This is a genomic window from Ruegeria sp. AH7 (assembly GCF_056541325.1).
Genome location: NZ_JBQFYF010000002.1, coordinates 619683 through 677353, shown reverse-complemented (window position 1 = coordinate 677353; position 57671 = coordinate 619683). Strand labels below are relative to the sequence as shown.

Annotated in this window: 49 protein-coding genes and 2 tRNA genes (2 of these 51 cut by a window edge); 30 read left to right on the top strand and 21 right to left on the bottom strand. The window is 57.8% G+C overall.

Features of this window, described 5'->3' with window-relative positions; all coding sequences use genetic code 11:
- Window positions 1-1215, top strand: partial view of a sensor histidine kinase gene (locus ACR0JX_RS07895; RefSeq protein WP_480542871.1) — the 3' portion only. The gene continues 150 nt to the left of window position 1, outside the view; the window shows 1215 of its 1365 coding nt (coding positions 151-1365); its start codon lies beyond the left edge, outside the window; the stop codon is at window positions 1213-1215.
- 2 nt (window positions 1216-1217) lie between these two features.
- Here the strand turns inward: ACR0JX_RS07895 and ACR0JX_RS07890 are convergent, their stop codons facing one another.
- The 3 genes from ACR0JX_RS07890 to ACR0JX_RS07880 are packed head-to-tail and all read right to left on the bottom strand — an operon-like array spanning window position 1218 to window position 3949.
- Window positions 1218-1685: a CYTH domain-containing protein gene (locus ACR0JX_RS07890; RefSeq protein WP_480542869.1), complete on the bottom strand. Its 468-nt coding sequence runs from the start codon at window positions 1683-1685 to the stop codon at window positions 1218-1220.
- Window positions 1682-2437 carry a ParA family protein gene (locus tag ACR0JX_RS07885; RefSeq protein WP_480542867.1) on the bottom strand — a complete coding sequence of 252 codons (756 nt, stop codon included), beginning with the start codon at window positions 2435-2437 and terminating at the stop codon, window positions 1682-1684. The genes ACR0JX_RS07890 and ACR0JX_RS07885 overlap by 4 nt, the downstream gene beginning before the upstream one ends.
- A gap of 3 nt (window positions 2438-2440) precedes the next feature.
- Complete coding sequence (locus ACR0JX_RS07880; RefSeq protein WP_480542865.1) at window positions 2441-3949, bottom strand: CHAD domain-containing protein; 1509 nt, start codon at window positions 3947-3949, stop codon at window positions 2441-2443.
- Between the two features lie 97 nt (window positions 3950-4046).
- On the opposite strand from ACR0JX_RS07880, the gene ACR0JX_RS07875 reads away from it, so the two are divergent.
- The gene (locus ACR0JX_RS07875; protein ID WP_480542863.1) at window positions 4047-4394 is read left to right on the top strand and encodes a TfoX/Sxy family protein; all 348 of its coding nucleotides are present in this window, start codon (window positions 4047-4049) and stop codon (window positions 4392-4394) included.
- A 53-nt stretch (window positions 4395-4447) separates the two neighbouring features.
- On the opposite strand, the gene ndk is transcribed toward ACR0JX_RS07875, so the two are convergent.
- Window positions 4448-4870, bottom strand: coding sequence for a nucleoside-diphosphate kinase (gene ndk, locus ACR0JX_RS07870; RefSeq protein WP_008757405.1), 423 nt, complete (start codon window positions 4868-4870; stop codon window positions 4448-4450).
- A 103-nt stretch (window positions 4871-4973) separates the two neighbouring features.
- Window positions 4974-6176 carry a multidrug effflux MFS transporter gene (locus ACR0JX_RS07865; RefSeq protein WP_480542861.1) on the bottom strand — a complete coding sequence of 401 codons (1203 nt, stop codon included), beginning with the start codon at window positions 6174-6176 and terminating at the stop codon, window positions 4974-4976.
- 109 nt (window positions 6177-6285) lie between these two features.
- Between ACR0JX_RS07865 and ACR0JX_RS07860 the strand changes: the two genes are divergently transcribed.
- The 6 genes from ACR0JX_RS07860 to ACR0JX_RS07835 all read left to right on the top strand — a co-directional run bounded on the left by ACR0JX_RS07860 (window position 6286) and on the right by ACR0JX_RS07835 (window position 12190).
- The gene (locus ACR0JX_RS07860) at window positions 6286-8139 is read left to right on the top strand and encodes an ABC-F family ATP-binding cassette domain-containing protein (protein ID WP_480542859.1); all 1854 of its coding nucleotides are present in this window, start codon (window positions 6286-6288) and stop codon (window positions 8137-8139) included.
- Window positions 8136-8756, top strand: coding sequence for a MarC family protein (locus ACR0JX_RS07855; RefSeq protein WP_170530189.1), 621 nt, complete (start codon window positions 8136-8138; stop codon window positions 8754-8756). The genes ACR0JX_RS07860 and ACR0JX_RS07855 overlap by 4 nt, the downstream gene beginning before the upstream one ends.
- Before the next feature lie 41 nt (window positions 8757-8797).
- The gene (locus tag ACR0JX_RS07850; protein ID WP_480542857.1) at window positions 8798-9379 is read left to right on the top strand and encodes a retropepsin-like aspartic protease family protein; all 582 of its coding nucleotides are present in this window, start codon (window positions 8798-8800) and stop codon (window positions 9377-9379) included.
- 48 nt (window positions 9380-9427) lie between these two features.
- Window positions 9428-10054, top strand: coding sequence for an ImuA family protein (locus ACR0JX_RS07845; protein ID WP_480542855.1), 627 nt, complete (start codon window positions 9428-9430; stop codon window positions 10052-10054).
- A gap of 230 nt (window positions 10055-10284) precedes the next feature.
- Window positions 10285-10881, top strand: coding sequence for a YceI family protein (locus tag ACR0JX_RS07840; RefSeq protein WP_480542853.1), 597 nt, complete (start codon window positions 10285-10287; stop codon window positions 10879-10881).
- Between the two features lie 82 nt (window positions 10882-10963).
- The gene (locus tag ACR0JX_RS07835; protein WP_170530197.1) at window positions 10964-12190 is read left to right on the top strand and encodes an MFS transporter; all 1227 of its coding nucleotides are present in this window, start codon (window positions 10964-10966) and stop codon (window positions 12188-12190) included.
- Window positions 12191-12204: 14 nt separating this feature from the next.
- On the opposite strand, the gene ACR0JX_RS07830 is transcribed toward ACR0JX_RS07835, so the two are convergent.
- On the bottom strand, window positions 12205-12648 hold the full coding sequence (locus ACR0JX_RS07830) for a MarR family winged helix-turn-helix transcriptional regulator (RefSeq protein WP_480542851.1): 444 nt from the start codon (window positions 12646-12648) through the stop codon (window positions 12205-12207).
- Between the two features lie 102 nt (window positions 12649-12750).
- Between ACR0JX_RS07830 and ACR0JX_RS07825 the strand changes: the two genes are divergently transcribed.
- Window positions 12751-12972 (top strand): hexameric tyrosine-coordinated heme protein, encoded by a 222-nt coding sequence (locus ACR0JX_RS07825; protein ID WP_480542849.1) that lies wholly within the window; start codon window positions 12751-12753, stop codon window positions 12970-12972.
- 45 nt (window positions 12973-13017) lie between these two features.
- On the opposite strand, the gene ACR0JX_RS07820 is transcribed toward ACR0JX_RS07825, so the two are convergent.
- Both ACR0JX_RS07820 and ACR0JX_RS07815 read right to left on the bottom strand, forming a co-directional pair.
- Window positions 13018-14700: a flotillin family protein gene (locus tag ACR0JX_RS07820; protein WP_480542847.1), complete on the bottom strand. Its 1683-nt coding sequence runs from the start codon at window positions 14698-14700 to the stop codon at window positions 13018-13020.
- Window positions 14701-14732: 32 nt separating this feature from the next.
- Window positions 14733-15449: an OB-fold-containig protein gene (locus ACR0JX_RS07815; protein ID WP_170530204.1), complete on the bottom strand. Its 717-nt coding sequence runs from the start codon at window positions 15447-15449 to the stop codon at window positions 14733-14735.
- A 256-nt stretch (window positions 15450-15705) separates the two neighbouring features.
- On the opposite strand from ACR0JX_RS07815, the gene metG reads away from it, so the two are divergent.
- From metG to ACR0JX_RS07800, 3 genes are all read left to right on the top strand, one after another.
- Window positions 15706-17424 (top strand): methionine--tRNA ligase, encoded by a 1719-nt coding sequence (gene metG / locus ACR0JX_RS07810; RefSeq protein ID WP_480542845.1) that lies wholly within the window; start codon window positions 15706-15708, stop codon window positions 17422-17424.
- 284 nt (window positions 17425-17708) lie between these two features.
- Window positions 17709-18875 carry an efflux RND transporter periplasmic adaptor subunit gene (locus ACR0JX_RS07805; protein ID WP_480542843.1) on the top strand — a complete coding sequence of 389 codons (1167 nt, stop codon included), beginning with the start codon at window positions 17709-17711 and terminating at the stop codon, window positions 18873-18875.
- Between the two features lie 3 nt (window positions 18876-18878).
- The gene (locus ACR0JX_RS07800; RefSeq protein WP_480542841.1) at window positions 18879-22016 is read left to right on the top strand and encodes an efflux RND transporter permease subunit; all 3138 of its coding nucleotides are present in this window, start codon (window positions 18879-18881) and stop codon (window positions 22014-22016) included.
- 61 nt (window positions 22017-22077) lie between these two features.
- On the opposite strand, the gene ACR0JX_RS07795 is transcribed toward ACR0JX_RS07800, so the two are convergent.
- A complete protein-coding gene (locus ACR0JX_RS07795) occupies window positions 22078-22635 on the bottom strand; it encodes a DUF2087 domain-containing protein (protein WP_480542839.1) in 558 nt (185 codons plus the stop codon).
- 192 nt (window positions 22636-22827) lie between these two features.
- Window positions 22828-24405: a glycerol-3-phosphate dehydrogenase gene (glpD, locus tag ACR0JX_RS07790; RefSeq protein ID WP_480542837.1), complete on the bottom strand. Its 1578-nt coding sequence runs from the start codon at window positions 24403-24405 to the stop codon at window positions 22828-22830.
- A 179-nt stretch (window positions 24406-24584) separates the two neighbouring features.
- Here glpD and ACR0JX_RS07785 point away from each other — a divergent pair, with 179 nt between their 5' ends.
- The 4 genes from ACR0JX_RS07785 (at window position 24585) to ACR0JX_RS07770 (ending at window position 28535) form a co-directional block, all read left to right on the top strand.
- The gene (locus ACR0JX_RS07785; RefSeq protein WP_480542835.1) at window positions 24585-25352 is read left to right on the top strand and encodes a DeoR/GlpR family DNA-binding transcription regulator; all 768 of its coding nucleotides are present in this window, start codon (window positions 24585-24587) and stop codon (window positions 25350-25352) included.
- Window positions 25353-25440: 88 nt separating this feature from the next.
- Window positions 25441-25797: a DUF3302 domain-containing protein gene (locus tag ACR0JX_RS07780; protein ID WP_170530218.1), complete on the top strand. Its 357-nt coding sequence runs from the start codon at window positions 25441-25443 to the stop codon at window positions 25795-25797.
- 21 nt (window positions 25798-25818) lie between these two features.
- Window positions 25819-26964 carry an HlyD family secretion protein gene (locus ACR0JX_RS07775; protein ID WP_480542833.1) on the top strand — a complete coding sequence of 382 codons (1146 nt, stop codon included), beginning with the start codon at window positions 25819-25821 and terminating at the stop codon, window positions 26962-26964.
- A gap of 11 nt (window positions 26965-26975) precedes the next feature.
- Window positions 26976-28535 (top strand): efflux transporter outer membrane subunit, encoded by a 1560-nt coding sequence (locus ACR0JX_RS07770; protein WP_480542831.1) that lies wholly within the window; start codon window positions 26976-26978, stop codon window positions 28533-28535.
- 3 nt (window positions 28536-28538) lie between these two features.
- On the opposite strand, the gene mprF is transcribed toward ACR0JX_RS07770, so the two are convergent.
- Together mprF and ACR0JX_RS07760 are read right to left on the bottom strand one after the other, a co-directional pair.
- Window positions 28539-31148, bottom strand: coding sequence for a bifunctional lysylphosphatidylglycerol flippase/synthetase MprF (gene mprF / locus ACR0JX_RS07765; protein ID WP_480542829.1), 2610 nt, complete (start codon window positions 31146-31148; stop codon window positions 28539-28541).
- A 90-nt stretch (window positions 31149-31238) separates the two neighbouring features.
- Window positions 31239-31667 carry an Lrp/AsnC family transcriptional regulator gene (locus tag ACR0JX_RS07760; protein ID WP_170530226.1) on the bottom strand — a complete coding sequence of 143 codons (429 nt, stop codon included), beginning with the start codon at window positions 31665-31667 and terminating at the stop codon, window positions 31239-31241.
- A gap of 86 nt (window positions 31668-31753) precedes the next feature.
- Here ACR0JX_RS07760 and rocF point away from each other — a divergent pair, with 86 nt between their 5' ends.
- From rocF to ACR0JX_RS07745, 3 genes are read left to right on the top strand one after another with little or no spacing between them, the layout of a single operon-like run.
- A complete protein-coding gene (rocF, locus tag ACR0JX_RS07755; protein ID WP_480542827.1) occupies window positions 31754-32674 on the top strand; it encodes an arginase in 921 nt (306 codons plus the stop codon).
- Window positions 32674-33594, top strand: a complete 921-nt coding sequence (gene ctlX / locus ACR0JX_RS07750; protein WP_480542825.1) for a citrulline utilization hydrolase CtlX — start codon at window positions 32674-32676, stop codon at window positions 33592-33594. The genes rocF and ctlX overlap by 1 nt, the downstream gene beginning before the upstream one ends.
- A 9-nt stretch (window positions 33595-33603) precedes the next feature.
- Complete coding sequence (locus tag ACR0JX_RS07745; RefSeq protein ID WP_480542823.1) at window positions 33604-34644, top strand: ornithine cyclodeaminase; 1041 nt, start codon at window positions 33604-33606, stop codon at window positions 34642-34644.
- A gap of 246 nt (window positions 34645-34890) precedes the next feature.
- Here the strand turns inward: ACR0JX_RS07745 and ACR0JX_RS07740 are convergent, their stop codons facing one another.
- From ACR0JX_RS07740 to ACR0JX_RS07730, 3 genes are read right to left on the bottom strand one after another with little or no spacing between them, the layout of a single operon-like run.
- Window positions 34891-36294, bottom strand: coding sequence for a TRAP transporter large permease (locus tag ACR0JX_RS07740; protein ID WP_353007050.1), 1404 nt, complete (start codon window positions 36292-36294; stop codon window positions 34891-34893).
- Window positions 36295-36297: 3 nt separating this feature from the next.
- A complete protein-coding gene (locus tag ACR0JX_RS07735) occupies window positions 36298-36927 on the bottom strand; it encodes a TRAP transporter small permease subunit (protein ID WP_480542821.1) in 630 nt (209 codons plus the stop codon).
- 59 nt (window positions 36928-36986) lie between these two features.
- Window positions 36987-38003, bottom strand: a complete 1017-nt coding sequence (locus ACR0JX_RS07730) for a C4-dicarboxylate TRAP transporter substrate-binding protein (RefSeq protein ID WP_353007048.1) — start codon at window positions 38001-38003, stop codon at window positions 36987-36989.
- Window positions 38004-38430: 427 nt separating this feature from the next.
- Between ACR0JX_RS07730 and acs the strand changes: the two genes are divergently transcribed.
- The 6 genes from acs to ACR0JX_RS07700 all read left to right on the top strand — a co-directional run bounded on the left by acs (window position 38431) and on the right by ACR0JX_RS07700 (window position 46655).
- A complete protein-coding gene (gene acs, locus ACR0JX_RS07725; protein ID WP_480542819.1) occupies window positions 38431-40395 on the top strand; it encodes an acetate--CoA ligase in 1965 nt (654 codons plus the stop codon).
- Window positions 40396-40638: 243 nt separating this feature from the next.
- A complete protein-coding gene (locus tag ACR0JX_RS07720; protein WP_170530242.1) occupies window positions 40639-40923 on the top strand; it encodes a DUF4212 domain-containing protein in 285 nt (94 codons plus the stop codon).
- Between the two features lie 7 nt (window positions 40924-40930).
- Window positions 40931-42715 (top strand): sodium:solute symporter family protein, encoded by a 1785-nt coding sequence (locus ACR0JX_RS07715; RefSeq protein WP_170530244.1) that lies wholly within the window; start codon window positions 40931-40933, stop codon window positions 42713-42715.
- A 109-nt stretch (window positions 42716-42824) separates the two neighbouring features.
- Complete coding sequence (locus ACR0JX_RS07710; RefSeq protein WP_480542817.1) at window positions 42825-44648, top strand: DUF294 nucleotidyltransferase-like domain-containing protein; 1824 nt, start codon at window positions 42825-42827, stop codon at window positions 44646-44648.
- A 73-nt stretch (window positions 44649-44721) separates the two neighbouring features.
- Window positions 44722-45240, top strand: coding sequence for a hypothetical protein (locus tag ACR0JX_RS07705; protein WP_480542815.1), 519 nt, complete (start codon window positions 44722-44724; stop codon window positions 45238-45240).
- Window positions 45241-45242: 2 nt separating this feature from the next.
- Complete coding sequence (locus ACR0JX_RS07700) at window positions 45243-46655, top strand: 3'-5' exonuclease (protein ID WP_480542814.1); 1413 nt, start codon at window positions 45243-45245, stop codon at window positions 46653-46655.
- 57 nt (window positions 46656-46712) lie between these two features.
- On the opposite strand, the gene ACR0JX_RS07695 is transcribed toward ACR0JX_RS07700, so the two are convergent.
- Window positions 46713-48032: an ATP-binding protein gene (locus ACR0JX_RS07695; protein ID WP_480542812.1), complete on the bottom strand. Its 1320-nt coding sequence runs from the start codon at window positions 48030-48032 to the stop codon at window positions 46713-46715.
- 44 nt (window positions 48033-48076) lie between these two features.
- On the opposite strand from ACR0JX_RS07695, the gene ACR0JX_RS07690 reads away from it, so the two are divergent.
- From ACR0JX_RS07690 to ACR0JX_RS07680, 3 genes are all read left to right on the top strand, one after another.
- On the top strand, window positions 48077-48991 hold the full coding sequence (locus tag ACR0JX_RS07690; RefSeq protein WP_480542811.1) for an MBL fold metallo-hydrolase: 915 nt from the start codon (window positions 48077-48079) through the stop codon (window positions 48989-48991).
- 77 nt (window positions 48992-49068) lie between these two features.
- Window positions 49069-49143 (top strand) — tRNA-Asn (locus ACR0JX_RS07685).
- Between the two features lie 130 nt (window positions 49144-49273).
- Window positions 49274-49348: transfer RNA gene (locus ACR0JX_RS07680), tRNA-Asn, on the top strand.
- A gap of 20 nt (window positions 49349-49368) precedes the next feature.
- Here the strand turns inward: ACR0JX_RS07680 and ACR0JX_RS07675 are convergent.
- From ACR0JX_RS07675 to zwf, 4 genes are all read right to left on the bottom strand, one after another.
- A complete protein-coding gene (locus ACR0JX_RS07675) occupies window positions 49369-50988 on the bottom strand; it encodes a long-chain-fatty-acid--CoA ligase (protein ID WP_480542809.1) in 1620 nt (539 codons plus the stop codon).
- A gap of 177 nt (window positions 50989-51165) precedes the next feature.
- Window positions 51166-52773, bottom strand: a complete 1608-nt coding sequence (gene pgi / locus ACR0JX_RS07670; RefSeq protein WP_480542807.1) for a glucose-6-phosphate isomerase — start codon at window positions 52771-52773, stop codon at window positions 51166-51168.
- A gap of 5 nt (window positions 52774-52778) precedes the next feature.
- Window positions 52779-53450 carry a 6-phosphogluconolactonase gene (pgl, locus tag ACR0JX_RS07665; protein ID WP_480542805.1) on the bottom strand — a complete coding sequence of 224 codons (672 nt, stop codon included), beginning with the start codon at window positions 53448-53450 and terminating at the stop codon, window positions 52779-52781.
- On the bottom strand, window positions 53447-54901 hold the full coding sequence (gene zwf / locus ACR0JX_RS07660; protein WP_480542803.1) for a glucose-6-phosphate dehydrogenase: 1455 nt from the start codon (window positions 54899-54901) through the stop codon (window positions 53447-53449). The genes pgl and zwf overlap by 4 nt, the downstream gene beginning before the upstream one ends.
- A gap of 175 nt (window positions 54902-55076) precedes the next feature.
- Between zwf and ACR0JX_RS07655 the strand changes: the two genes are divergently transcribed.
- Window positions 55077-56030, top strand: a complete 954-nt coding sequence (locus ACR0JX_RS07655; RefSeq protein ID WP_480542801.1) for a radical SAM protein — start codon at window positions 55077-55079, stop codon at window positions 56028-56030.
- Here ACR0JX_RS07655 and ACR0JX_RS07650 read toward each other — a convergent pair.
- Window positions 56027-56296, bottom strand: coding sequence for an usg protein (locus tag ACR0JX_RS07650; protein WP_480542799.1), 270 nt, complete (start codon window positions 56294-56296; stop codon window positions 56027-56029). The two genes, ACR0JX_RS07655 and ACR0JX_RS07650, sit on opposite strands and share 4 nt — an antisense overlap.
- A 192-nt stretch (window positions 56297-56488) precedes the next feature.
- Between ACR0JX_RS07650 and gyrA the strand changes: the two genes are divergently transcribed.
- Window positions 56489-57671, top strand: the beginning of a protein-coding gene (gene gyrA / locus ACR0JX_RS07645) for a DNA gyrase subunit A (RefSeq protein ID WP_480542797.1). It continues 1544 nt past the right edge of the window; the window shows 1183 of its 2727 coding nt (coding positions 1-1183); it begins with the start codon at window positions 56489-56491; the stop codon falls past the right edge of the window.

Here is a 57671-nt window from a genome sequence, read left to right as displayed (position 1 = left end):
TCAGCGGAACTCACAGGGCTGGCCGACGAATATGAACGCCGCGGGTTGATCGGCCTGATCACAGCCATCGAACGGCGCCTTCCCAGCGCCTCGGAACGCGATGCGCTGTACCTGCTGACGGATCGGTTTGGCAACAAGCTGGTTGGAAACCTCAAGCAATGGCCCGAGCATATTAAGGCAGGCAGTGGCTGGGTGGAACTGGAACTGCGCCGCGCTGACAACGACCAACTTGTCCCCGTCTCAGCCGCCTCGATCCGCCTGCCCGGCCAAGAGCGCCTGATCGTCGGACGCGACGCTGTCGCGCGTCAGCAGTTTGATCGGGTTTTGCTGAGATCCGTGGCGCTGGCCCTTGGCATTGCTCTGGTTCTGAGCGTCCTCATCGCCTGGCTGTTCACCCGCTTGGTCTTTTCCCGCCTGTCGGACATCGCCAGCACCGCGGAAAACATCGTCTCGGGTGATCTGTCCCGACGTATGCGCTTGCGCGGCACTGGAGACGAGTTTGATCAGGTTGCAGGGACGTTGAACAACATGCTCGACCGGATCGAGGAGCTGATCAGCAACCTACGCACGACATCAAATTCGATTGCGCATGATCTGCGATCCCCCCTGTCGCGTCTAAAACAACGGGTCGAGGCGCTGTCTGACCCGGGCAAAAGCGAACAAGAGCGCGAGGCTGATATCGCCCGCGCTACTTTGGAAATCGACCACGTTTTGCGCGTGCTGGGGCAGCTGACCGAAATTTCACGGGCTGAGGCCGGCTTGGGCCGCGAACAGTTCGAAGAGGTCGATCTGCAGCACCTCGTTGGCGATGTGATCGAACTCTACGACCCGGTTGCCGCTGATCAGAACATCCAGCTCAAGGTCGAAGGAGAGGCCGCACCAGTGCAGGGTCACCGCCCGTTGCTGTCACAAGCGCTGTCGAACCTGTTGGAAAACGCAATGCGCTATGCTCCCAAGGACACGACTATCACCATCACAATTAGTGAGGACGACCAGTTCGCCCAGCTCAGCGTGTGCGATCAGGGGCCAGGCGTCCCCGCCAAAGACCTGCCCCGCCTGCAATTGCCTTTTGTCACGCTCGACCCTGCCCGGACCGAGCGTAATGCCGGGCTTGGCCTGGCGCTGGTTGCTGCGATCACGCATATGCATGGAGGGAAGTTCGTGGCCCGCAACTGTGATCCGGGCCTTGAGGTTACGCTGAACCTGTCGCGCTGAGCCTAGGCAGGTGCTCCATCAATGGCTAAGTTATTGTTTTTATAGCGTTTATCTTCGGTCACGTCAGCGCCAAACCACGCGGGCGGTGTGAAACCAAGTGCCTCGGATTCGCTGGAAAATTCCACTTCGACCAGCCGCAATGGTGCCAACGCACCCTGAAAGATATCCAGCTCGAACTCCCGCCCATCTGGCAAACTTTTGGTAAAGCGTTCTTTTTCAACCCGTCGACCCTCGGTTTCGGGCCAAAAGGTTTCGAACTGTTCAGCGGACATCTCGGTCTCACGCTCCACCCGAACCAAACCGCCTGCACTTTTGAGTGTCAGGAAATACTGGTCATTCTTTTGCCGCAGGCGCAGTTCGGTCGAATCCTCGGGGGCCGTCAGATAGCCCTGTCGCACCACAGCCCTTTTTGCGCCGCTCAGGTCTGGCAGGTTGTTGACCAGAAACTTACGTTCGATTTCCTTGCTCATTTGGTCGAAACCACCCCGTTTTCCAACTCGTTGTAAAGTGCCTGATAGGCCGTCCCTGCCGCACCGCGCGGGGCAAAGGTCACCACCGGTGCGCGATGTTGACCCATCTTTTCGATATCTGCCGCAAATGGAATGCTGCTGTGCATGAACCGCTTGCGATAGGCTTTGCGCATCATCTCCATCGTCTGCTGATGTAACGTTTTGCGCTGCTGCACCATCGAAAAGAAGGCTTTGAGCTTCTTCTTCGGCAGTTTGTGTTCGTCGAAGAACCCGACCAACTGCTCAAAGGTCCGCTCTGACAACGTTGTCGGGATCACCGGCACAACGATCTGGTCTGCGGCCTTAAAGATGTTTTCGGACAAGGTTGAAAAGTTGGGCGGACAGTCCAGAATGATGACATCATAGTCACTGCCCGCCGCCGTCAGAGCCTTTTTCAAGCGCGACCGGCTGTTCCGCATACGCGACAGAAACACATCAAAGTCACGAAAGGTCAGGTTCGCCGGAAGAATGTCTAACCCTTCGAAATCACTGGCGCGAATGGCGCGGGTGAAGCGCTTAACATCCTCGAAAAACCGCGCATCCGTCAGCTTCTTCGAAGGTTTCACACGGAAATAGAACCCCGAGGCCCCCTGCGGATCAAGATCGCACAGCAAGACCAGCTTGCCCGCTGCTGCGTAGGCGTGGGCCAGATTGACCGAAGTGGCGGTTTTTCCAACACCGCCTTTGTTGCTGTAACAGGCAATGATTTTCATTCCTCACTCCTTGGACCGATGAAACAGGTGGCGAAACATCTGACGGGTGTCAGGGGCATCGAATTGCTGGAAATTGGCGATCACACGGTCACGCTCGGCCCGTTGCCGTTGATCCAGCACGGCGATCAGCCCTCCGACCGCCAAACCGATCTTTACCTCAACGCGTCCTTGAGCGCTGGATTGCTGCGCGGCAAACTGCTGCAACGCCTCTTGCTGGACCGAGTAGTCATTGAACAGGCCCAGATTATCCTGAAGCTTTTTCAATGGTTTGAGAATAGATTTGAAATCTTTCGCATCGAAAAGGGGCGCAAAGAATTCCATCAGATAGCGCAATTTCTTACAATCGATCCGCAGATCATGCACAGTCTCATCCGGTGTTTCAGGCGTGATGCTGCGCGCAATCTTGCAGACCTTACGATAGCGCTTCCAGACCAGGGCGCAGGCGTAGTCATAGGCCCCGCGCTGCGCGTTTGGCCCCGGTTGCAGACCCTCGGTGGTGCTGAACAGCGCCGTTAGCTCTGCGATCTGGCTTTGATAGGCTTTGCTGCGTAACCTGCGGGTCAGCCGCGAGAGTTCCTGCATACGCTCTTTCTGGAACTGCCCGAACATGGCATCCAATCCGGGGTGAAGTGTGTGCGGCACAAGGCTGTAATATACGTCTTTTTCAAGAAGATAGACATCTAAGTCCCGCACACGCCCGGTCGGGGTCATAAGATCTGAGAAGGTCTTTTTCAGCGTAGCGGTTTGATCGTCGGAGCAAACACCTTTAAACAAGCTGATGACAGATCGTATTCGGCGCAGAGAAACGCGGTAATCATGCAGGAATTCGGTATCGATATCAGCGATAACTCCACTTTCATTTTGCCGCGCAACTTTCAGAAAAGTAAATATAATATCAGTAGCCACCTGAATGGAAGGCTCTGATCGTCCCAAAGTGATCTCGGGCTTTGCCCGATATGGGGCCTCACCCGGCTCTAAGGCTTGAACAATCGCAGACAGGTCAGCTCTGTCCGAGCCAGCCGCCAACATGGCGTCGCAGGCACGGAGGTAGGCCTTGTCATATCCCCGCAAACGACTGAGGCGAATAATCGTCGCCTGCCCGTTTACCGTCGACAAAACCGTGACGCGACCACGCACCTGGGTTTTCTCGAGATCATCCAGAACGGCAAGGCTGCCCTCCTCGACCTCGCCCGAGGCAATTGCCATCAGCGCGCGCAGTTTCGGAAATCCTTTCAAAGCGTCGCGCAGCGGGCCGTCTGGCAAGTCTTGTACAAAACGCCTTTGGCCCTTGCATCTTTGGCTCAAACGCGTGCCTTGGCCATCCAGCAGGTGCAATGACCCGCCGAACTCCAGCAACATCCGACCGGATGCGCGGATCGACTGGTCATGACAATCCAGCAGAACAAAGGGCTTGGAAGCCCGTTCCGGATCATATCGCAGGTTCAGCCCGACAAACTCAGATGGATCAAACGCGCCGCGCAGGACAAACAACGTCTCTGTCTCTAATCTCATGAGGACATGAAATCTTCAGATCCGTCGGAACACAAGCAAAACCGGAATGCGTCAATGCTGGGGTGACAGCGCTTGGTTGGACGTTTAAACCAAACCCATGTCCGAACCTGTGTCCTCGATCAGAAATCTTGGCCCCGCCTTCGAAGAAGCTTGCGCCCGTGCGGGGATACACTCCGCGCAGGACCTACGTGAACTGGGCGCGGATGAGGCCTATACCCGACTGTTACAGGCCGGAACCAAGGCACATTTCATCGGGTACTACGTGTTGGTCATGGGTCTTCAGGGTCGCCCATGGAACGATTGTAAGGGCGAAGAGAAGAAGCAATTACGCGAAAGGTTTGACGCGATCAAAGCCGGCGCCAAACCCGCAGCGGAAAGCCAGTTGGTCTCAGACCTGAACGCGATCGGGGTGCGCGTGTCCGCAAGTGATCTGAAACAGGTTTGAACGAAAAAGGCCGCCCCAAACGGAGCGGCCCGAAATCAGCACGAAACGGTGGCTTAGCCGACCAGTTCGATACCCGAGAAGAAATATGCGATCTCAACCGCAGCGGTTTCCGGCGCGTCCGAACCATGGACCGAGTTTTCGCCAACCGATTCAGCGAACTCGGCGCGGATGGTGCCTGGGGCTGCATCTGCAGGGTTGGTTGCACCCATGACTTCGCGGTTCTTGGCAATGGCGCCTTCGCCTTCCAGAACCTGAACAACAACCGGAGCCGACGACATGAATTCACACAGTTCGTCATAGAACGGACGCTCGGCGTGGACGTCATAGAATTTGCCTGCCTGAGCTTTGGTCATGTGGATGCGTTTTTGCGCCACGATGCGCAGACCGGCTTCTTCGAATTTGGCATTGATCTTGCCAGTCAGGTTGCGGCGGGTTGCATCAGGTTTGATGATCGAGAATGTGCGTTCCAGTGCCATTTTGGCCTCTCCTTACAATGTGACGCGGGGCCCGCGCCGAAATCCATCGCGCGCCGCGTATCACGGTATTTGCCTTATGAAAAGTGTTATGATGGTTCACGGCTCAGATCGCCTGGGGCAGCGGGTCGATCCTGTCCAACCTGCGGACGTAAAGCACCGCCAAAAGGCCAGCAAAACTGCTGCCGCTCATCATGCTCAGCACCAGATACGGGCCATTTTCGGGGCTGACGAATGCACCTGTCATCGAGGTCAGGATGGCACCAAGCGCCACGACCATCGCCCCAGACAACCCCGCGGCGCTGCCTGCCAGTTTGGGCCGGACCGACATCGCTCCGGCCGAGGCATTGGCGTTGGTCAAGCCATTGCCAAATCCCACACAGATGGCCGACCCGAAAAACACCCAGACTGAGCCGTGACCGCCTACAAACAACAATAAACCGAAGAACGGTCCAACCGAGGCCACGATCCGTCCACATAGGATCATCGTGGTTAGCCGGGTGTGCGCCGCGATGCGTCCAGTGACAAAATTGCCCACCATGAAGCCACCTGTGATGATCCCGATCCCTAAGCCCAGCATCGCCGGGCTGAGGTCGAACCACGCAGCGGCGACCAGGGGCGCGCCAGTGATGAAGCTGTAGAACCCGCCGATCGAAAACGCGGCACATAGCGCATAACCCCAAAATCGACGGGCGCGAAATAAATGCGGGTACTCTTTCAATTGCGCGACCAAGGTTGATGAACGGTCTGTGTTTGTCTCTCCCATGTCGAACCACAGCAAGGCCAACAGCCCTGCCCCCAGAACCGAATACAAAACGAACCCCGCGCGCCAGCCGAACAGCATGTCCAGCGCGCCGCCCAGCATTGGACCCAGCATAGGCGCGAGCGCCATGGCCATCGCAACATATCCTAGCTTGCTGGCGGCTTCGTTGGGCGGATATCGATCCCGGATCGAGGCACTGGACAGAACCGACCCGGCTACGACGACGGCCTGCAACAGCCTGAAACCCAGAAAAACCCAGATCGACTCGGCCAGCGTGCATCCGATTGACGCGATCACGAAGACGGTCATGCAGATCAACAGAACCGGCCTGCGCCCAAACCGATCTGACAGCGGCCCCATGATCAGTTGCAGCACCGCCGAGACGGCCAGATATCCTGCCACTGACAAGTTCACGAGGCCATAGTCGACCGCGAAGTCGTCGCTCATATGCGCTAGCGAGGGCAGGAACATATTCAGCGACAACACGGAAAGTGCGGTGGCGAAGATCAGCGTGATCAAATTTGGGGGCGTCCGGGCCGCGCGCATGTCGAAAACCGTGTCAGAAAAGCAAACGACACAGCGCTAACACATTGCCCGTCAGTTGAACATGCCAAGCCGCTGGCGGCTGCATCACGGCTCTGCTAAGAGCCCCTTCATGCTACGGATCGAAGACATCACCTATGCCGTTGAAGGCCGCCCCCTGTTCGACGGGGCCAGCGCGACCATCCCCGATGGCCACAAGGTCGGTCTGGTGGGTCGGAACGGCACCGGCAAGACCACTCTGTTCCGCCTGATCCGCGGAGAGCTGGCGCTGGAATCCGGCGCTATCTCGATCCCGAAACGCGCGCGGATTGGTGGGGTGGCGCAAGAAGTGCCCTCATCCGATGTCTCGCTGATCAACACCGTTTTGGCGGCTGACACAGAACGCAGCGCGCTGATGGCTGAGGCCGAAAGCGCCACGGACCCTGCTCGTATTGCTGATATTCAAACCCGTCTGGCCGATATTGACGCTTGGTCGGCTGAGGCCCGGGCGGCATCGATCCTCAAGGGGCTCGGGTTTGATGACGAAGACCAGTTGAAACCCTGCTCCGATTTCTCGGGCGGCTGGCGAATGCGCGTTGCTCTGGCAGCGGTGCTGTTCTCGCAGCCCGACCTGCTGCTTTTGGACGAGCCTACCAACTATCTGGATCTTGAAGGCGCGTTGTGGCTGGAAAGCTATCTGGCGAAATACCCGCATACGGTCATCATCATCAGCCACGACCGAGGGCTGCTGAACCGCGCCGTCGGCTCGATCCTGCATCTGGAAGACCGCAAACTCACCTATTACGCCGTGCCTTATGACAAATTCGCCGAACGCCGCGCGGAACGTCTGGCGCAGGCGGAATCTGAGAATGCAAAGGCAAAGGCTCGCATTGCCCATCTGCAAAGCTTTGTGGATCGCTTTCGCTATAAGGCGTCGAAGGCTGTGCAGGCCCAGTCCCGCCTGAAGATGATCGAGCGCATCCAGTTGGTCTCGACCCCGCAAGAAGCCGCGCTTCGCGCGTTTTCATTCCCCGAACCCGAAGAACTGTCGCCGCCGATTATCCAGATCGAAGGCGGTGTCACGGGCTATGGCGAGACTGAAGTGCTGCGCCGTCTGAACCTGCGCATTGATCAAGATGATCGCATTGCGCTGCTGGGCAAGAACGGTCAGGGTAAATCGACCCTGTCGAAACTGCTGTCCGACCGACTGCCCCTGATGGCGGGCAAGATGAGCCGCAGCAATAAGTTGCGCATTGGCTATTTCGCGCAGCATCAGGTGGATGAGCTGTATGTGGATGAAACGCCCCTGGATCATCTGCGCCGTCTGCGCCCGGATGAGGCTCCGGGTAAATGGCGCTCGCGTCTGGCTGGGTTCGGATTGAACGCCGATCAGGCAGAAACCGAAGTCGGACGTCTGTCGGGCGGTCAAAAGGCGCGCCTGTCGCTTCTGATCGCCACTATCGACGCGCCACATATGCTGATCCTGGACGAACCGACCAACCATCTGGACATCGAAAGCCGCGAGGCGTTGGTTGAAGCGCTGACCGCTTATTCCGGTGCGGTCGTTCTAGTCAGTCACGACATGCACTTGCTGTCGCTGGTGGCGGACCGGCTGTGGCTGGTCTCGGACGGCACCGTCAAACCCTTTGATCAAGACCTCGAAGCCTATCGCGCGATGCTGCTGGCCCGCGACAAGCCGGTGAAGCAAAAGCTTCAGGCAACAAAGCCCAAACGCCCCTCGCGGGATACCATGCTGGCCCTGCGCGCCGATCTGCGCAAGTGCGAGGACCGGATTGAGAAGCTGACGGATATGCACGACAAGCTCTCGGCCAAACTGGCGGACCCGGCCCTGTACGAAGATGACAGGATCGATGATCTGGAAACCTGGAACCGCAAATTCGCCGAAGTCACCGAGGCCATGCAAAAGGCCGAGGCGTTGTGGGTTGCGGCCGCCGAAAAACTGGAGCAGGCGGAGAATGCCGCATGATTGACGCTGCCTTCTTCATCACCGCCTTCACCACTTTGTTCGTCGTGATCGACCCGTTCGGCACCGCACCCATTTTTGTCGCCATGACACAGGATATGGACGCGCGCGCCCGGCGGCGCACGGCCTATCGCACCTGTTTGGTTGCAACCGGCATTCTGATTGCCTTCGCCGCCTTTGGTGAGGCGGTTCTGGGCTTTGTCGGCATCTCGATGGAGGCGTTTAAGGTTGCCGGTGGCGCGCTTTTGTTCCTGACCGCGCTGGACATGCTGTTCGAACGCCGCACCAAACGGCGCGAAGATCGGGCTGAGGAAGAGGAACACAACGACCCGTCGGTTTTTCCGCTCGCCATCCCTTTGGTCGCCGGGCCGGGATCGATTGCGACGATTATTCTGTTGTCCGGACAGCATCCGGGTCTTCAAGGAATTGCAGCGGCAGTGGCCGTAATGCTGGCTGTCATGGCGGTGGTCCTGCTGTTCTTTCTGGCAGGCGGCCTGATCGCGCGTATTCTGGGCAAAACGGGCTTGAACGTGCTGACCCGTCTGCTGGGTATGCTGCTGGCCGCCCTGTCTGTTCAGTTCATTCTGGATGGCCTCAAGGCCTTTGGGTTTGCGTCGTAAATCCCCATATAGAGTATAGAATAAACTGTAAGGGCAACGGCATGAATGGCGACGATATCGGGCGTTTGGTGTATCTGGTCGTACTTGGCGCGGCCATATTGCTGTGGTTTGTCGCCCAGAACCGTCAGTCCCTGAACAAAACCCTGCAACAGGTCATGGCCTGGGTTTTTATCTTCGTGGGGGTCATTGCGGTCATTGGCTTGTGGGAGGATATTCGATCCTCGGTCAGCCTGGCCCCGCAGATGGCGGTCACCGGCGATATGATCGAGGTGCCGCGTGCCCAGGACGGGCATTATTACCTGCCAGTCACCGTGAACGGCGAACCCATTGTGTTCCTTGTAGATACCGGGGCCAGCCAAATCGTGCTCAGCGCGCAGGATGCGGAGCGTGTGGGTATCGACCCTGATCAGCTGAACTATTTCGGGCGCGCAATCACGGCGAACGGAGAGGTTCGGACAGCACCTGTGCGGCTGGACAGTTTCGAACTGGGTCCAATTGCGGATCGCAATGTCTCGGCCTGGATCAACGAAGGAGAGCTGCACCAGTCGCTGCTGGGCATGGATTACCTGCACAGGTTTTCCAACATCCAGTTCACCGATGGCCGGATGATCCTATCGCGTTAGGCGCGTTCGCAACTTGAGAACAAAATAGGAACATGATATACGCATATCATGTCTGCTCAGCTTCTTGGCACCAAGCCCGCGCGTCCCGCGCCGGGGGTCAAACTTCATGATGAGGTCACCCTGCAACAGGGCCGCGTGCACGAAGCCTGCGGCCCCGCCCGGCGCAGCTTCGCCATGTGGCTTGCCGGGCAGACCCAAGGCCCGGTCTTGTGGATTGCCCCCGCATGGGAGCTAGGCCAGCTGAACCCCCACGGAATGGTCGATTTTGCTGACCCCGGAAGGTTCCTCTTTGCCCGCCCCAAACGGGCCGAGGACCTGCTGTGGTGCATGGAAGAAGCCCTGCGCAGCCGTGCCGTTCCGCTGGTCATCAGCGATTTGCCCGGCGCGCCGGGCCTGACACCGGTGCGGCGACTGCATCTGGCAGCGGAACAGGGTGACATAGGGCAGCCCCCGCTGGGTCTGTTGCTGACCCCCGGCGACGGTGGTGCGCAGGGGGTCGAAACGCGTTGGCACATGGCCGCTGCACATCGGGATGAGACGAAACGCTGGACCCTGACCCGCCGCCGCGCCCGCGCCCTGCCCCCAGCGAGTTGGCAGGCCACTATGGCAGCCCCTCGCGCACAGATGCATCTGCAACCTGCGAGAAGTGGCGAAGACAGTTCACGCAAGATGTGATTGGCCGGGCCAAGGCCATCGCCCTAGCGTTTCCAACAAATAGACGCGCTCATCGATTGTTGCCGGCGAACCACCCACGGCAATTGATTTGAGGTCGGAGCGAATAAGACTGCAAGCTCGCGTGTTAACCAATCATTACGTCCTGCGTTCTAGCGTCAGGACAACAGATATCAGCACAGGGGCGGATCAGACCACATCCGGCATGGGCAAAACAGGCGAAAGGGATCGGCATGACCAGAATGACCAGACGCAGTTTCGTAGCTGGATTGGCACTATGGCCCAGCTTGGGGGCGGCACAATCCGTGATGATCCCCTATGCGCTTGCGCCAAAGGGCACATCGGTGGGGTTCACCTTTGATCTGTCTGGGGTGGCGCAATCGGGTACCATGCCGATCCAATCTGCCAACATTCAGCTGGATACAAAACGCCTGCAAAACAGCAAGGTTGACGTCATCCTGAATGTGGCGGCTGCACGAACGCGTTTGCCCTTTGCTCGCGGACCCATGTTGGGAAAAAGCGTGCTGAATGCGGATGCGCATCCGACCATTCGCTTCACCTCAACCAAAATCCAGCTTGGCCCGGGTGGGCGCATCTCGGCTGGGGCCTCGATTAAAGGCGACCTGACCGTGCGCGGCATTACCCGGCCGGTGACCCTTAATGCAGCGCTCTATCGTGCGCCCGGCAGCGCTGCGGATGATCTTGATGCCCTGTCGATCCAGCTGACTGGTGCGCTGGACCGTCATGCATACGGAGCCTCCGGCTATCCCGATCTAGTTGATGAGACGGTTGGCCTGAACATCATGGCGCAGATCACACGACTGAACTAATCTCCGAATTCGCGAAAAACGACACCAAGGCGTCGATTAGGCGCGCGCAAAGCGCCTGAGACAGGTAGAGCGTGGTCTCATTATGCGCACGATCATTTCCTTTGCCGCCCTCTTCCTGTCCGTCATTCTGTTGCAACTGTCGACAGGCGGCGTTGGGCCACTGGATGCGATCTCGGGCATAACGCTGAACTTCACGACCGAACAGATCGGTCTGCTGGGTTCGGCGCATTTTATCGGGTTTTTCATCGGCTGCTGGTGGGCGCCACGTCTTATGGGCAGCGTTGGGCATTCGCGCGCCTTTGCCGTGTGCACGGCCCTGGGTGCGATGGGTCTGATCGGGCATACCTTGACCGAAAACCCTTATGTCTGGGCCGCATTGCGAATTGCCTCGGGCACCTGCGTGGCCGGGTGCTATACAGTCATCGAAGCCTGGCTGAACGCCAAAGTCACAAACGAAACGCGCGGGCGGGCGATGGGAACCTATCGCATCGCGGATCTGGGGGCCTCGCTCAGCGCGCAGTTGATCATCGCGGTTTTGCCGCCTGCATCTTATGTTTCGTATAACCTGCTGGCGATCCTGTGCTGTGCATCGCTACTGCCGTTGACATTAACACGGGCCAGCCAACCTCAGACCCCCAGCGCCCCACGGCTGAGGCCCAAACTGGCCTGGGCCTGTTCACCGCTGGCCGTTGCTGGCGTGATCGTTTCGGCGCTGAGCTCTGCATCCTTCAGGATGGTCGGCCCGGTCTATGGTCAAGAGGTGGGTTTGAGCTTGGATCAGATCGCCTTCTTCCTCGCCTCCTTCGTTTTGGGCGGTGCACTGGCCCAATATCCGCTTGGTTGGTTGGCCGACAAGTATGACCGGCGCTGGGTTTTGATCTGGCTTTCCGCTGCCGCGGTGCTCAGCTGTGGAGTCACCATGGCCGCCAGCGGGGCGGGAACACTGGGCGTGATGCTGGCGGCTGGTTTCTTTGGCCTGACCACCTTCCCTATTTTCTCGCTATCGTCAGCCCACGCCAATGATTTTGCCACCACCGAACAACGGGTCGAACTGTCTGCGGCCCTGATGTTCTGGTACGCGCTGGGCGCAATCGCCTCGCCCTATGTGTCTTCGACATTGATCGAACAATTCGGCCCAGGCGCTTTGTTCGCCTTTGTGGCCGTTGGGCATCTGGGGCTGATCGGCTTTGGTTTGGCCCGCATGCGGTCTCGCCCAACACCGGATGCGCGAACCAACTACGTCTATGCCCCGCGCACCTCGTTCACGATCGGAGGTCTGTTAAAACGATCGCGCGAGGGGAAAGAGTAAGCTCGATTGGCATCTCATCGGCCACCATTCAATCCGTCTCTCAGTCGAAATAGTAGCGTTTGCAGTTTTTGCAGTTCCGATTTGTCCAGCCCTGTTTGCTCAATCATGCAAGAGGTGATCTCTGGCGCTTTGTGCTTGAGAGCCAAACCCTGCTCGGTCAAGAAAACCTCTACCGCGCGTCCGTCAGTTTGACTGCGCGACCGGGTTACGTGGCCCAGGTTCTCCAGTCGCTTGACCAACGGTGTTAGCGTGCTGGTCTCCATCCCGAGTTGCTGGGCAAGCGTATTGATCTTTTGTCCATCATGCTCCCACAGCAAAGTTAGCGTGATGTATTGCGGATAGGTCAAACCCAACTTCTTAAGGTGTGGTGAGTAGGCACGGTTAATTGCGTGCGACGCGGTATAAACGCCAAAACAAAACAGATCATCCGCCTGCTTAGGGATATCAAAACTGTCCAATTCAAAGCCTCATTTATATCGCGCACGATATTATCCTTGACATAAACACTGGTTTCGTCAACTTTGCATTTTAGGTCGCGCACGATACAAATGGAGAGTGAAATGTCCTGGCTACCCAGTTTGAAAACTCAAACACCAGAAGAAGGTTATGAGCTTGCAGTGAAATTGTCCCGTATGGCAGTCAAACTGGCGCAACCCGATGATGCAGCCCGCAACCGGATGCGCCCTGAATATGCAAATAACGCGGATAGTTTGATTGGTGTCTCTCACGTTGTGGCCGTCAACTTTCAGACCGTCTCGCATGCAAACAATTTCTGGAAGTAACGCTCAGAAAAGAAAAATGGGCCGGGAAATCCCGGCCCATTTGGTTTATGGGTCGCTACGCGTTTCGTCTTCGACCAGATCGGCAGTGTCTGGCGATGTGATCGCTGGCTCCGGGGTCGCCTCAAGCGCACCGTTCACCACGCCACCAACACCGTTTTCCATAGACAGGCCCAGTTCTTCGCCCAGCTTCTTGAGCGCGGGCATCTGCACCGCCATACCCATGATCGAGTCAAGCGCCTGATTGACCACCGGCTTGTCGCTGTTGGCCGCCCCACCGGTCGCGCCCGCACCGATGCCACCGACCTGATGGATCTTGATCGAGTCGATCTTTTCCGCAGGCTTGACCATTTCCGAAATGATCGAGGGCATGGTTTCGATCCGTGCCATATCGACCTTCATGCGGATTTGTGCTGCGGACAGAGCGTTGTCGGCCTCAACAATCGCGCGCTTACCTTCCGCTTCGGCCAACATGTCGTTCTTCTTGGCCTCGGCCCGAATGTTCAGCGCGTCGGCTTCGGCCTGCGCCTCTTCGCGGCGGGCTTCGGCGCGGTCAGCGGCGGCCTCTTTCTCGGCCTGCGCAGACAAACGGATCGCTGTGGCCTGACGTTCCGCCTCACGCGTGGCTTCGATCAGAACGATTTGCTTCTGACGCTCGGCCTCGGCCACCTCACGGGCGGTTGCCACGGCTTCGGTCGCCTTGGTCGCCTCGGCCCGGGCGAGGTCAGCCGATGCACGCGCGCGGCTTTCCTCTTCGGATTTCTGTGCGATGATGATCTGTCGCTCTTGCTCGGCCACTTCGATCTCACGCTCTTTGGCAATCTCCGCGTCGCGGATCTTGCGTTCGCGTTCGATTTCGGCTGAGCGGATGGCCTCTTCCCGCGCAATCCGCGCCCGTTCGGTTTCCCGCACCGAATCCTCGGTCCGTGCAGCAATCTCAGCCTCCTGCGCGACGCGCAGAGTTTCGACCTGTTGCGTCTGCTCAATCCGCGCCTGTTCTTCATCCTTTTCGATCAACAGCTTCTGACGCTGGGCTTCCATGGCTGCGCGACGCACCTCAACCTCGGCCTCGGCATCGATCTGCGCACGCTCTTTCTTTGAGGTCGCAATCACCTCGGCCAGTTTGCGCATACCAACGGCGTTAAAGGCGTTGTTTTCATCGAGTGCTTCAAACGGTGTCTGGTCCAAAGCGGTCAGCGAAACGGATTCCAGCGACAGACCGTTCTTCAATAGGTCCTCGGACACTGCGTTCTGCACCTCTTGTACAAAGTCGGCGCGATTTTCATGCAAACCGTCCATGGTCATTTGCGCCGCCACAGCGCGCAGACCGTCGATCAGCTTGCCTTCGATCATCTCACGCAGTTGTTCAACATCAAAAGTCCGGTCACCCAAGGTCTGCGCAGCGCGTGCGATCCCTTCTTCGGTGGCCATAACTGAGACGTAGAACTCCACACCCACATCAACCCGCATACGGTCTTTGGTTATCAAAGCAGCCTCACCGCTACGTTGCACTTCAAGGCGCAAGGTCTTCATGTTGACCGGGCTGACCTCGTGCAACAAGGGCACAATGATGACACCGCCATCCATAATGACCTTCTTGCCGCCTGCCCCGGTTTTGACCAGGCTGACTTCGCGGGTCGCGCGCTTATAAAGTCGGCCCAGCACAAGGCCGATGAACAGAACGACCGCCAAAATGGTCGCAACTGTGGTGATCAGGAAAGTAAGTTCCATGCAAAATCCTCCGATTTGGGGTTAAATTTTTGTCAGTTCGAAAGGCCGACCAGAACGAACCGGTCTTGCCGTCGGTCGCGCAGCACCAGCACTTCGGTGCCCTGTTCCAGCGTATCGCTGTCTTGCAGCGGCTCGGCCCGCAGGTAATGCGCATTGCCAAAGCGATCCATCACGCGCACTTCGGCCGGGCGTCCGCGCGATGCGGTGCCTTGCGAGATGAAGCCACGGCGACGGGCCAGCATCCGCTCGGACATCGCCTGGGTCTCGGTCGTGGGCAGAAGGCGCGCAAAGACGCCCCCAAAGCCGCGTGCAAACCAAAGACCAAAGGCTCCAGCAGGTAGGGCAGCCATCCAGCCTGGCAGGTCAAAGCCCAGCAGATCGCGCAGAGCAAGCTGCAGGCCCATGCCTGAAAGTCCAAAACCCGCAAGCAGCACGACAAGCCAGATCATGACCGGTACCCTGCCGATACCCAGCCAAGCCAAAGGACCCGCTGAGGCGACCGTGGGCGCGTCAGGTTCGACATCCGCCAGCTCAAAATCGCCCAGATCCACATCCGCATCGATGTCGAGGTCAAAACTGCCGACATCCAGATCCGGCCCGTCAGCCATATCCAAATCAAGATCGCCTTCGCCCGCCATCAGGCTTGCACCCAGCAGCAAAGCGATCAGTTCTAGCGCCAGAAGGCCGAACAGCAATGCAAGCGCTAGGGTAAAGGGCGCAAAAGCACCCTCGAGCAAAAAGTCGAACATAGGGAAATAGCCCTCGTTATTGTATACTTTGGTATACCAATAAGATGGGAGTTCATTGTCGAAATTCAAGAGGTTGTGATTCAATATTACAACCTATGGGTAGTTTAGCGCGCGACATTTCGGCAATCACTGACCTTTGGTCAACCTGTTTTTTCCATATCGTGGCGCCGAAAATGTCATCCAGATGAAAGCCGGGGTTTTTCTGGCCGGTCACATAAGGTAGACGGGCGCGCAGACAGATACGTGGAAACGCAAAATGGCCCGGATTCTTATTACCTCGGCGATCCCCTACATCAACGGGATCAAGCACCTCGGCAACCTGATCGGCTCGCAATTACCTGCCGATCTTTACGCACGTTACCAGCGTGGCCGTGGGAATGAGGTTATGTTCCTCTGCGCCACCGACGAGCACGGTACGCCTGCTGAGCTGGCTGCCGCCAAGGCGGGTAAGCCAGTGGCCGAATATTGCGCCGATATGTATGCGGTACAGGCCGATATCGCCAAACGCTTTGGCCTGAGCTTCGATCACTTTGGACGTTCGTCCAGCGAACAGAACCGCCACCTGACGCAGCACTTCGCTGGCAAGCTGGATGAGGCCGGTCTGATCCGTGAGGTTAGTGAAAAACAGGTCTACTCGAACGCCGATGGTCGGTTCCTGCCGGACCGCTATATCGAAGGTACCTGCCCCAACTGTGGCTACGACCGCGCGCGGGGTGACCAGTGTGAAAACTGCACCAAGCAGTTGGACCCGACCGACCTGATCGAGCCGCGCAGCGCCATCAGCGGCTCGACTGATCTCGAGGTGCGCGAGACCAAGCACCTGTATCTGCGCCAATCGGCGATGAAGGATCAACTGGATGCGTGGATCGACAGCAAGGCCGACTGGCCGATCCTGACCACATCCATTGCCAAGAAATGGCTGCATGACGGAGACGGCCTGCAGGATCGCGGCATCACCCGCGATCTGGACTGGGGCGTTCCGGTTAAGAAAGGCGATCAGGACTGGCCCGGTATGGAGGGTAAGGTCTTCTATGTCTGGTTCGACGCACCCATTGAATACATCGCCTGCGCCAAGGAATGGGCCGACGCCAACGGCAAGTCGGATGCGGATTGGGAACGCTGGTGGCGCACCGACAAAGGCGCGGATGACGTGCGTTACGTACAGTTCATGGGCAAGGATAACGTGCCCTTCCACACGCTGTCCTTCCCGGCCACCATTCTTGGTTCAGGTGAGCCGTGGAAGCTGGTCGATCACCTGAAATCGTTCAACTATCTGAACTATGACGGTGGTCAATTCTCGACCTCACAGGGCCGTGGCGTCTTCATGGATCAGGCGCTGGAGATCCTACCCGCCGACTACTGGCGCTGGTGGCTGCTGAGCCATGCGCCGGAAAGCAGCGACAGCGAGTTCACATGGGAGAACTTCCAGCAATCGGTGAACAAAGACCTTGCCGACGTGTTGGGCAATTTTGTTAGCCGGATCACCAAGTTCTGCCGCTCGAAATTCGGCGAAGTCGTACCTAAGGGCGGACGTTTTGGAGAGCGCGAGACTGCGCTGATCGAAGACCTAAGCAAACGCATTCGCACCTACGAAACCCATATGGAGTCGATGGAGGTCCGCAAATCTGCGCAGGAATTGCGCGCGATCTGGGTTGCGGGAAATGAATATCTGCAAGCCGCAGCCCCATGGTCGACCTTCAAGGAAGACCCGGAACAGGCCGCCGCGCAGGTGCGCCTGGGCCTGAACCTGATCCGTCTTTACGCCGTGCTCAGCGCGCCATTCATCCCCGACGCTTCAGCACGGATGCTGAGCGCCATGAACACGCTGGATACAGGCTGGCCGGACAGCGCCGAGACAGCGCTGAACGCCCTGCCCGCCGGACATGAGTTTACGGTTCCGGACGTTTTGTTCGCCAAGATCACGGATGAACAACGCGAAGATTGGCAAAGCCGTTTTGCCGGAACGCGCGACTGATAGGCTGACTTTTTCGCTCGGCTCTATGACCTAAGGCGAAGGTTCCAACCTTTGCCTGATTTGTGTTGGGCATCCCGATTATCCACGGGTTCAGCACCCAAATCTACATCTGGTGCACATCTAAGTTGGCCTGCAACCAGAACAATTTCCCGCCCACTCCAACTCACCGCGGTACTCAAGGCGCTTGAGATATGTCTCTAAACGAGCCATCCTGACCTAAACACCAATCGACTCGTCGTGGCCTTGGGCCATGACGCATATTCCTTTTGAACGAGGCGTCCGCCATGCCCCTTGAATTGAAGAACTCTATCCTCCGCTATCAGGGTCCGGCTTTGGCTATCGCCGCCCTGGCCAGTTTGGGCGTCAGCTATACTGCGCTAGCGCAAGATCAAAGCGAGGCGCCAGCCCCCAAAGTGTCAATCGCGGCGGCTTATACGCAAGAGATCACAGATGAGGCGGCGTTCATCGGACGGGCCGAAGCGATCAACAAGGTCGATATCGTGGCGCGGGTGAACGGGTTTCTGGAAAGCCAGAATGTCGAAGACGGCGCACTCGTCACCAAGGATGAGCTACTGTTCACCATCGAACCGGACCTGTATCAGGCCACGCTTGAGGCCCGCAAAGCCGACCTGAACCGGGCCCAGGCCAACCTGGAACTGGCTAAGATTGACCTTGATCGTAAAGAAGAATTGTTCAAACGCGACGCCACGCCTGAATCAGAACGCGATACAGCCCGCGCAAACGAATTGGTTGCCGAGGCCGAGGTCAAAGCCGCAAATGCTGCAATTCAACAAGCTGAGTTGGACCTGAGCTATACGCAAATCCACGCCCCGTTTGACGGGCGGATCGGGCGCGTGACCACCAGCGTTGGCGATGTGGTTGGCCCCACGAACCCGGCATTGGTCAATCTGGTCAGCGAAGCCCCAATCTACGTGAATTTCTCTCTGAACGAAAAGCAGTTCACCTCGATCCTTGAGCAATTTAACGAAAACGCAGCCTCACTTGCGGAAAGTGACCAAAGCCCGAATGTCCATGTGACCCTGCCGAACGGCACGGAACTGGATGAGACAGGCGAGATCGTCTTTGTCGACAACCGCATCGACCCGCTGACGGGTGCGATTACAATGCGTGCCGAGTTCGACAATGCGAACCGTCTGATCCTTGACGGCGCTTTCCTGACCGTTCACATCGAGGCGTTGGAGCCAACGCTGCAGGTGCTGATCCCGCAGGCGGCACTGCAACGCGACCAGCGCGGTGAATTTGTTCTTGTGGTGAATGACAAGCAAATGGTCGAACAGCGTTATATCACCACCGGCGATACGGTCGATACTGCGATTATCGTATTGGATGGGCTACGCGAAGGTGAAAGCGTGATCGTCGAAGGTTTGCAAAGGGTACGTCCGGGCGTCGCGGTTGACGCGGTTGTGGCCTCAGAGCAGCCGGGAGAATAACACATGTTCTCGGCCCTCTTCATCAGCCGGCCCAAGCTGGCACTTGTCATTTCGCTGGTCCTAACGATCATGGGCGGTATCGGCTATATGGTTCTGCCGGTCGCCCAGTTCCCGGACATCACGCCACCTGTTGTCAGCGTGACCACTACCTATACCGGCGCCAATGCCGAGACCGTAGAAAACACAGTCGCTGCCCCGATTGAGGCGCAGGTAAACGGTGTTGACGACATGATCTACATGACGTCAACGTCGTCTGATAACGGCTCGTATTCATTGAATATTACCTTCGAAGTGGGCACCGACCCCGATATCGCCTCGGTCAATGTGCAGAACCGCGTGGCGCAGGCCATGTCTTCGCTTCCAACCGAGGTAACGTCCTCTGGCGTGGTCACGCAGAAAGCATCGACCAACATGCTGTTGCTGGTGACATTGACCTCGCCCAACGAGACCTATGACAGCGTGTTCCTGTCGAACTACGCGTCGATCAATCTGAAAGACGCGCTGGCGCGGATTCAAGGTGTGGGCAAGGCGGATGTTCTGACCAATCTGGAATATGCCATGCGCATCTGGATGGACCCGGACAAGATGGCGGCCCTGTCGATCACACCCGGGGACGTGATCAACGCTATTCGGGAACAGAATATCGAAGTTTCGGCGGGTTCAATCGGTTCGCCCCCAGTGCCCGAGGGGCAAACCTTTCAGTACACGATCAAATCCAAGGGTCGCCTGACCTCTGCTGCCGAATTCGGGGATATCGTTATCCGCACAGGCGATGCCGGGTCGATCGTGCGTGTTCGTGACATTGCGCGGGTTGAGCTTGGGGCACAGTTCTATTCGGCCTCGGGCTATTTCCAGGCCGTTCCCGCCACCGTGATTGGCATCTATCAGGCTCCGGGCGCAAACGCGCTGGCGGTCTCTGAACGGGTTCAGGCCGAGTTGGAAAGGCTGTCGCGGTCCTTCCCAACGGATGTGGAATATGATGTGCCCTTCAATACTACGGATTTTGTCGAAGCCTCGTTGAACGATGTGGTCTCGACCCTGATCCTGACCTTTATCCTTGTGATTTCGGTGGTGTTTGTTTTCCTCGGCAGTTGGCGAGCAACAATCATTCCAGCCGTCGCAATCCCGGTGTCACTGATCGGCACGTTTGCCTTCCTTTTGGCTTTTGGCATGTCGCTGAACACGATCTCACTGTTCGCGTTGGTGCTGGCCATCGGGATCGTGGTGGACGATGCCATCGTGGTCGTGGAAAACGTCGAACGGATCATCGCAGACGAAGGCCTACCACCGCCCGAAGCCACCCGCAAAGCCATGGGCCAGATCACAGGCCCCGTCATCGCAACCACGCTGGTTCTGCTGGCGGTGTTTGTGCCCGTGACCTTCATGCCTGGCATTTCAGGCCAGTTGTATTCGCAATTTGCGGTGACCATTTCGACCGCTGTTGTGATCTCTTCCATCAACGCGTTGACCTTATCGCCAGCGCTGTGCGGGTTGGTTCTGAGGGCGCGTTCCGGGCCTCCAAAAGGTATACTGGCTCTGTTCGAACGGTTTATCGGAACTGTGCGGAACGGCTATGTCTCGATCGTGCGCAAGCTGCTGATCCTGCCGATTGTTGCCCTGGGCGTGATCGTAGCGCTTGCGATGGGAACCGGAACGATCATGTCCAACACCTCCAGCGGTTTCATCCCGCTTGAGGATAACGGTTATCTGTTCGTTGATGTTCAACTGCCAGATGCGGCCACGCTGGAGCGGACAGAGACGGTGACCGCGCGTCTGGACGATCAGATACGCGAGATACCCGGTGTTGCCAGTACGGTTCTGGTGAACGGTTTTTCCTTGCTCAACGGCACCACCACCAACGGCGCTGCGATTTTCGTCAACCTGGACAACTGGAATGACCGGCAAGAGGATGATCTGAGTGCTGATGCCATTCTCGCCAAGATATTGGCGATTGCGAACGGTGAATCCGCAGCCTCGGTCCTGGCGTTCAATCCGCCCCCCATTCAGGGCCTCGGCATGTCTGCTGGGGTTGAGATGGAGGTGCAGCAAACCGGAGGTGGCACACCACAGGATCTGGCCTCGGCCGTGGGATCCTTTGTCTACGCGGCAAATCAGCGACCAGAAATCGGCCAAGCCTACACGACCTTCCGCGCCAACGTTCCGCAGTTGTTTGTCGATCTGGATCGGGAAAAGGCCAAGACCCTGCAGGTTTCAGTGGCTGAGATTTTCCAGACCATGCAGGCGCAACTGGGATCGTATTACGTGAACGACTTCAACCTGTTTGGCCGGGTCTATCGCGTGATGATCCAGGCAGATGGGACCTATCGGGACAATGTTGAGGATATCTCGAACCTCTACGTTCGTTCTCAACAAGGCGAGATGGTGCCACTGGGCACACTGATTGACGTCGAAAACGTGTTGGGCCCGGTTCTGCTGAAACGGCATAACCTGTTCCGCTCGGCCACGGTCACGGCCGTGCCCGCACCAGGGCTGTCCAGCGGCGACGCAATCAGCGTGATGACCGAGGAATCCGCCACCGCCCTGCCCCCCGGCTATGCCTTCGAATGGACCGGAACGGCACAGCAGCAATTGGCCTCGGGCAGTCTGGTGATCATCATCCTTGGGCTGGCCATCCTGTTTGGCTACCTGTTCCTTGTCGGCCAGTATGAGAGTTGGTCGATGCCCGTGTCGATCCTACTATCGGTGATCGTTGCGCTCTTCGGGGCAGTGGCCGCCGTGGCCATCGTGGGCAGTGACATCAACCTCTATACCCAGATCGGGATGATCATGTTGGTGGGTCTGGCCTCAAAGAACGGGATTTTGATCGTGGAATTCGCCATGGAGCAGCGCGCCAAGGGCCTGTCGATCAAGGATGCGGCAGCCGAGGCCGCCTATCAGCGTTTCCGCGCGGTGATGATGACGGCGCTGTCCTTCCTGCTGGGGGTTGTTCCGCTGCTGGCGGCCAACGGGGCTGGTGCCGCCAGCCAGAAGGCCATCGGTGTGGCCGTGTTCGGCGGCATGCTCGCAGCTACCCTGGTGGGCGTGATCCTTGTGCCTGTGCTGTATGCCCTGATGCAAAGCCTGCGCGAATGGCTAAAGGGCAGCAAACGTGATCCTGATCCGGCAACTGAGACCAGCTGAGATCAACGGCCATGAATCCTGAAATAGCCCCGTGCTGGCCACGGGGCTTTTTGCTGTTCAGCTATGCGGTTGTCAACTCTGCCCGGCTGCGCCGTCGCACAGTAACCTCGCGGATAACGGCCTGCGCTTCTGGCGGTGGGGCCTGCTCAATCCGGCGATAGTCACTACCGTCGATTTGTCGCGTCAGCAGCCCACAGGAGATCATAGTGCGCCGCAACGTCGCCGGGTCATCGAACAGGTGCTCTTGCCCAAGCCGTTCATTGACCTCTGTCTCTGTCAGGCTGATGCCGGCAGGGATGCTGGCCCACAAGGCCCATAGGGCAAGGGTCTGCACAGCACGTCTGGACGGCCATCGTTTCAGGTACCCTGCGGCGTCGAATTGAATGAACGCCCGCTCGACCGTCCGCATATCCAGCGGCTCTGCATCGGGTCGTGTTTCGATACGCCGCTTAGCCGCGTTGGAAGCCCGCATATGCTGCAGGTTCTGAAATCCGGCCGCGCGGGCCAACATGTTCATCAGGCTGAGATGAGACGGGCTGGCCTCACCCAATTGGTGCTTCAAAGCACGCGCGAACCCGGTCAGGTCATCCACATGCAAAGGGATCGGTGATTTGGTCATCATGCATCCATATCGGGCGTTTCATACGCTCGTCGGTCGCTGACTTAACGAAACAACGCCCCTAGGAATTGCGATGTCGTTTCAATCTGAATGGCAGGTTTAGCTCTCCCGCAGGAGCAGCGACGCCTCGGTGTCTGCCGACCGTGCCCAAGGGCTAACATGCCCAGCCCCGGCAGCCAAGCCTTCGATGACCTATGCCTGCAGGCGCTGCGCCATCCACTGATCGATCCGTTCGATCTGCTCAGGCTTCAGCCGCAAACCCAGCTTATTGCGTCGCCAGACCACATCCTCGGCCCGGCGGGCATATTCCTTGTCCATGAGCCATGCAACCTCGCGCGCGGTGAGCGCTGCGCCGAAATTCTCGCCCAGATCGGCAGCCTTTGTTGCATCGCCCAAGATCGTTTGCGCCTCGGTCCCGTAGGCACGGATCAGGCGCGCTGCCCATGCGGTGTCGAGGAATGGATAGTCTGCAACCAGCTTGTCGCTTAGCGCCTGCAAGCCATCAACAGGGAAATCCCCGCCAGGCAGAGCCACACCCGCCGTCCAGGGGCCTGGCAAATCCGGGAAATGCTCGCCCACCTTCTCCAGCGCGCTTTCAGCCAGACGGCGGTAGGTGGTGATCTTGCCACCGAACACGTTCAGCACCGGCGCGCCGCCGATGGCGTTCACTTTCAACGTATAATCCCGCGTTGCCGCCGTCGCACTGCTGGCCCCGTCGTCATAGAGCGGGCGCACGCCGGAATAGGTCCAGACGATATCGTCCTTGGTGACTGGTTGCGCGAAGTATTTGGTTGCAAAGGCGCAGAGGTAGTCCTTCTCATCCTCGGTACAGACCGGGTGTTCAGACGGATCCGCATGGTCCTGATCAGTTGTGCCGATCAGCGTGAAATCCTGCTCGTACGGAATTGCAAAGATGATGCGCCCGTCTTCGCCTTGAAAGAAATAGCACTTGTCATGGTCGTACAGCTTGCGCGTCACGATATGGCTGCCGCGCACCAGCCGCACGCCTTCGCGTGAATTCACGTGGATTTTGGATTGGATGATATCACCAACCCATGGGCCACCGGCGTTGATCAGCATCTTGGCGCGGATCACACGCGTTTCATCACTGTCGCGATCCCTGACCGTAACCTCCCACAGATCGTCAACCCGATGGGCCGAGATCACCTCGGTCCGCACCATGATCTGCGCCCCGCGCGCCTCGGCATCGCGGGCGTTCAACACGACCAACCGCGCGTCCTCGATCCAGCAATCGGAATATTCGTAGGCGGTTTCGAACTTTTTCTGCAAAGGCGCGCCTTCGGGTGCGCTGCTCAGGTTCAAAGAACTGGTCCCCGGCAGGATCTTACGCCCGCCGAGATTGTCGTACAGAAACAACCCCAACCGGATCAGCCAGGCCGGACGCCGCCCGCGCATCCATGGCATCACGGTGCTGAGTAATTTTGAGGTCGGCGTTTCGGAATCAAACCGCATATCCTTGTGGTACGGCAGCACAAAGCGCATCGGCCAGCTGATATGCGGCATCGCACGCAGTAGCGTCTCACGCTCGATCAGCGCCTCGCGGACCAGCCGGATTTCGAAATACTCCAGATAGCGCAGACCCCCATGAAACAACTTGGTCGAGGCTGACGAGGTGGCTGAGGCCAGATCGTTCATCTCAGCCAAGACCACCGACAACCCGCGCCCGGCAGCGTCGCGCGCGATACCGCAGCCGTTGATCCCGCCGCCGATGATGAAAAGGTCTGTGATATTATCGCTTGTCGACGTCATGGCCTATGATTCCCACTCAAATCCGGTTGCCTGCATTAATCAGAGCACCCTTCGCATGATCAAGCTTTATGTTCGTTTATTTTCGTTTTGCAACACAGCCATGAATTTCCCGCAGGGAAACTTGCCAAATCGACGTGAAAGAACATAAACGAAGATGTCTGAACCACACGGAAACGCCGATGTCCCTGTCCTTTCGCCAAGCTGATATTCTTGAGATCGCCAGCACCGAAGGGCGCGTTACGGTCGATGGGTTGGCCGAACGGTTTGGGGTCACTGTCCAGACCATCCGACGTGACCTGTCCGAACTGGCAGAGGCCGGCAAGCTAGACCGAGTACACGGTGGCGCGGTTCTACGGTCGAGCCTGGCCAATATCGAATACGAGGATCGCCGCACGCTGAATGCTGACGCCAAGACCCTGATGGCGCAGGCCTGCGCCCAGGATATTCCCGATGGTGCATCGGTTTTTCTGAATATCGGCACCTCAACCGAAGCAGTTGCCCGCCAGTTGCTGACCCACAAGAACCTGATGGTGGTGACCAACAACATGAATGTCGCCAATATTCTGGTCGACAACCCGGATTGCGAAATCGTGGTGGCGGGTGGCATGCTGCGCCGCTCGGACGGGGGGCTGATCGGCAACCTGACCGTGTCGACAATACGCCAGTTCAAATTCGACTACGCGGTGATTGGATGTTCCGCACTGGATGCAGATGGCGATTTACTTGATTATGACTTCCAAGAAGTCCATGTCAGCCAAACCATTATCGCACAAGCGCGGCGGTGCCTTCTGGTTGCAGATCATTCGAAATTCCATCGCTCAGCACCGGCTCGGATCACCTCAATGGCTGAGATGGATACGGTTTTTACCGATCAGCTGCTGCCCGAGGATTTGGTGCAGAAATGTGTCGCCTGGGAAACCAAGGTTCGTATCTGCGACAGCTCTTAGACTGCCGCGTAAATCCACTACAAATAGATTGACGATCCCCTGCCTAAACCTGAGGATAGGGCCACCGTCCAGAAAAGGAGGCGCGAGCATGGGACTATTGGGGCAACCCTTGGGCTATTATGACTACCTGACCTTTGTTGCACTGATCCTGCTTCTGGCCGCGGTGATGGGCCTCTTTCTGTTCCTTATGGGGCTGCCCGGCCGGATTGCGATCAAACGCAACCATCCGCATGCCGAGGCAGTGAAGATCATGGGTTGGATGGGATTTCTGGCTGTTGTGCCTTGGGTCCATGCTTTTATGTGGGCATTCCATGACGGCATCACGGTCGATATGCGCCGTGGGCCGGATGAAGAAAAAGAAGCCATCCGCAAAGACATTGAACGTCTGGGAGGAACGGTGAAAGAAGAATATCAGGCCGCGTCCGACGAGACGCAGAAAAGCTAAGGCCAAAGGAAACACTCAGACATGTTCGTCGCCCTCGGCATTACGCTGTTCTACATCATTTTTGTCTGGTTCATCTTCTTCAAGATGGAGTGGCTCAAGTTCAACATCGCCTGGGGCATCGTCTCGTTTTGGGTGGGTGCGCACTTGCTGCTGATTTTCCTTGTTGCGTTGCGGTTCTTTCAACCCTTCTCAGTCGACAGCCATGTGGTGCGATCCACCATTCAGATCGTCCCGAAGCTGACGCAGCCCACCATCCTGACCGAAGTTCTGGTTGAACCGAACACACCTGTGACAAAGGGCGATCCGCTTTATCGCTTTGATGATACGGTTTTTTCGTTTGCTGTAGACAATGCGCAGGCTCAATTGGTCGCGGCGCAGCAGAACGCAAAAATCCTGGAACAGGATGTCATTGCCAAGACCGAAGCAGTCGAGCGGGCAAATGCACAGCTGGACTATGCTCTGACCGAGCAAGCCCGGTACGAAAATCTGGTCCCCGCCGGTGGCGCACGTCAGGATGAGCTGGATCGCTGGAACGAACAGGTGGCCGAAGATACAGCAGGTGTTAAACAGGCAACCGCGAACCTGCAAAAGGCGGTTCTGGCGCAGGAATCCCAGATCGACGGGGTGAATACCGGCATTCTGCAAGCACAGGCACAATTGGCCGAGGCCGAATACTTCCTGAACAACACAACGATCTACGCCCCCGAAAACGGCATGATCGTCTCGCAACAGGCCCGTCCCGGTCTGGTCGTTGGCGATATCCGTCTGGGCGCGATTGCCAGCTTCGTGACCGAAGATAACCCCTATCTGCTGGCCACGTTCCGTCAGCAGAACCTGAAATTTGTCGAGGTTGGGCAAGAGGTTGAGGTCGCGCTGGACCTCTACCCCGGAGAGATCCTACCCGGCAAAGTCGAGGCGATCTGGTGGGCCACGCGTCAAGGGCAGTATCTGCCCTCGGGTCGCCTGCCCGGCTTTGAGCTGCCAAAGCTTCCCGGTCGGATCGCGGTTCAGATCACGGTCGAGATGCCCGAAGAGCATATCCTGCCAGCGGGCGGTCACGCTGCTGTTGCCATCTATACCGGTCAGGGAAAAAGTTTTGAGTTCCTGAGGCGCATCAACATCCGCCTCTATTCCTTCGCCAACTTCATCCGACCGCTGGACATTTGAGGACGCAGACCATGAAACGGGCCACCATTCGCAATTTGATGGGAACGGCCCTTTGCGCGGCGATGCTGGCTGCCTGCACTCCGCTGGGCCCCGATTTTGTGCGCCCGAACTCGCCGGTCGTGAAAGAATGGATCGAGGTCAACAGCCCAAGCGCAGGACAAAGCGGTCTGACCGCGCGCAGCGCGCCGGTTGTGAAGTGGTGGGAGACGTTCAATGACCCCACCCTAAACAAACTGGTGGCCGAAGCCTATGCCCAGAACCTGAGCTTGCAAGTTGCAGGGGCACGCGTATTGCAAGCGCGGGCGCAGCTGGGGATCGCCTTTGGTGAGCTTTATCCGCAATCGCAGGCGCTTGGCGGGTCTCTGCAACGGCGCGAGATCAGTGACAATCTTGGCCCGATTGCAGACATCAATCGGATCATCCCGCTGGATACAGAGTTTTCGACCTCGCAAGTGGGCTTTGATGCCCAATGGGAGCTGGACGTCTGGGGCGCACAGCGTCGCGGCGTGCAGGCGGCACGGTCGAACCTCGCCTTGCAGGTGGCGAACTATGATGACGCGTTGGTCACGCTGACCGGGGATGTCGCGGCGCTTTACGTCAATATCCGCGCGTTGCAGGAGTCGCTGGCCGTTGCCCGTGAAAACATCAAGCTGCAGCAAGACTCGGCGGATCTGACGCAATTGCGGTTCAACAACGGAGTCACCACCGAACTGGACGTTCAGGAATCAACCGCCCTGTTGAACAACACCAAAGCGCTGGTGCCCGAGCTAGAGAGCGATCTGCAGCAGACCAAGAATGCGTTGGCCGTATTGCTGGGCGCGACACCTTCGCGGATGACCAACCTTCTGGGCAATTCCGGTCGCATCCCTTCGGCGCGCTCCAATGTCGCCGTGGGCGTTCCGGCCGAGTTGCTGCGCCGTCGCCCTGATGTCCGCGCTGCCGAACTGGCCGCGGCCACCCAATCGGCGCAGGTGGGTATCGCCATGGCGGACCTGTATCCACAGTTTGTCTTGTCTGGCTCAATCGGATTGCAAGCTTCGGGCGGGCGCGATCTGTTTAGCTCGAACAGCACGACGGGTCTGGCCAGCGCGGGTGCGGTTTGGAACGTACTGAACTACGGGCGCATCAAGAACAACGTGCGGGCGCAGGACGCGGCCTATCAGGCTTTGATCGCAAACTACCAGAACACCGTTCTAACGGCCTATTCCGAGGTGGAAAGCGCGATGGTCGCCTATGCACAGGCGCGCAAGCAGGTCGGGTTCTTTCAGCAAAGCGTCGACGCCTCACGCAAGGCTGCAGAGATTGCGATCAGCCAGTATCGTGATGGGATCGCCAGCTATTCACGCATTCTGAACACACAAACCGCGCTGCTGCGATCTCAGGCCAATCTAATCGAGGCACGCCAAGAGGTGTCCAGCAATCTGGTCGCTGTCTACAAGGGTCTGGGCGGCGGCTGGCAAATCCGTCAGAACCGGGAATTCCTGCCGGATACGGTTCTGGCCGAGATGGCCTATCGCACCGATTGGGGAGACCTGTTGCAACAGGCACCAACCGGAGCCAGCCTGAACTAACCCCTACTTGGTCAACCCGCGCAAACCGCCTGAGATCAGGATGTTCACCTCATAGAGGATGCGTGGAGCAGAGAACCCACCGGGGCTGGCCAGATAATTTGGGCTCCACTCCGGGTCGAACTTTTGTTTGAACGCACGCAGCCCTTCGAAGTGATAAAACTGTTCCCCGTGTTCATACACAAACCCGCCAATCCGGTTCCAGATTGAAGCGAGTTGGCGGTTTTCAATTCCAGAAAACGGCGCCGCGCCAAGTGAAAACCAATGAAAGCCCTGCTCGGATCCCCAGACCATCATCTCGGCAAACAGCGCATCCATGACAAAGCTGGGGCTGTCGGGCTCGTACCGCATCAGGTCCAGCGAGAGCTCGGATTTATTGCCACCCTGAAACAGATTGGCGAAGGCCTTGATCTGCCCGGTCTCACCGTTTCTCAGCACCGCATGATCGAAATAGGACAGATAGGCGTCATCAAAGCCGCCCAATGCAAACCCCTTTTCAGCCCCCGCCTTCTGCGCTAGCCAATCATCCGAGATTGTCCGAAGTTCCGGCAGCACCGGCGCAAGTTCCTCTTTCGGGATGATCTCAAATACATAGCCTTCCCGCTCGGCCCTGTTCTTGGCCTGCCGGAACCGCTTGCGAGATTTGCCGTCCAACGAGAATTCCTGAAGCGGCACGCGGGCAACCTCACCGATTTTCAGAATCGATAGGCCCAGATCAAGGAAGGTCGGCAAGTATTTGGTCGAAACGCTATAGAAGGCGCACAGCTTGCCCTCTCGATCCGCCATCTCGCGCAGTTGCCAGATCAATTGCTGCCCTGCCTTTTCATCCCCCACTGGCTCTCCCTTGGAAATGATCGCATTTCCAGTGTCCGCGTAGGCAATAAAGGCCGTCTCATCCGGTGCAATCAGGAATTGCTTGTCCCCGGTCAGCGAAATCTGGGACTCTGTGTCCTCGCTCTGCATCACCAGCCGTTCCACGACCTCGGGGATATCAACGCGCTCGGGCACCGGAATCTCGCGACCGAACAACGAGGTGACCGCGACGATGCCCACGATCACGGCCACAACAAGGCTCGAGCGCAAAAAGCGTGAGGCATCGCCGTTCCAAGCAAATTCCCACCACAGCGCATTTTGGTATTCGACGTGCGAATAAGCAAAGAGGCCGATCCAGAAGATCACCGCCAGCAACACGACTACGCTGATCAGCCACGGAATGTTCAGCCGGAAGATCGACGCCCCGCTGACCCGGTAAAACGCCCCACGGAACAGCGCAAGAACAGCGATTGTACCCAGCATGCTGATGGCTTCGTGCGTGTCCAATCCCTTGGCAAGCGATGCGGCAAATCCCGCCGCCATCAGCAACATGGCGACGACCCAGGCGCGGTAGAGTTTGCGGAACAGACCCCTGGAGACCAATAACAGCAATACGCCGACTGCACTGCCCGCCAGATGCGAGGCCTCGACGAACGACAAGGGCAACACATCGCGCAAGACGCTGAGGTTTTGCGAATTCGATGGTAAAGCACCTGATACCAGCAAAATCACACCGGCAATCGCCGCCACACCCGCTGCCACCATCGGAACAATCGGGCGGATCGCTCGATAGACCCAGGTCGCCGCTCCGCCGATCCGGTGGCGTTGCGTCAGGGCCGAGGCGACGGCGATCGACAAGCTTGCGATAGCGAAAGGCACAAAGGTGTAGACAACGCGATACAACAGCAGCGCCGCGATCACATCCGACCTGCCCGACGCGCCCAGCCCTGCGATGATCGTAGCCTCGAACACGCCGATCCCGCCGGGGGCATGGCTTAGGATACCCACCGCAATGGCGCCGACATAGATCGCAAAGAAATACGGGAATCCAACACCCAGATCATCGGGCATCAGCACGTAGAGCACCATGGATGCGCCAAACAGGTCGCCCAAGGCTGCAAGTGTCAACAGGCTGGCCAGCTTCCCGCCGGGCAGATCGAATTCGAACCCTGCAAATGAAAACCGGCGCCCACCGCTGGACAACCAGGCAAAAACCGCCACCAATCCAACCAGTAAAAACAGGCCAATCGCCGTCTCTACCGTTTCACTGATGGGCAGAACTTTGGATATCCCATCCGGGTGCAACGTCAAAAGCACCCCCAGGATCAAAGTCAGCCCCATCCAGAATGCCACCCAGGACGTGGCGATCACCCCTGCGACCCGTGCCAGATCCAACCCCAGCGAAGCGTAAATACGATACCGGATCGCGGTACCTGTGATGTATGAAAATCCCAGACAGTTCGAAACCGCATAGCCACTGGCCCCGGCCATGCCCGCAACCGGTAATGGTACCTCGCCGTCTGCAACACTTTGGACAGCAAAAACATCGTAGAAGGACAGCGACAAAAAGCTGACAGCGGTCCAGCACAGTGTGATGAAAAACACGGTCCACGGGGTTGCCGCGACATCAGATTGCACATCCGACCATTTCACATGCGCTGACAGGTCATGCAGTATCGTCAAAGCGACCAGCGTGATCACAACTGGAATGGCAATCCGCACCCACGGCTTTTCCAGAAGGCCTGTGAGCTTTTGAGCCCATTGCAGGGCTTTGGGCTCAACGCCTTGGTCTTGTGCGGTCATGGCTCTGGCCCCTGCCTGTGGATCACCTTTGGCGGAACTGTGTCACAATTTCCTTCCGGTTCAAAGCACTAGGGCGATTAAGATACGGAGTCACAACCGCCCCTTTCGCGTTGACAGCAGCAGGTTGGTTTCGGATCGGGTGATCCCTTCCATCCGTCTGATCTGAAACAGAACTTCATCCAGCTCTACCAGCGTTTCGGTGCCGATCTCAGCAATCAGATCCCAACTGCCATTGGTCGAATGTACGGCACGCACCTGACGCATGGCGCCGATCCGCGCCATGGTTCGTTCAGTGCCACGCCCTTCGATTTCCAGCATCATCAGGCCACGTACTGGGCTTTGAGCCTCATCCCGCCGGGTCAGCACAGTGAAACCGACGATCTCGCCGGACTGTTTGAGCCGCTGCATCCGACTGCGCACGGTCGTGCGGGTCACGCCCAATGTTTCCGCAAGTTCCGACAGGGATGCGCGCGCATCCCGATGCAAAGCGCTGATCAGGCGCGTATCCAGTTCGTCCATTAGATCTTTCCATTTCGGATTTTCAAAGCCCATTTTGAACAATTTGCGGGCTTCCAGCAAGATATATTGAGCGGCTAAATGAGCCTATGGACAACAAGCAGATTATTTTGGTCGGGGCCCCGATGGATTCGGGAAAACGGCGTCAGGGATGCCGGATGGGCCCCGATGCCCTTCGCGTAGCAGGGCTGGAACAGGCAATTGCCAATCTGGGACATAAGGTTGCGGACTGGGGCAATGTCGAACCCGATCAGGTTGATCTACCTCAGGATTCGCATCTGTTCTCACTACCCGAATGCGTCGGCTGGACCCGCGCCTTGAGCCGAACAGCTGAAAAGGCTGCCTCCGAGGGCACGCCTATCTTTATGGGTGGCGATCACGCGCTGTCGATGGGCACGGTTGCGGGTATGGCCGCGCATGCGCAACAGTTGAGCCGTCCCCTCTTCGTGCTCTGGCTTGATGCGCACAGCGATTTTCATACGCCGCAAAGCACAGACAGCGGCAATCTGCATGGCACGCCAGTGGCCTATTTCACCGGGCAATCGGGGTTCGAGGCCTTCCCCGCGCTTCCAGCAACCATCCCCACAGATCGCGTCGGGATGATTGGGCTGCGCTCGGTCGACCCTGCGGAACGTACCGTTTTGGAGCAAAAAAGCGCCATGCTGGCTGATATGCGCAGCATAGACGAACATGGGATCAAAGCCCCGTTGATGGCCTTTCTGGACCGTGTCCGCGCAGAAAACGGTATGCTCCATGTCTCATTGGACGTAGATTTCCTTGACCCTTCCATCGCTCCGGCTGTTGGCACCACTGTTCCTGGCGGTGCGACCGAGCGCGAGGCCCATCTGGCCATGGAGTTGTTGCATGAAAGCGGGCTGGTTTGTTCGCTTGACCTGGTCGAGCTGAACCCGTTCCTTGATGAACGCGGGCGCACCGCAAAGCTGGTAGTCGATCTGGCAGCCTCCCTGTTGGGGCGCCGGATCTTTGACCGCCCCACCCGGAGCTTCTGATGCTGTCTCTTCAAGCGTCTTCCGCAGTCGTCATGATCCGCCCGCATGCTTTTACATCCAATCCGGAAACGCGCGACGACAATGCGTTTCAAACACTGGCCAACCGATCGGCCAAAGCCACATCCGCGACTGCGCGCGACGAGCATGACAAAGCCGTTGAACAGCTGCGCGCTGCGGGCGTTACCGTGCATGTCTTTGACGACCACGGGGATCTGGACACGCCAGACAGTGTTTTCCCGAACAATTGGTTTTCCACCCACCCCGGAGGCCACGTGGCGATCTACCCGATGTTCGTTCCGTCCCGCAGACGTGAACGGCGCTCGGATGTCATCGAGTTGCTGAAACGCGAATACCGGGTGCAGGATGTCATCGATTATTCGGGGCTTGAGCAAGATGATCTCGCCCTGGAAGGGACCGGGGCGATGGTCCTCGATCACGTTGGCCGCATTGCCTACACGGTGAAATCAAACCGCGCCGACCCGGTTTTACTGGAAAGGTTCTGCACGCATTTCAACTATGAACCCATCGCTTTCGAAGCTCGTGACGCGGCAAATCGCGACGTGTATCATACCAATGTACTCATGGCGATTGGCACGCAATATGCACTGATCTGTCTGGACATGATCCCTGATGCCGAGCGGCGGGAAACCGTCAAGTCCCGGCTTGAGGAATCCGGACGAACGGTCGTTGATCTGTCTCATCAACAAATCGCTGAGTTCGCCGGAAACGCGATTGAGCTGACCAGTGAAAACGGGTTGGTGCTGGCTCTTTCCAGCCGAGCGTTGGCGGCACTGACGCCTAACCAGATTGCCACGATTGAGGAAAGCGCAACGCTATTGCCTCTTTCGGTTCCAACAATAGAAACTGCCGGTGGATCGGTACGCTGCATGATCGCGGGCATCCACCTGTCCCGCCGATAGGAGCAATAAATGCAGCCGTCAGATAAGGCCCTCGTACCCTTTGTATCCGTCGACAACATGATGCGGCTGGTTCACCATATCGGGGTCGAGCAGATGATCACCAGGATCGCAACTCAGATCAAGGCCGATTTTAAACGATGGGAAAGTTTCGACAAAACCCCCCGCATCCCGGCCCATTCTCCACATGGCGTGATCGAGTTGATGCCGACCTCGGATGGCGAAGCTTACGGATTCAAATATGTCAACGGCCACCCGAAGAACACCTCCGAAGGTCTTCAGACTGTCACGGCTTTTGGCCTGCTGGCAGATGTATACACGGGTTACCCGACCCTGCTGACCGAGATGACCATGCTGACCGCCCTGCGCACTGCCGCTACGTCAGCCTTGGTCGGCCAGTATCTGGCCCCGAAAAACGCGAGGGCGATGGCAATGATCGGCAATGGCGCGCAGTCCGAATTCCAGTGTCTGGCCTTTAAAACCATGTGTGGCGTCGACACTGTCCGTCTTTATGACATTGACCCGAACGCAACCGCCAAATGCGCCGCCAACCTGCAAGGCAAGGGCCTGACCGTCGTATCGTGCAAGACCGCCGAAGAGGCCATTGAGGGTGCCCAGATCATCTCGACCTGCACCGCAGACAAGAAGTATGCCACCATCCTGACCGACAACATGGTCGGCCCTGGTGTGCATATAAACGCCATCGGTGGCGATTGCCCGGGCAAAACCGAGTTGCACCGCGATATCTTGTTACGCTCTGAAATTTTCGTGGAATATCCCGAGCAGACAAGGATCGAAGGTGAGATTCAAGCGCTTGAAGACGATCATCCGGTGACAGAGATGTGGCAGGTAATGACAGGACAAGCCGAGGGGCGCAAAGATGATCGGCAGATTACTCTGTTTGACAGCGTGGGCTTTGCCATCGAAGATTTCTCGGCCTTGCGGGTCATCAAGAACGTGGTCGCCGAGACAGAATTCTTCGAGCCACTGGATATGCTGGCGGACCCGGATGATCCGCGTGATCTGTTTGGCATGTTGATGCGGGCGCAATAGCGCACCGACGCCAATTCACCGTCTGGCCACGCAAAAAGGGGCTCTGCCCCCGCCGCCCTTCGGGACATTTTTGGCCAGATGAAATAATGGATCATTAACCAAAACCACTGAATAGAGAGAGGCGGTACAGGCAGGGATGCCGATGGCCGCGCCAGGTGAAGCTCTCTGGGCGGAAGTTCAGAGAGTGGATCCCTTCTTCATCTGGCCAAAAATATCCCGGAGCGCGAGGCAGAGCCTCGCTAAACTCTACCCCGCCAAGGATGGCAGGAAGAGAACAATGCCCGGGAAGGCCACAAGCAGCGCAATCGTCAACGCGTCGGCAATGAAGAACGGTGTCACACCTTTAAATACATCCTGAACACTCAGATCAGGCCGCACGCCGGCGACAACGAAACAGTTCAAGCCAATGGGCGGCGTGATCAGACAAAACTCGGCCATTTTGACGACCAGAATACCAAACCAGATCGCACACATCGGACCGGACATGCCAAAGGCGCTGTCAGCCGCACTGACGGTTTCACCGCCATTCAAGGCCATCACCGCCGGGTAGACAACTGGAAGGGTCAGCAAGAGCATCCCAATGGCATCCATGAACATGCCCAGCACAGCATAGGCCAGAAGAATGCAGATCAGGATCAACATTGGGGACATCTCAAGGGACGTAATCCAGTCCGAGAATGCGCCCGGCAAATCTGCGAATCCCAGAAAGCGCACATAGATCAAGACACCCCAGATGATCGAAAAGATCATTGCTGTCAGTTTGGCGGTTTCCAGCAGGGCGGACTTGAACTCGGGCCAGCGCATGCCGTGAAACAGGGCAAAACAGAAGACGATGAAAGCCCCTATTGCGCCGCCTTCGGTCGGGGTACCCCAGGCTTTGTCGCCGAAGGGGTTATAGACAAAGCAGATGATAATCAGGATCACGGCCACGATCGGAATGGCACCGGGCAGTGCGGCGAAGCGCTGTTTCCAACTGAAACCTGTCACCGGAGGACCCACCGATTTAAACACAACCGCGATGCCGACGATCAATAGGCCATAAACAAGCGCTGAGAACGCTCCGGGTATGAACCCCGCCAGAAGCAATTTACCGACGTCTTGTTCAACGATTATGGCGTAGATCACAAGGATCGCCGAAGGCGGGATAAGTGAGGCCAAGGTACCGCCTGCAGCAACGACCCCGGCGGCAAAGCGTTTGTTGTAGCCCACGCTCAGCATCTCTGGGATTGCAATGCGCGCGAACACGGCAGATGTCGCAACTGAGGCACCGGATACTGCGGCAAACCCAGCGGTGGCGAAAATGGTCGAAACCGCCAACCCGCCGGGCACCCAGGCGATCCAGCGTTTGGCGGCTTCAAAAAGCGCCCGCGTCAGACCGGCGTAATAAGCCAAATAGCCGATCAGGATGAAGGTTGGAATCAGACTGAGCGTATGAGCGGCCACTTTGGAATGCGGCACCTGCCCGGCTGTTTTCACGGCCACTGTAACGGCTTTGCCAAAACGGTCCGGATCGTAGCCGAACTTGGCCCAGAAAATCCAAATCAGCCCGATTAACCCGGCCAGACCCGCAGCAAAGGCCACGCGCATCCCGGTTACAACAAGAAGCAGCAGGCCTCCGGTGACCCAAAGGCCAATCTCAATCGTATCCATGCGCTAGTCCTGCCCTTCGAACTGTTCCGCCTCGGCAGCGGCTTGGGCGGCGGCGTCCTGGATCAATGGAACGGCAACCGGCGTCTCAAGACCCAGCACTAAGGCGCGCCCGTATCCCCAAACCTGCAGAACCAGCCGCATGCACAACACCGAGAACGCCACTGGCGCCAACAGTTTGGCAGGCCAAAGCGGTATACCAATGTCGATTGAACTGTCGCGGCTCCATAGCGGAGCGCCGAAATCGAAGGACCGGTCAAAATGTGACCAGCTGCCCCAGACCAGGGCGAGCATCAGGATAAGGATCAGAAGGACCGACATAAGTTCAAACAACCACAAGGCCCGCCCCTGCAGGCGAGAGATCACGATGTCCATGCGGATATGCCCGCCATCGCGCTGCACATATGAAATGCCCAGAAAGGCAATCAGCGGCATCGCCTGTTCGATCCAATCCACATAGCCAGGCAGCGGCGCGTTAAAGGCGTTCCGACCACTGACCGAGACAACGGCCAGAACCATAAGGCTGAACACGGCGAAGCCGCTGATCAGCGCCATGAATTTTTCAAGCGTCAGCAAGCGCTGATCCAGCTGGCTAAGGCGGCTGCCATCTTCCAGCACCGTGGCTTGACCTGCCATTCCGGTGATCCTTTATAGTGAAGCAATACGGGCACCGCTAAGGGTGCCCGAAAGTAAGATCAGTTCCCGCCGCGCTGTTGCTGCAGCGTGGCTTGAACAAGATCATAGAGTTCTTGCGCCGGAAGGCCCTGGGCAGACATATCTGCGATCCACTGTTCACGGATCGGATCAGCCGCCTTTGTGCGGAACTCTTCGATGACCGCGTCGTCGATCATCACTTTCTGAACGCCTTTTTCGGACAGAACGCTATCCCATTGCTCGAGCAGACCGCCATAGTTCGCCAGATAATGCGCAATTGCTTCGTCAATCGAGCTGTCGAGCGCTTCGCGATGCTCGGGCGACAACGCCTCATAGGCATCGATGTTCACAACAACCGGGCAATTCACAGTGCCGGGGTTCAGGTTCGCTGTCCACCAATCGGCCTCATTGATCGTACCGAAGGATAGATGCGCGTGCTGAGCGAAGGCCACGGTGTCAACAACACCGGATTCCATCGCGTTGTAAGCTTCGGTTGCGGGAACTGATGTCGGAACCCCGCCCACAGCCTCGAACGCCTGACCAAGACCACCGGTTGCACGGACACGCATACCTTCGAAATCGGCCAATTGATCTCGTGGATCGCCGGTGCCCACAAGATTGTATTGCGGCATGGGCGAGGTCATCAGGATGCGCGCATTCCACTGTGCCATTTCATCAGCCACGGCCGGATGGTCATAAACCGCATGGCTGACAGCAACTTCTTCTTCCAGATTGTTCACGCCCAGGAAAGGCAGTTCCAGCACGGTGATCGCGCGGTTCTTGTCGCGATGATAGCCTGCGCAGAACTGCGCGACTTCAAAAGCGCCGATCTCGATCCCGTCCAAGTTTTCGCGCGGCTTGGACAGGCCACCATAGCTAACATTGATCGTGAATTCGCCACCGGTTTTTTCGTTCACCAGTTCGGATAGCTTTTCAACATGCTCGGTAAAGGCGCGCCGCTTGCCCCAGACCGAAGCATTCCACTCTGTTGCAGCCGCCTCGGTCACAAAGGCGATCCCAAGGGCGGCGACAGCAGCACCGCTCAAATACTTTTTCATTCTGATTTCTCCCTTATGTGCGCCTCTTCCCGAAGCGCTTGGCGAAAAGTTAGCGCCAACCCCCGCATCTGCCAACCCCGCAGACGCGGCAACGGATACCCGAAGCTCTGGACTCGGCTGTGTTTCACGCTTGGGTTTACTCTGACTCTGAGACCAAGCGGCGACTAGAGCTGCTTCAACCGCTGCGAAACGTGTTACATTCTACCCTTTGTTTTTATGTATTTATTTTAGACAGAAGGAAATTTTTTTACATATTTACACCAAGATTAGAAATTTTTTGACAAACAAATGCAGGGATTACGGCAATTTATTTATTTATTTTCAGAACGCAGCAATACTGCGCTCGGGGAGGAATGGGATCGACATTACCCGTTCAGCGGGCAAAGAAGATCCAGAACTATCCAGTCCAGAGGGAGGAGCCTCAAAAATGACTACCGCTGCCCAGGCAGATGCCAAGACATATGCGCCATCCGCAGATACCGTCGCCCGCGCGCATGTTGATGCCGCCAAATATGACGCGATGTATGCAGCTTCGATCAGTGACCCCGACGCTTTTTGGGCCGAGCAAGGCAAACGCGTCGACTGGATCAAACCCTTCTCTCAGGTCAAAGACGTCAACTACGATTTCGGCTCGGTCAAGATCAACTGGTTCGCAGACGGTACGCTGAACGTATCTGCCAACTGCTTGGACCGCCATCTTGAATCGCGCGGAGATCAGACCGCGATCATTTGGGAACCCGATGATCCAAATGATCCCGCCCAGCACATCACCTATGCTGAGTTGCACCGCCGTACGTGCCGGATGGCAAACATTCTGGAAACGCTGGGTGTGCGCAAAGGTGACCGGGTTGTGATTTATCTGCCGATGATCCCCGAGGCGGCCTATGCGATGCTGGCCTGTGCACGGATCGGCGCGATCCATTCGATTGTTTTTGCAGGCTTTTCACCAGACGCCCTAGCCGCGCGCGTCAATGGGTGTGACGCCAAGGTCGTCATCACAGCAGACGAAGCCCCGCGCGGGGGCCGTAAGACGCCACTGAAATCCAACGCCGATGCCGCCCTGCTGCACTGTAAGGACACAGTGAAATGCCTTGTTGTCAAACGCACGGGCGGTCAGACCACGTGGATTGACGGTCGCGACTGCGACTACAACGAAATGGCGCTGGAAGCGGATGACTATAGCGCACCTGCCGAGATGAGCGCCGAGGATCCGCTGTTCATCCTCTACACCTCGGGATCGACCGGTCAGCCCAAAGGCGTTGTTCATACGACCGGGGGCTATCTGGTTTACGCGGCCATGACGCATGAGATCACCTTCGACTACCACGATGGCGATATCTACTGGTGCACCGCGGATGTGGGCTGGGTGACCGGCCACAGCTATATCGTCTATGGACCGCTGGCCAATGGGGCGACCACGCTGATGTTCGAAGGCGTGCCAACCTATCCGGATGCCAGCCGCTTCTGGCAGGTGTGTGAGAAACACAAGGTCAATCAGTTCTATACAGCCCCGACCGCTATCCGTGCGTTGATGGGCCAAGGCACTGAGTTCGTCGAGAATTGCGATCTTAGCGACTTGCGCACATTGGGGACCGTGGGTGAACCGATCAACCCAGAAGCCTGGAACTGGTACAATGAGGTTGTCGGCAAAGGCAAATGCCCCATCGTGGATACATGGTGGCAGACCGAAACCGGTGGCCACCTGATGACCCCCCTGCCCGGTGCACACGCGATGAAGCCGGGCTCGGCCATGAAACCCTTCTTTGGCATTCAGCCCGTGGTTTTGGACCCGCAATCCGGGGTGGAGATCGAGGGCAACGGCGTCGAAGGCGTTCTGTGTATCAAAGACAGCTGGCCCGGTCAGATGCGCACCGTTTGGGGAGATCATGAGCGGTTCGAAAAGACCTATTTCTCGGACTACAAGGGCTACTACTTCACCGGTGACGGCTGCCGCCGGGATGAGGATGGTGACTACTGGATTACCGGTCGCGTTGACGATGTGATCAACGTCTCGGGCCACCGCATGGGCACCGCTGAGGTGGAAAGTGCGCTGGTTGCACATGCCGCTGTGGCCGAGGCGGCCGTGGTTGGGTATCCCCATGAAATCAAAGGGCAAGGTATCTATTGCTACGTCACTTTGATGAATGATCGTGAACCTTCGGATGAGCTGTTGAAAGAGCTGCGCACTTGGGTTCGAACCGAGATCGGACCAATTGCCAGCCCGGATGTCATTCAGTGGGCCCCCGGCCTGCCAAAGACCCGTTCGGGAAAGATCATGCGCCGCATCCTGCGCAAGATCGCCGAAAACGACTTTGGCAGCCTGGGCGATACTTCAACCCTCGCAGACCCGTCAGTGGTTGAAGACCTGATCGAAAACAGGGCCAACACCTAGGCCCTGACCTAAGACGACCTCATCGCCCGCTCTGGAGGATCTCGCGGGCGATGAGACACACGAATGGGAGGAGATAGGCCGCAAGGCTTTGATCCTGAAACCGAATACTTCGATTGAACCGCTTTGGCGGAACAGCGGAGTTTTGCCGGACGTCACGGGGCGTTTGGCACAACCAAGAAGCGGCGCATCGCACTGGAGGAGTTGTGCAGCGTCGCCCAAGAGGGAAGCGAAGGAGGACACCGCATGGCGGATCATTCATCAAACTCCGCGCAGGCTGCCGATGCCGATAAGGGCTATTGGCAGGCCAACCTGCGCCTCATCTACATCAGCCTCGTCATCTGGGCGCTGGTGTCGTTTGGATTCGGCATCCTGCTGCGTCCGCTTCTGTCGGGGATCGCCATCGGCGGCACCGATCTGGGCTTTTGGTTCGCTCAGCAAGGATCAATCCTGGTCTTTCTGGTGCTGATCTTCAACTACGCCTGGCGCATGAACAAGCTGGACGCTGAATACGGCGTGGACGAGGAGTAAGCGAACCATGGATCAGTTTACCATCAACCTGCTGTTTGTTGGCGCATCCTTCGCGCTCTACATCGGCATCGCGATCTGGGCCCGCGCTGGGTCCACATCTGAATTCTACGCTGCGGGCCGCGGCGTTCACCCGGTCACCAACGGTATGGCGACAGCGGCAGACTGGATGTCTGCGGCCTCGTTCATCTCAATGGCGGGCCTGATTGCCTTTACCGGCTATGACAACTCGACCTTCCTGATGGGTTGGACCGGTGGTTACGTACTGCTGGCACTGCTGCTTGCGCCCTACCTGCGTAAGTTTGGCAAGTACACCGTCTCGGAATTCATTGGCGACCGGTTCTACAGCCAGACCGCACGTGTTGTTGCGGTTGTCTGTCTGATCGTGGCGTCGGTGACTTACGTGATCGGTCAGATGACCGGCGTGGGCGTAGCCTTTGGCCGCTTCCTCGAGGTCGACAACACCACCGGACTGCTGATCGGTGCCGCTGTTGTGTTTGCCTACGCGGTGTTTGGCGGGATGAAGGGCGTGACCTACACTCAGGTCGCTCAGTACTGCGTGCTGATCACCGCCTACACCATCCCGGCCATCTTCATCTCGTTGCAGCTGACAGGCACGCCGATCCCGGCGCTGGGTCTGTTTGGCGACACCGCAAGTGGTGAGCCGCTGCTGACCAAGCTGGACGCAATCGTGACCGAGCTGGGCTTTAACGAATACACAGCCCACCATTCGAACACGCTGAACATGGTTCTGTTCACGCTGTCGCTGATGATCGGTACTGCCGGTCTGCCACACGTGATCATGCGCTTCTTCACCGTGCCGAAAGTCTCTGACGCACGTTGGTCCGCTGGCTGGACGCTGGTCTTCATCGCTCTGCTGTATCTGACCGCCCCTGCGGTTGGTGCCATGGCACGTCTGAACATCAGTGAAATGATGTGGCCCAATGGCGGCATCGAAGGTGGTGCTGTGAGTGTCGAACAGATCGACAACGACCAACAATATGACTGGATGGCCACGTGGCAGAAAACCGGCCTACTGGACTGGGAAGACAAGAACGGCGACGGTAAAATCCAGTACTACAACGACAAATCCGAAGCGATGCAGGCCATTGCGGAAGAAAAAGGCTGGGTTGGTAACGAGCTGACCAAGTTCAACCGCGACATCCTGGTTCTGGCGAACCCGGAAATTGCCAACCTGCCAGGTTGGGTTGTGGGTCTGGTTGCTGCCGGTGGTCTGGCTGCGGCCCTCTCCACAGCTGCGGGTCTGTTGCTGGCGATCTCGTCAGCGGTGTCCCACGACCTGGTCAAAGGGGCTATCAACCCGTCGATCTCTGAAAAGGGTGAGCTTCTGGCGGCGCGGATTGCAATGGCTGTGGCCATCGTGGTCGCAACTTGGCTGGGTCTGAACCCACCGGGCTTTGCGGCGCAAACCGTGGCCTTGGCGTTTGGTCTGGCGGCAGCCTCGATCTTCCCGGCGCTGATGATGGGGATCTTCTCGACCCGCATCAACAACACCGGCGCTGTCGCTGGCATGATGGCTGGTCTGGTCGTGACCTTGGTCTATATCTTCCTGCACAAGGGCTGGCTGTTCATTCCGGGCACCAACTCGTTCACCGATGCTGACCCGCTGCTGGGTCCGATCAAGTCGACCTCGTTCGGCGCCATCGGTGCAATGATCAACTTCGGCGTTGCTTACGTCGTTGCCGGCATGACCAAAGAGACTCCGCAGGAGATCAAAGATCTGGTCGAAAGCGTTCGCATTCCCCGTGGTGCTGGCGCAGCTCAGAATAAATGAGCATGATGCGGCGCATGGATAGATTCTGTGTTCCGCGTCTTTCGACTTACTGTTCCCGCCCGGCATTCCACCGGGCGGGATTTTTGCTTGGAGATCATTGAGCGTTCTGATGCCCCTGTCCCAATCGCAGATCACCCGGTTTCTGAAATCCGTTCATCCCTATGATGCGTTGCCCGAGGACGTGCTGGAAGATATCGCGCGCCGGGCTGACATTCAGGATGTGGACGCGGATGCGCAGCTTTATGATCTGGGGCACACCCTGCCCGGAGTCTTTCTAATCTACGAAGGGCTGGTCGAGATCACGGATGAAAACGGTGCTGTTGTCTCGCAACTGGGATTGCGCAATTCCTTTGGCGAACGGGGCTTGCTGCGTAATGGCAAAGCCGCGACACGTGCAACCGCGCAACGCGCATCTATCCTGATCATCCTGCCGCCCGATCTGGTGCAGGATCTGGTCACATCTCATAAGATCGTATCCCGATTTTTCAACCGAACCCGTGGGGATCGTTCCGGCCCTCAGAGCCTGGCCACCAGTGCCATCGACGTTCTGATGGCCCGTGATCCGGCGACCTGCCTACCCGATACCCCTGTCCCCGAGGCCGCGCGCCTTATGCGCGACAAGAAAATTTCATCCCTTTGCGTGACAAATGCCGACGCGTTGTTAGGGATCGCAACCCTGCGCGATATCTCAAGCAAATACGTGGCGGATGCACTGCCCCCGGACACGCCAATATCGGAGATCATGACCTCAAACCCCATTACGCTTTCGCCCACCGATATCGGGTCTGATGTGCTGCACATCATGATGGAGCGTGGGATCGGTCATATCCCCATTTGCAAGGCCGGTCAGCTGGTCGGGATTGTGACGCAAACCGACCTGACCCATTATCAAGCGGTGAACTCGGCAGAGTTGGTACGCAGAATTGCCCATGCCGATTCCCCCGCCGAAATGGCAACTGTTACGGCCGAGATACCGCAACTTCTGGTCCAGCTTGTGGCCGCGGGGAACCGGCACGAGATCGTGACTCGCCTGATCACCGATATCGCTGATACCGCCACGCGGCGATTGCTCGCGCTGGCCGAGGATACACTGGGGCCACCGCCTGTTCCCTATCTGTGGCTGGCCTGTGGCTCGCAAGGGCGTCAAGAACAGACAGGTGTGTCGGATCAGGACAATTGCCTGATGCTGGATGATAGTCTCACCGACGCTGATATGCCTTACTTTCAATCTCTGGCCAAATTCGTCTCGGACGGGTTGGATGTCTGCGGGTATTTCTATTGCCCCGGCGATATGATGGCGACCAATCCACGCTGGTGTCAGCCTCTACGGGTCTGGCGCGAATATTTCAGCAGCTGGATCGCTAAACCCAACCCCGAGGCACAGATGCTGGCCTCGGTCATGTTTGACCTGCGCCCCATCGGCGGCACGTTTGAACTGTTTGCCGATCTTCAGGCGAACACGCTGAAAGCGGCCAGTTCGAATTCAATCTTTGTGGCCCATATGATTGCAAACTCGCTGAGGCATACCCCCCCTTTGGGGCTGTTTCGCGGGTTTGCCACTGTTCGATCAGGAGAACATCGCAACACATTGGATCTAAAACATAATGGCGTGGTGCCAGTGGTTGATCTGGGCCGCATCTACGCCCTGCAAGGGCAGTTGACCGAAGCCAATACCCGCGCGCGACTGAAAGCGGCTGAGGCAGCAGGCGTGCTCAGCCCCTCGGGTGCACGGGACCTGCTGGATGCCTATGACCTGATCGCCGAAACCCGTCTGGAACATCAGGTTCGAAGGGTCAAATCAGGCGCGGGCCCGGACAATTACCTGCCCCCCTCGGATCTATCGGATTTCGAACGCAGCCACCTGCGCGACGCCTTTGTCGTGATTAAGACAATGCAATCTGCGGTAGGTCATGGCAAAGGGATGCTGGGTTAGGATCTGTTGACGCACTGACAGAGCAGATGAATTAAAGAAAGGGCCGTCTGCGCCCTGAAAGTGGAGGAAACAGATGTTTCTGGAATTGATCGGCACCATATTTGCAGGCTTCGCCTTTGCCGGGGTCGTGATGGTGCTGAACAAAGTCACCGGTGGTTTACTTCCTCGTTGGGCAACTCCTGTTGCCGCAGGTTTGGGTATGATCGGAATGACCATAGCCAGTGAGTATTCCTGGTACGACCGCACCCGCGACACGCTGCCTGACAGCCTGACCGTGATACAAGAGGTTGAAAGCCGTGCAATCTATCGCCCATGGACCTATGCGGTGCCCTTTGTCGATCGCTTTGCCGCCATCGATACCGTCTCGCTGAGGACCAATGATCAGGTGCCGGATCAGCGTCTGATCGACCTCTATTTCTTTGGCCGCTGGGCCCCGCGTTCGATGGTCCCTATTGCGGTGGACTGCGCCCAGAACCGGCGCGCCAATCTGGCCGATGGGGCCGAATTTGGGGCTGACGGACAACTGGTAAATGCCGATTGGTTCACAGCCGGTAGCAGTGATCCAATCATTGAGGCCACCTGCGGAGTGTAATCATGCTGACCCGCCTCAGCCTTCGACTTAGGATTTTCCTGTTCTTCTGTTTGCTCGCCTTGGGCGGGCTCTTGGTGACGGCTTTGGCTTTGGGGCTCAGCTATACCCGCGCAGGCCAGCCAGAGCTTCTGGATGCATTCATTTTCTCTGGACTTCTGATCGGGTTTGGCCTGCTGGCGCTGGTCGCAGGGATTTGGCTGCTGTTTGACGACAATATCGCAAAACCGATCGAGCGCATTTCGGCACAGCTTCGCGCCCGTGCCCATGCCGGCGTTAGCACGGACATGGATATGCAGGCCGCGCGCTACCTTGGCGATCTGGCCCCCGCAGCCGCGGGGCTTGCCGATCAACTGTCGGATAAGACGTTGAATATAGCCGAGGCTGTGGCGACCGAAACCGCTGCTTTGGCCACGGAAAAAGAACGCCTGACCGCTTTGCTCACCGAAATTCCAGTGGCCATGTTGCTGGCAAGTCCGACGCACAAGATCGTTCTTTACGATGCGCAGGCGGCTGAGGTTCTGGCCCAGATTGCGCATCCGCGCCTGAATGCTTCTCTGTTTGAGTATCTCAAGCCAGACTCGTTGGAGGCCGCGTATAAACGCCTGATAAAAACTGGGCTGGACGTGGATTGCACCTTGCATAGTGCCGACGACAAGCAAAGTTATCAAGCACGGATGAAACCCTTGGGTGGTGCGCCCGGGTATATGCTGATCTTCGACGATAGCGCAGCCCGCATTACCCCGGAGTCTGCACGCCCACTGGTCTATGATTTCGACCTGCTGACAAGCGCGGCAGAGGAAGCGTTTGAAACCCGAAACCTGTCTGATCTGTGTTTTGTGGTGTTCGATACGGAAACAACCGGCCTGCTGCCCCATAAGGATGAGATCGTTCAAATCGGCGCGGTGCGCGTCATCAAGGGCCGTATCGTTGCGGGCGAGCAACTGGATATGCTGGTCGATCCAGGCATTCCCATCCCTGCGGCTTCGACCAAGGTGCACAAGGTCAGCGACCACATGGTTCAGGGCGCGCCAGATATTGGTCAGGCGGGGCGGGTGTTCCACCAATTCGCACAGGATGCGGTGATCGTCGCTCATAACGCGCCGTTTGACATGGCTTTCCTGCGCCGTCATGCGCAACGAATGGAGGTGGAATGGAACCACCCGATTCTGGATACCGTGCTGATATCCGCAGTTCTGTTTGGCGCCAGCGAGACGCACACGTTGGACGCCCTATGCGAAAGGCTGGACATTACCATCCCCGAAGCTCTGCGCCATACGGCACTGGGGGATGCGGTGGCGACGGCGGATGCGCTGGTCAAGATGCTGCCGATGCTTGAGGCCCGCGGTATGACCACCTTCGGCGCGGTCATAGCAGAGACCCGCAAACATGGGCGGTTGCTGGAAGATTTGAACTGAGTTCGAGGCAGCGCTCTAACACTCGGTTCTTTGGCGGGTGTACCTCTTTAGCACGCCCTACCGTCCGATTATGATATCGGCGCACAAGCCGCCCAATCGCTCGCTTTTGGCGAGCCGCAGAACCCCACCATGCGCCCGCGCCACATCCGCGACAATTGCCAAACCCAGCCCGACGCCGCTGCCTTGATTCTGGTTTCGGGCCGGATCAAGGCGAGAGAACGGCTTTACCGCCTCGGTACGCCGATCCGGCGGAATGCCCGGCCCGTCGTCTTCGACCCGAATTCGCAAGGATTTTGGGGTGATAGACAGGCTCACATCCGCACGGCTTCCATAGCGCACCGCGTTGCTGATCAGGTTCTCAACCGCTCGCCTTAAGGCCATCGGGCGCAGCATGACTGTGCCCTGCCCGTCCACTTCGACCAATGCGGCCGCGTGGCCCGCTCGCTTGGCGTCTTCAACGATCTGATGCACCAGGATTTCGATGTCGACCTCTTCCGGCGCGCCTTCGGCTGCCCCGCGCGAGAAATCCAGAAAGGCATCCAACAGAGATTGCATCTCGGTCACGTCCTGCTGCATAGGTGCGGCCTCATCCTCGGGCAGCATCGATAGGCCCAGCTTCAGCCGGGTCAATGGCGTTCGCAGGTCGTGACTGACACCGGACAGCATCATCGTCCGTTGTTCGATCTGCCTTTCGATCCGGGCGCGCATGTCCAGAAAGGCATTGCCTGCTGCGCGCACCTCAATCGCTCCGCCGGGCGTGTAGTCGACCACCCGCCCCCGCCCAAAGGCCTCGGCGGCTTTGGACAGCCGCGTGATCGGGCGCAGCTGATTGCGCATATAAAGAAACGATATCGAGGTCATGACGATGGCGAAAAACACCATTGTCACGATCAACTGATGCGGTGCCGTGGGCGCAAGACGCCTGCGGTCGAACACAAGTTCCAATGTGCCCAATGGCGTGTCCATGTAGAGCCGCGCGTCCGGCCCATTGGGTAAAGCCACGGCCTCAAGATCAGGCAGCAGTGCATGCAAATCCGCCTCAATCTGCGGGGCGATGAAATCATACCAGCGCCCGGTGCCGATATCCGGCGCTTCGTTGATATCCAGGAACCGAACGCTCATCTCCAGCGCGGCCAGATCGGGGCGCACAGCAGCCAGCGCCTGTTGCTGGGTCTCAACGCCCTCCATCGCGCTGGTCACCAGATTGACCTCACGCGCTGCGGTGCGGACCATTTGCGCTGTTACATCTTCGAGATGCCGTTGTAGAAACGCATTTCCAACGACCAGCAGCAGGACGATCACCGGCAAAACCAGAATCAACGCCGCCCGGGCGTAAAGGCTGCGTGGCAGATAAGGTTTGAGCCATTGCGAAGACATGCGCTAAACCTAGCGGGCTGCCCGGGCAAGAGGAAGAGGACAGAATGCAGGCGCCAGATGATTTCGACCCACCCGTTGGGCTTGCGATGGAATTGCAACCCGGACTAAGGCGCATTCTGGCCCCCAACCCGTCGCCCATGACCTATCGTGGGACCAATACCTATCTGCTGGGCACACGGGATGTCGCAGTGATCGACCCGGGCCCTGCGTCCGAGGCACATCTGCAGGCGATTCTGGGCGCACTAGAGCCCCGTCAAAAGATCAGCCATATCTTCGTGACCCACAGCCATTTGGATCATTCACCGCTGGCTGCACCATTGGCATCCCGAACGGGCGCGCGGATCCACGCGTTTGGAGGACCGGAGGCCGGGCGCAGTACCGTGATGACTGAACTGGCGCAGAACGGTCTGGTCGGTGGCGGTGAAGGGATTGATCTGGAGTTTCGCCCGGATGTTGAAATCGCGGATGGTGAGTTGATCGAAGGCGACGATTGGCAACTTGAGGTGATCCATACACCAGGGCATCTGGGCAATCATATCGCGCTGGCCTGGGGTCAGACCTGCTTCACCGCCGATCATGTGATGGGTTGGGCCAGCTCACTGGTTTCCCCTCCGGATGGTGATTTGACGGATTTCATGGCCGCTTGTTACAGGCTGCAGGAGCGAGATTGGTCGGTGTTTCATGCGGGCCACGGCGCCCCTATCACCGACCCTGCCGGACGGTTGACATGGCTGATTCAACACAGACTGGGCCGTGAGGCGCAAATCCTATCCGCGCTGGAAGATCAGCCCGGCAGCGCCCGGCAATTGGCCCAGCGCATCTACACCGAAACGCCCAAAGCGCTGCTGCCCGCAGCAGAACGGAATGTCTTTGCCCATCTGGTTGATCTGGTTGGAAAATCCAAAGTAATGCACGCGGGAGCGCTGTCGACCGAGGCCGTCTTTCACCGGCACGCATAGGCGCAAAAGTTTTTTCCCAAATCGAGCGCTTCCCCACTGGACGACAAAAATCGAGGTTGCTATACGGCGCGAACCGTTCCGGCGTAGCTCAGCGGTAGAGCAGTTGACTGTTAATCAATTGGTCGTAGGTTCGATCCCTACCGCCGGAGCCAAATCTCCCCCTTAAAAGTACGTAAGTTCGTCCGCAATGAAATCGTGAATGTGGGGGTCCGTTTTTTCGTCGAAAAACTGCCCGTCCCCTCTGGACGGGGCCAAATCTGATTGCTATACGGCGCGAACCGTTCCGGCGTAGCTCAGCGGTAGAGCAGTTGACTGTTAATCAATTGGTCGTAGGTTCGATCCCTACCGCCGGAGCCATTTCTTCCAAATCCGCAGGATCACCTGTTCAGGGCTGTTTCGAAATCGGCACGCAGGTTCCGTTTCAGCACTTTGCCCGTGGCGTTCAGGGGTAAAGCTTCAACAAAAACAACCTTGTCCGGGATTTGCCATTTGGCGATCTTACCCTCGAAGAAGGCCAACAGTTCCTCTTCACTGGGGTCCTGCCCGTCGGCTTTGACCGCCACCAGCAAGGGCCGTTCGTCCCATTTAGGGTGCGGGACACCCACAACAGCGGCGGTGGCAAGCTTGGGATGGGCCACGGCGATGTTTTCCAACTCGACCGAGCTGATCCATTCGCCGCCCGATTTGATGATGTCCTTAGACCGATCCCGAATCGTCATGTACCCATCTGGGTCCAGTGTCGCCACATCCCCGGTGGCAAACCAGCCATCCTGCAACAGCGTCTGATCCTGCATCAGGAAGTAGCTGTCCAACACCCATGGGCCACGCACCAGCAGATCGCCCTGGGTGACGCCGTCATGAGGCAGCTCCTTGCCATCATCATCGACAATTTTCAGCTCAACCCCGTAAGGCGGTCGCCCCTGGCTTTCGCGCAGCTTATGTTGTTGGTCGATTGGCAGATCCCGGTGTTTGGCCATCGGTGTATTTGCGGTGCCCAGCGGGCTCATCTCGCTCATGCCCCAAGCGTGAACCGTATCGACACCGTAAGTGTCGCGGAAGGTTTCGATCATCGAAGGTGGACAGGCCGCGCCGCCAATCACGGTGCGTTCCAGACTGGTCAGTTCGCTACCGGATTGAGCCGCCTGCGCCAGCAATCCTTGCCAGATCGTCGGAACCCCCATGGCCAGTGTCACGCCATAGGCGTCGATCAGCTTGACCAGAGACGCGCCATCCAAGCCCGGCCCCGGCAGGACCATTCTGGATCCCGACATCGCGCAGGCATAAGGGGAACCCCAAGCATTGACATGGAACATCGGCACAACCGGCATCACCACATCCATGGCCGAATAGCCGATCACGTCCCGCGTGTTCGATCCAAAGCTGTGCAGCACAGTTGACCGGTGCGAATACAGAACTCCCTTTGGGTTGCCTGTGGTGCCCGAGGTATAGCAAAGACTAGACGCGGTGTTTTCATCAAAGCTGGGCCAAGCATAGCCTGCATCGCCGGATTCGATCAGCTCGTCATAGAACGCGACCCCGTCGATCTGCGCCAGCACGTCGTCATTGCGCGGGCCCATCAGGACAAAATGACGAACCTCGGTCAACGATGGCTTTAGCGCAGCAACCAATGGAATGAAGGTGGCATCAAAGAACAGAACCCGGTCTTGCGCGTGGTTGATGATATAGGTCAGCTGTTCGGGAAACAGGCGCGGGTTGACCGTGTGACACACATATCCAGCGCCCGAAGTTCCATAGTAAATTTCAAGATGGCGGCGGTTGTTCCAAGCCAGCGTTCCAACTCGATCCTGCGGCTCTAGCCCCAGCTTGCCCAGCGCCGAGGCCAGTTTACGCGCATTGGTGGCCACCTCAGACCAACTGGTCTGCGTTACCGTTCCATCCGTTTCGACCGAGTGTATCTCGGTCTGACCGTGATAGCGTTCGGCGTGTTCGATCAGCGACGAGATCAGCAAAGGCTGCGTCATCATCTGTCCCAGCATGGACATCCTCCCCATTTCTCGGCTTGGCCCCGTGCGGCCAATGCCGTGTCATCGACACCTAGGGGCAATGCCCCATGGGTCAATTCCATTCTCCTCAGACGGAACCCTGCCAAGCATTTAATTGTCTGACAATATCAGAATGCAGCCTGCCCTAAGGGCAAGCCACTGGTTTTTGCGTTAATCTCGGTGTTTTAACGCGTAAGCAACCAGCGCCGCAGTCGAGCCATCCTTGCCTTCTGCGCTTACCTCACCACCCACGATGGGACCCAGTGAGGTTGCCAGTTCTTTGCCCAGCTCAACGCCCCATTGATCGAAAGAGTTAATACCCAGAAGGACGCCTTCGACAAAGACACGATGTTCATAGAGCGCGATGATCTGGCCCAGCACAAACGGGGTCAGTTTCGGGTAGATCAAGGTGGTCGACGGCCGATTGCCCGCAAACACGCGATGGCGGGCCTGACGATCCAGCTCATCCCCCTCAAAACCCTTTTCGGCCATTCGTGCGCGGGCTTCCTCCAGCGACCGGCCACGCATCAGCGCCTCGGACTGGGCCAGGCAATTGGCCAGCAACAGCCGGTGATGATGGGCCAGTTCTGGTTCGTGCCCCTCGGCCCCCACCATGAACTCACAGGGGATGACATCCGTGCCCTGATGGATCAGCTGGTAGAACGCGTGCTGACCATTGGTGCCGGGTTCGCCCCAGACAACCGGGCCCGATGGTAAGGTCAGAGACGCGCCATCCATCGCCACGGATTTCCCGTTCGATTCCATCTCAAGCTGTTGGAAATAGGCTGGCAGACGCAGCAGACGCTGATCATAGGGCAGAACGGCGCGGCTGGCATAGTCCAGTACCTGACGATGCCAAATGCCGACAAGGGCCAGCATGACAGGCATGTTCTCGGCCCAATCAGCCGATTGGAAATGCAAGTCCATAGCCTGCCCGCCGCGCAAGAACGCGTCAAACGCGTTCGAGCCCACCGCGATCATTACCGGCAAGCCCACAGGCCCCCAGACCGAATAGCGCCCACCGACCCAATCGGCGAAGCCAAAGACACGGTCCGCCGGGATGCCAAATTCTTGGGTCTTGTCCAAAGCGCTGGACACGGCGGCAAATTGCTTGGTTGGGTCGCCACCACCATCGTTCATCCATGCTCGCGCGGTGCGAGCGTTGGTCATGGTCTCGATGGTCGTAAAGGTTTTGGACGCTACGATGATCAAGGTCCGCGTCGGATCAAGCTGCTTCAGCGTGTCCGCGATATGTGCCCCATCGACATTCGAGACATAGTGGACCCGCGGCCCGTCATGATAGGGTGACAGCGCATAGGTCGCCATCACAGGCCCCAGATCGGACCCACCGATACCGATATTCACCACATCCGTGAAGCTGCCGCCTACCCCCGCTATAGCCCCTCCGCGAATTTCTTCGGCAAAGACACGCATGCGCTGCAAGGTTGCCAGCACATCAGGCATGACGTCCTGCCCATCGACCTGCACAGCATCGCCATCCAGATTGCGCAACGCCGTGTGAAGAACAGCGCGCCTCTCGGTTTCGTTGATCTTCTCACCCGCAAACATGGCAGCACGCCGATCGGCCAGGTTAGCCTCGTCGCACAGACGGATCAGGCCGTCGCGCATATCAGCGTCGATCCGGGTCTTCGAATAATCAAAGACCATATCGCCCGTAGAGGCCGAGAAGTTTTGTGCCCTGTCCACGTCAGCCGCAAACAAATCCACGATGCGGTCGGTCTGCGCAGCGGCCAGCGCTTTGAGATTGTTCAGGTCCATCACACTCACTCCGCCCAATGTACCGTCATACCACTCAGCACGGCAGCGATTGGCGCCTCTTCCGGTGGAAGCGCCATAGCACGCTCCAATGCGTCACGCTTGGCTGCCCCAAAAATGATCAGGTGTTTGGACAAGGCCCCGTCCAGAGCCGGCCCCGTCAGTGTAATACGCGGCTCAGGCTGAACCTGCGTGCGGGCCACGGCGAGCGTAGGAGCATGACTGTCGAGGGCCGCCTGCAACCCCTCCATCCCCGGAAACAGCGATGCCGTGTGCATGTCTTCTCCCATGCCCAAAACCAGAACCGACAGTGGCAGAACCGGTGCGATCAGAGATTCAATTTCTGGCAACGCATCCTCGGGATCAGCTCCCGGGACATAGAGCGGCACGTATGTTGCTCCTGATGCACGATTGGTTAGCAACCGCTGTCGGATCAGGCGTTCATTTGAACGCTCGCTGTCGGCAGGAACGCAGCGTTCATCGGTGGGCATGACACGCACACGTTCCCATTCCAGATCAGCCGCGCAAAGAACGTCGAACACCGGGCCCGGAGTCGTCCCACCCGGAACCGCCAGCGCGATGGTTTCATTGTGCAACAACGCTGCCTCAAGCTCTCCGGCCAGCATGTTGGCAACATCGATGGCCAGCATGTCCCGATCGGCATAATCCTGAATGTTCATGGCTTTATTCCTTGCCAGCGGCGACCGTCACGTTTCATCAGCAGCTCGGCGTCGCCGGGGCCTGTGCTGCCGCTGTCATAGGGTTTGGGCACATCACCGCGCGCCTGCCAGCCGGCAATGATCGGATCGGTCCATGCCCATGCAGCCTCGACCTCATCTCCGCGCATGAACAGGGTCTGGTTGCCCCGGATCACATCCATCACCAGGCGTTCATAGGCGTCAGGTGGGTCCTGGTTTTCAGGTCCCAGCGCATCGGCAAAGCTCATATCCAGCGGCACGTCGATCAGGCGCATACCGCCCGGCCCCGGTTCCTTGATCGTTACCTTCAGCGTGATGCCTTCGTTCGGCTGCAACCGGATAGACAAGGCATTTGCGTGCCGTCCCGCAGCCTCACCAAAGATCGAATGTGGCGCATCCTTGAACTGCACATTGATGACCGAGGATCGCGCGACCAGCCGTTTGCCCGTGCGCAGATAAAACGGAGTGCCAGCCCACCGCCAATTGCTGACATGCGCTTTCAAAGCCACATAGCTTTCAGTGGTCGAACGGGGATTGTCCACCACCTCACGATAGCCCGGCTCTCCCTCGCCCGTTGCAAATTGGCCCCGCACGATGTGATGCGGTTCGACCGGATCAAGCGCGCGAATGACCTTCAGCTTTTCATCGCGCACCGCATCGGGGTCGAACTTGGCTGGCGGTTCCATGGCGATCAGGCAGAGCAACTGCATCAGGTGATTCTGCACCATATCCCGCATCGCACCTGCGCGTTCGTAATAATCCTCGCGCCCATCCACACCGACCGTTTCGGCAACGGTGATCTGGATGTGATCGACATACTGGCTGTTCCACAGAGGCTCGAACAGCATATTGCCAAAGCGCACGGCCATCAGGTTCTGGACTGTTTCTTTACCCAGATAGTGATCGATCCGATAAATCTGCCCTTCGTCAAAATGCGCTGCCAGTGTGGCGTTCAGGCCCCGTGCGCTATGAAGATCATGGCCAAACGGTTTCTCGACGACGATCCGCGTCTGGTCTGAAACCATGCCATGAGATCTGATCTGATCGGCCAATGGTCCAAAAAGGCGCGGACCAACCGAGAAATAGAAAGCCCGAATACGATCCTTGGTCAGCCGTGCAGCCAAGTCTGACCACCCATCCCCCGACATTGCGTCCAGCACGACATAATCAATCCGGTGAAGGAAGCGATCCAGCGCCTCGGTATTCTCGGCGCACCCAGGCGCGCCACGCCGTAGCGAGTCCGCCACAATCTGTCGGAACGCATCGGCTGTCAGGTCGGATCGCGCCGCACCAATGATCTGTGTATCTTCCGGCCATTGGCCTGCACAAAACCGGCGAAACAAGGCTGGCAAAATCTTGCGCTGAGCCAAATCGCCGGTGCCGCCGAAAATGACCAGATCAAATGGGTCAACAGGTATGACACGAGAAACCATGGCTTGTCCTTATCCTGCCCCCATCGACATGTCCAATGTTAGCGCAATCATTTTCGAACCTTTTGGCAGGAAAACTCTCATTCATCAAAACTCTGTCAGAACGCCATCAGACCCTTACCATAGCGACAACAAACAGATAAATCAGTCAAACGACTTCAAAGAACCGGATGTGGGAATGAAAGACAACGCCACTCAGCTTGCCAATATCGGCAAGTTTCAAGACAGATTGGTGACGGCAGACGGGCAAACCCGCGCGTCAGTGGCCCTGACAAACCCGCAGACCCTGTGGTTCAATACCGGTACGCTGTGCAATATCGAATGCGCAAACTGCTATATCGCAAGCAGCCCCACCAATGACGCTCTGGTCTATATCACCGCAGCCGAGGTCCGCGACTATCTGGATCAGATTAAACAGCGCAACTGGCCCATCAAAGAGATCGCGTTCACCGGCGGCGAGCCCTTCATGAACCCTGAGATGATCGAGATCACCCGCGCTGCGCTGGACCGCGGCTATGAAGTGCTGATCCTGACCAATGCGATGCTGCCGATGATGCGCCGTAAGATGCGCGAGGGCCTGCTGGAGCTGCGGCGCGACTATGCTGACAAGCTGACCTTGCGGGTTTCGATCGATCATTTTCGCCCCGAACTGCATGACGAGGAACGCGGCAAGGGCAGCTTTGCCAAAACCCTGACCGGGATGGAATGGCTGCGGGATCATGGGTTTAACATGGCTGTCGCCGGGCGCACGGTGTGGGGCGACAACGATGCAGACAGCCGTGCAGGCTATGCCGCGTTTTTTGACGCGCACGGGTTTGACATCGACGCAAACAACCCAGCGCAGACCGTTCTCTTCCCGGAAATGGACGAAACGGTTGAGGTTCCGGAAATTACCACCGCATGCTGGGGCATTCTGAACAAATCCCCCGACGCGGTCATGTGTGCCAGCGCGCGCATGGTGGTGAAACGCAAAGGCGCCGCGCGTCCGTCCGTTCTGGCCTGCACCCTGCTGCCCTATTCGCCTGAGTTCGAGCTGGGCGAAACTTTGGCCGAGGCCGAGGCGGATGTGCATTTGAACCACCCTCACTGCGCAAAGTTCTGCGTTTTGGGCGGGGCCAGCTGTTCAGGCTAGTTCACTCGAAATTCGCCGACCATGTTGCGCCATTCACCGGGCGCGATCATCTTTCGGTGGGTAAACTTGACCGAGTGTAGCGGCCCCTCAATCTCGCGCTGCCAGAAGTCAATGAATTCAAACAGTTTGGGGTGATCGGGGGCCAGATCGTATTCCTGCCAGATAAAGGTGTTCAGCACATGGACATAGTCAGGCATATGGTAGAAAAACTCTGCCGTCGTCAGCCCATATCCTTTCAGCATTAGCTCGGTTTCGCTTTGCTCCATTCAGACCTCCGGTTTCGTGCAAGGTCTCTTGAGGCTACCCCGAAACTGCCTAATTATTAGATAACAATATGTTACTCGGATGTTACCGGCCTATTTCTACTGCGGCATCGCGGGCTGCTTGCACCTTATATGCTAGGTCTGATAAGGTACATCCACAAGATATAGATCAAAAACAAGACACGGGCAGCCTACGTGAGCGATACGCCAGAAATCCCTGAAAACATGGACGAAACTCCGCCCGAGCGCCCTGTCTATGACGGCCCGACGGTCTCCATCGAATCCGAGATGCGCACATCCTATCTGGACTATGCCATGTCGGTCATCGTTTCCCGCGCGATCCCCGATCTGCGCGACGGGCTGAAACCCGTGCATCGGCGCATCCTGTATGCGATGCACGAGACCGGCAACACGCATGACAAGGCGTACCGCAAGTCGGCCCGTCCTGTGGGCGACGTGATGGGTAAATACCACCCGCACGGCGATAGCGCGATCTATGACGCTCTGGTGCGGATGGCGCAGGATTTCTCGATGTCACTGCCGTTATTGGACGGTCAGGGAAACTTTGGCTCGATGGACGGCGACAACCCGGCGGCCATGCGTTATACCGAAGTGCGGATGGACAAGCCCGCCGCGTCCCTGCTGGCTGATATCGAAAAAGAGACGGTCGATTTTCAGGACAACTATGACGGCAAGGACCGGGAACCAACGGTCCTGCCCGCGCGTTTCCCGAATATGCTGGTAAATGGTGCTGGCGGCATTGCCGTGGGTATGGCCACCAACATCCCACCGCACAACTTGGGCGAAGTGGTCGACGCCACATTGGCGCTGATCGACGATCCCGATCTGACATCCGAACAGCTGATCGAATACGTTCCGGGCCCCGATTTCCCGACCGGCGGCGTGATGTTGGGCCGGTCCGGCGCGCGCAAGGCGTATCTTGAGGGTCGCGGCAGCGTGATCATCCGCGCCAAGACGCGCACGGAAGAAATCCGTAAGGATCGTTACGCCATCATCGTGGATGAGATCCCCTATCAGGTGAACAAAGCCTCGATGATCGAAAAGATCGCCGAAGCGGTGCGCGAAAAGCGCATCGAAGGTGTCGCTCATGTGCAGGACGAATCCGACCGCAATGGCGTGCGCGTGGTCGTTGAACTGAAGCGTGACGCGACGCCCGAAGTGGTGCTGAACCAGCTATATCGCTTCTCGCCAATGCAGACTTCGTTCGGCTGCAACATGCTAGCCTTGAATGGCGGTCGGCCCGAGCAGTTGACCCTGCGGCGCTTCCTGACCTCGTTCATCGACTTCCGCGAGGATGTTGTCGCCCGCCGGACAGCTTATGACCTGCGCAAGGCACGAGAGCGCAGCCATATCCTGT

Excerpts from the sequence above, each read along its gene's own strand:
- ACR0JX_RS07785 (WP_480542835.1), top strand. The coding sequence starts at position 24,585 with ATGTCCCTGTCCTTTCGCCAAGCTGATATTCTTGAGATCGCCAGCACC.
- glpD (WP_480542837.1), bottom strand. The coding sequence starts at position 24,405 with ATGACGTCGACAAGCGATAATATCACAGACCTTTTCATCATCGGCGGC.
- ACR0JX_RS07850 (WP_480542857.1), top strand. The coding sequence starts at position 8,798 with ATGAATGGCGACGATATCGGGCGTTTGGTGTATCTGGTCGTACTTGGC.
- ACR0JX_RS07815 (WP_170530204.1), bottom strand. The coding sequence starts at position 15,449 with ATGTTCGACTTTTTGCTCGAGGGTGCTTTTGCGCCCTTTACCCTAGCG.
- rocF (WP_480542827.1), top strand. The coding sequence starts at position 31,754 with ATGGACAACAAGCAGATTATTTTGGTCGGGGCCCCGATGGATTCGGGA.
- ACR0JX_RS07650 (WP_480542799.1), bottom strand. The coding sequence starts at position 56,296 with ATGGAGCAAAGCGAAACCGAGCTAATGCTGAAAGGATATGGGCTGACG.
- ACR0JX_RS07740 (WP_353007050.1), bottom strand. The coding sequence starts at position 36,294 with ATGGATACGATTGAGATTGGCCTTTGGGTCACCGGAGGCCTGCTGCTT.
- ndk (WP_008757405.1), bottom strand. The coding sequence starts at position 4,870 with ATGGCACTGGAACGCACATTCTCGATCATCAAACCTGATGCAACCCGC.
- ACR0JX_RS07820 (WP_480542847.1), bottom strand. The coding sequence starts at position 14,700 with ATGGAACTTACTTTCCTGATCACCACAGTTGCGACCATTTTGGCGGTC.
- ACR0JX_RS07875 (WP_480542863.1), top strand. The coding sequence starts at position 4,047 with ATGTCCGAACCTGTGTCCTCGATCAGAAATCTTGGCCCCGCCTTCGAA.
- ACR0JX_RS07805 (WP_480542843.1), top strand. The coding sequence starts at position 17,709 with ATGCCCCTTGAATTGAAGAACTCTATCCTCCGCTATCAGGGTCCGGCT.
- ACR0JX_RS07700 (WP_480542814.1), top strand. The coding sequence starts at position 45,243 with ATGCTGACCCGCCTCAGCCTTCGACTTAGGATTTTCCTGTTCTTCTGT.
- ACR0JX_RS07675 (WP_480542809.1), bottom strand. The coding sequence starts at position 50,988 with ATGCTGGGACAGATGATGACGCAGCCTTTGCTGATCTCGTCGCTGATC.
- ACR0JX_RS07890 (WP_480542869.1), bottom strand. The coding sequence starts at position 1,685 with ATGAGCAAGGAAATCGAACGTAAGTTTCTGGTCAACAACCTGCCAGAC.
- ACR0JX_RS07655 (WP_480542801.1), top strand. The coding sequence starts at position 55,077 with ATGAAAGACAACGCCACTCAGCTTGCCAATATCGGCAAGTTTCAAGAC.
- ACR0JX_RS07845 (WP_480542855.1), top strand. The coding sequence starts at position 9,428 with ATGTCTGCTCAGCTTCTTGGCACCAAGCCCGCGCGTCCCGCGCCGGGG.
- ACR0JX_RS07865 (WP_480542861.1), bottom strand. The coding sequence starts at position 6,176 with ATGCGCGCGGCCCGGACGCCCCCAAATTTGATCACGCTGATCTTCGCC.
- ACR0JX_RS07885 (WP_480542867.1), bottom strand. The coding sequence starts at position 2,437 with ATGAAAATCATTGCCTGTTACAGCAACAAAGGCGGTGTTGGAAAAACC.
- ACR0JX_RS07770 (WP_480542831.1), top strand. The coding sequence starts at position 26,976 with ATGAAACGGGCCACCATTCGCAATTTGATGGGAACGGCCCTTTGCGCG.
- zwf (WP_480542803.1), bottom strand. The coding sequence starts at position 54,901 with ATGGTTTCTCGTGTCATACCTGTTGACCCATTTGATCTGGTCATTTTC.
- mprF (WP_480542829.1), bottom strand. The coding sequence starts at position 31,148 with ATGACCGCACAAGACCAAGGCGTTGAGCCCAAAGCCCTGCAATGGGCT.
- ACR0JX_RS07880 (WP_480542865.1), bottom strand. The coding sequence starts at position 3,949 with ATGAGATTAGAGACAGAGACGTTGTTTGTCCTGCGCGGCGCGTTTGAT.
- ACR0JX_RS07780 (WP_170530218.1), top strand. The coding sequence starts at position 25,441 with ATGGGACTATTGGGGCAACCCTTGGGCTATTATGACTACCTGACCTTT.
- ACR0JX_RS07795 (WP_480542839.1), bottom strand. The coding sequence starts at position 22,635 with ATGACCAAATCACCGATCCCTTTGCATGTGGATGACCTGACCGGGTTC.
- acs (WP_480542819.1), top strand. The coding sequence starts at position 38,431 with ATGACTACCGCTGCCCAGGCAGATGCCAAGACATATGCGCCATCCGCA.
- pgi (WP_480542807.1), bottom strand. The coding sequence starts at position 52,773 with ATGGACCTGAACAATCTCAAAGCGCTGGCCGCTGCGCAGACCGACCGC.
- ACR0JX_RS07840 (WP_480542853.1), top strand. The coding sequence starts at position 10,285 with ATGACCAGAATGACCAGACGCAGTTTCGTAGCTGGATTGGCACTATGG.
- ACR0JX_RS07835 (WP_170530197.1), top strand. The coding sequence starts at position 10,964 with ATGCGCACGATCATTTCCTTTGCCGCCCTCTTCCTGTCCGTCATTCTG.
- ACR0JX_RS07730 (WP_353007048.1), bottom strand. The coding sequence starts at position 38,003 with ATGAAAAAGTATTTGAGCGGTGCTGCTGTCGCCGCCCTTGGGATCGCC.
- ACR0JX_RS07825 (WP_480542849.1), top strand. The coding sequence starts at position 12,751 with ATGTCCTGGCTACCCAGTTTGAAAACTCAAACACCAGAAGAAGGTTAT.
- ACR0JX_RS07745 (WP_480542823.1), top strand. The coding sequence starts at position 33,604 with ATGCAGCCGTCAGATAAGGCCCTCGTACCCTTTGTATCCGTCGACAAC.
- ACR0JX_RS07800 (WP_480542841.1), top strand. The coding sequence starts at position 18,879 with ATGTTCTCGGCCCTCTTCATCAGCCGGCCCAAGCTGGCACTTGTCATT.
- ACR0JX_RS07720 (WP_170530242.1), top strand. The coding sequence starts at position 40,639 with ATGGCGGATCATTCATCAAACTCCGCGCAGGCTGCCGATGCCGATAAG.
- ACR0JX_RS07695 (WP_480542812.1), bottom strand. The coding sequence starts at position 48,032 with ATGTCTTCGCAATGGCTCAAACCTTATCTGCCACGCAGCCTTTACGCC.
- ACR0JX_RS07690 (WP_480542811.1), top strand. The coding sequence starts at position 48,077 with ATGCAGGCGCCAGATGATTTCGACCCACCCGTTGGGCTTGCGATGGAA.
- ACR0JX_RS07710 (WP_480542817.1), top strand. The coding sequence starts at position 42,825 with ATGCCCCTGTCCCAATCGCAGATCACCCGGTTTCTGAAATCCGTTCAT.
- ACR0JX_RS07775 (WP_480542833.1), top strand. The coding sequence starts at position 25,819 with ATGTTCGTCGCCCTCGGCATTACGCTGTTCTACATCATTTTTGTCTGG.
- pgl (WP_480542805.1), bottom strand. The coding sequence starts at position 53,450 with ATGAACATTCAGGATTATGCCGATCGGGACATGCTGGCCATCGATGTT.
- ACR0JX_RS07705 (WP_480542815.1), top strand. The coding sequence starts at position 44,722 with ATGTTTCTGGAATTGATCGGCACCATATTTGCAGGCTTCGCCTTTGCC.
- ACR0JX_RS07855 (WP_170530189.1), top strand. The coding sequence starts at position 8,136 with ATGATTGACGCTGCCTTCTTCATCACCGCCTTCACCACTTTGTTCGTC.
- ACR0JX_RS07735 (WP_480542821.1), bottom strand. The coding sequence starts at position 36,927 with ATGGCAGGTCAAGCCACGGTGCTGGAAGATGGCAGCCGCCTTAGCCAG.
- ACR0JX_RS07760 (WP_170530226.1), bottom strand. The coding sequence starts at position 31,667 with ATGGACGAACTGGATACGCGCCTGATCAGCGCTTTGCATCGGGATGCG.
- ctlX (WP_480542825.1), top strand. The coding sequence starts at position 32,674 with ATGCTGTCTCTTCAAGCGTCTTCCGCAGTCGTCATGATCCGCCCGCAT.
- ACR0JX_RS07860 (WP_480542859.1), top strand. The coding sequence starts at position 6,286 with ATGCTACGGATCGAAGACATCACCTATGCCGTTGAAGGCCGCCCCCTG.
- metG (WP_480542845.1), top strand. The coding sequence starts at position 15,706 with ATGGCCCGGATTCTTATTACCTCGGCGATCCCCTACATCAACGGGATC.
- ACR0JX_RS07715 (WP_170530244.1), top strand. The coding sequence starts at position 40,931 with ATGGATCAGTTTACCATCAACCTGCTGTTTGTTGGCGCATCCTTCGCG.